Here is a 57,671-nt window from a genome sequence, read left to right as displayed (position 1 = left end):
TGGTCTTCCAGAACTATGCGCTCTACCCACACATGACCGTTGCCGAGAACATGGCGTTCTCGCTGATGCTCAAAGGAGTTTCCAAGCCGGAGAGCGATGCAGGCGTGCGCCGCGCGGCCGAAATCCTTGGGCTGGTGCCGTTGCTGGCGCGCTATCCTCGGCAGCTTTCCGGCGGCCAGCGCCAGCGCGTCGCCATGGGCCGCGCGATCGTGCGTGATCCGGCGGTCTTTCTCTTCGACGAACCGCTGTCCAATCTCGATGCCAAACTCAGGGTGCAGATGCGCGCCGAGATCAAGGAACTGCACCAGCGCCTCAAGACCACGACAGTCTACGTCACGCACGACCAGATCGAGGCCATGACCATGGCTGACAAGATCGTGGTCATGCATGACGGCATCGTCGAGCAGATAGGGCCGCCGCTGGAACTCTATGACCGGCCGAACAATCTTTTTGTCGCCAGCTTCATCGGCTCGCCGGCCATGAATTTGCTGAGGGGCGAGATCGCTATTGACGGCTCACCCTCGTTCCGCGGCGCCGGGGGGATTTCAGTCCCGTTGGCCTCGGCACTTTCCATCCCCAATGGCGAGCCTGTGGTGCTGGGAATAAGGCCCGAGCATTTGCGGCTGTCCGACGACCGGGGCATTCCGGTCACCGTCGCGGTGGTTGAACCAACCGGGTCCGAAGTGCAGCTCATCGGCCGGACAGCCGGTGGCGAAGAGATCGTCGCCAATTTCCGGGAACGACATTCCTTCACGCCGGGCGAAACCATCCGGCTTACGGCCGAGCCCGGCCTCATCCATCTCTTTCACGGAGAAACCGGACAGAGGTTCCAAACACGTGCCGATCAGTAGGACCACAGGCAAGGACAACAAGCAGGAGGAAACGAGCATGAAGTTCACCAGACGTGACGTGATCCGCACCACCGCCGGCGCGGCGGCGGGTGCCTTGGGAAGTCGGTTCATCAGCTCTCCGGCCCTTGCCCAGGACGGACCGAAATACAAACCCGAGGATGGCGCCAAGCTTAGGCTGCTGCGCTGGTCGCCCTTCGTCCAGGGCGACGAGGACCAATGGCTGGCCAACACCAAGCGCTTCACCGAAGCGACCGGTGTCGCGGTCCGCGTCGACAAGGAAAGTTGGGAGGACATTCGCCCCAAGGCGGCAGTCGCGGCAAATGTCGGCTCCGGCCCCGACCTGATGTTCGTCTGGTTCGATGACCCGCACCAATATCCCGACAAGCTGCACGACGTGAGTGAACTGGGCGAGTATCTCGGCTCGAAATACGGCGGCTGGCATGATGGACCAAAGCAATATGCGACCCGGGAAGGCAAATTCATCGGCCTGCCACTGGCCACGATCGGAAATGCCATCGTCTATCGGGAAAGCTGGGTGAAAGAGGCCGGCTTTTCGGAGTTTCCCAAGGACACGAAAGGCTTCCTGGAACTTTGCAAGGCCTTGCAGGCGAAGGGACATCCGGCCGGCTTCACGCATGGCCATGGCGTCGGCGACGGCAACAACTATGCTCATTGGCTGCTGTGGAGCCATGGCGGCCAGATGGTCGACGAGAGTGGCAAGGTAACGATCAACAGCCCCGAGACCCTCAAGGCCATCGAATACGCGCAGGAACTCTACAAGACCTTCATTCCAGGCACGGAAAGCTGGCTCGACGTCAACAACAACCGCGCCTTCCTGGCCGGCGAACTGGCTGTTATCGCCAACGGCATCTCGGCCTACAACACCGCCAAAATCAATAAGGACAATGATCCGAAGCTGGCTGAAATCGCCAAGGACATACGCACCACCAACCTGCCCATCGGTCCTGTCGGCAAATCCGTCGAATTGTTCCAGGTGACCACGGCTGTCATCTTTAATTACACGCCCTACCCCAACGCGGCCAAGGCGTATTTGCAGTTCATGTTCGAGGAACCGCAAATGAAGGACTGGATCACCTCCTCGGCCGGATATTGCTGCCAGACCCTGAAGGCATTCGACAACAACCCGGTATGGACTGCCGATCCCAACAACGCCGCTTACGCCAAGGCTTCGGCTACTCTGCGGCCTAACGGCTATGCCGGGCCGCTCGGCTATGCTTCGGCGGCAACCATGGCCGACTACGTGCTGGTCGATATGTTCGCCAAAGCGGTGACCGGCCAGGCGACGCCGCAAGAGGCAATGGAAGAGGCCGAGAAGCGGGCAAATCGCTATTATCGCGTTTGAGCCGGCTCAGCCGGGCAGCGCGGCTGCCCGGCTGGCTTCGGATTGCGTCGCGGCCGATCCGGCCGATCAATGAGACCTCAGCAGGAGCCGACCCATGGCCGTGCCGTCAGCTGCTATCCAGCCGCGATCTTCGATCTTCTCACGGATTCTATCGCGCTGGAGCGAAAGCCGGAACGCGCTTGGCTTCGGCTTCATGCTTCCGGCGGCTGCACTGCTGCTTGTCTTCCTGACCTATCCGCTGGGGCTCGGCGTCTGGCTCGGCTTCACCGACGCCCGCATCGGCCGCCCCGGCATCTTCATCGGCATCGAAAACTATGAATATCTGTGGAGCGACGCCGTCTTCTGGCTCTCCGTCTTCAACACCTTGCTCTACACGATCAGCGCTTCGATCCTGAAATTCGCGCTCGGCCTCTGGCTGGCGCTCCTCCTCAACCAGAACCTTCCCTTCAAATCGTTCTTCCGCGCGATTGTCCTGCTGCCGTGGGTGGTGCCGACGGTGCTCTCGGCCATCGCCTTCTGGTGGATCTACGATTCGCAGTTCTCCATCCTCTCCTGGGCGCTGCAGCAGATGGGACTGATCGACCACCGCATCAATTTCCTTGGCGATCCGGAGAACGCACGCGCCTCGGTGATCGCCGCCAATGTCTGGCGCGGCATTCCTTTCGTGGCCATCACGCTGCTGGCCGGCCTGCAGACGATTCCCCAATCGCTTTACGAGGCCGCGACGCTCGACGGCGCCAGCCGTTGGCAGTTGTTCCGCTATGTGACGCTGCCGTTGCTGACGCCGATCATCGCCATCACCATGACCTTTTCGGTCCTGTTCACCTTCACCGATTTCCAGCTGATCTATGTGCTGACTCGCGGCGGGCCGGTGAATGCCACCCATCTGATGGCGACGCTCTCGTTCCAGCGAGGTATTTCCGGCGGCCAGCTTGGCGAGGGAGCCGCGATCGCGGTGGCGATGATCCCGTTCCTGCTTGCGGCGATCCTTTTCAGCTATTTCGGGCTGCAACGTCGTAAATGGCAGCAGGGCGGTGGAGACTGACATGGCCGCGATCGAAACGAACGATCGTCCGAACACGGATGAAGGCGGCATGGGCTATCTTCAGAGCCTGCCCCGGCGCGTGGTGACCGTTTATCTGCCGCTCCTGATCTTCGTCATCGTGTTGCTGTTCCCGTTCTACTGGATGACGATCACGGCGGTGAAACCCAATCTCGAGATGACGGATTATGCCAATTTCAACCCGTTCTGGGTCGTCCATCCGACGCTCGAGCATATTCGGTATCTGCTCTTCGAGACGTCCTATCCGGGTTGGCTTCTCAACACGATCATCATCTCGACCGCCGCAACTTTCCTGTCGCTGCTGGCGGCGGTGTTCGCAGCCTATGCGATCGAACGCTTGAGGTTTTCCGGGGCGCGGCAGGTCGGCTTGGCGATCTTCCTGGCCTATCTCGTGCCGCCCTCGATTCTGTTCATTCCACTGTCGGTAATGGTGTTCAACCTCGGCCTTTACGATACGCCGTTCGCGCTGATCCTCACCTATCCGACGTTCCTCATTCCATTCTGCACGTGGCTCTTGATGGGCTACTTCCGCTCGATACCCTTCGAACTGGAAGAATGCGCGCTGATCGACGGAGCGAGCCGCTGGCAAATCCTGACCAAGATAGTTCTACCGCTGTCGGTGCCCGGCCTGATCTCCGCCGGCATCTTCGCCTTCACCCTGTCATGGAACGAATTCATCTACGCCTTGACCTTTATCCAGTCGTCAGAAAACAAAACCGTGCCGGTCGGCGTACTTACCGAGCTGGTACGTTCGGACGTCTATGAATGGGGAGCCCTGATGGCAGGCGCGCTGATCGGCTCCCTGCCGGTGGTGGTGCTCTATTCATTCTTCGTCGAGCACTACGTCTCCTCGATGACGGGGGCGGTCAAGGAGTGAGGCTGAGGCGGAAATCCCCCCCTCGGCCGGCAGCTTCGATCCGATCCTCGCACTCCGCTCCCTCTCCTTCCCGCAAGCCTGCCACAAGCTTGTTGAGGCATGGTCTGGTCAGGGAAAACCGGTAAAAGGCGGACTTTCTTGGCGATTTCTCCACCCAGCGACATCGTTATGGATGTGGCCCGAGCCGTCGACCCGGCGGATATCGAGACCGCCCGCGCCGCGCTGGCAAAGCGGGCCGGCGGCGCTACGGGCACGTTTTCACTCGACACAGCCGCTTCCGTCGATGCCGGCGCGATCCTGTCGCGCGCCACAGCCGACAAGGCCGCCGCCGCAACCGACCCGGCCAAGAAATTCAAGAAGTTCGAGGCGATGGTGCTGCAGACCTTCATCCAGAACATGCTGCCCAAGGACACCGAGGGCGTCTACGGCAAGGGCCTGGCCGGCGACATGTGGAAATCGCAGCTTGCAGAGCGGGTGGCAGACGTAATGGCCGAACGCGGCGGCATCGGCATCGCCAAATCGATGCTCGCCGACCACTATCTCGAAGGCAAGCGCGTCGTGCCCGTCGGTCCGGTTTCGGGCGGGCCGGAAAAGACCGAGGTCGACCAGCAAAACAGCCTGTCGACCTCGCTGGTCCATCAATTGCAGCGCAAGGCTGCGGGATCGATGACCGGTGACGAGACGACCATAAAAACAAATATCAAGATCTAAACTGGGAAACGCCATGGCCGACTTTTCGGAATCCACCCCCAACCTGCCAGCACGCACGACCACATCGGAAGCGCCGATCCCGTTCGCGCGGCCCGGCAATCTCGCCGCCATCATCGGCCGCATCGAGGAAGTGGTCGAGGAAGAGACGGCAGGCATCCGCAACGCCACCAACTATGATCTCAAGGCATCGAACGCCCGCAAGAGCCGCTACCTCTACGAGTTGACCCGCGCCATGAAGGGCGGCAGCGAAGCCGAATTCCTCGAGCAGCACCGCGAGGGCCTGACCCGGCTGCGCCAGAAGCTGGCGAAGAACGAAGCGGCGATCCTGGCGCATCTCAGCGCGGTCAACGAAGTCGCCAGCCTGCTGCGGCACGCCATCCAGCGCGCCGAGACCGACGGCACCTATTCCGCCGGCGAGTTCGGCTGGATAAAGGCGTGATGGCGAACACAGGCGACACATCGGAGATCCTGCCTCGGCAACGGCGCCGTGCCGCGTTGCCATTGCAAGGGACTGACCAAGGGACTGACAAGGCCCGATGATCAAGGTCATCGCCATCGCCGTCTGGATCTGCGCCGCAACGCTGGGCGCCGTATTCTATTCTTTCCAGGCGGCCGGCGAGCGCGGTGTCGGCGAAACGCCGAAGCCGATGCTGGGCGGCCTCGACTACGTCAAGACCGACATCATTTCGGTGCCGCTGATCCGCGATTCCGAGATCGGCGGCTATTTCCTGACCAAGCTTGTCTACACGGTCGAACCCGAGCAGATCAAGAAACTGTCCATTCCCGCCGAAGCGCTGATCACCGACCAGGTTTATTCCTACCTCTATTCCAATCCGCAGATCGACTTCACCAACAAGGCGACGATCGATCTCGATGCCTTCCGCGCCGCGATCCGCGATACCGTCAACACGCGTGTCGGGGCGCCTTTGGTGCATGAGGTTCTGATCGACCAGGTCAATTTCCTGTCGAAGGACGAAATCCGCGACAACTGGCTGCGCCGCAAGAAAAGCGAGACGGCGAGCGAAATGACCAAGGCGTTCAAGGAACACTGAGTTGCCGGGCTCGCATTCCCGGCCTCCTCCAGGCTCGCCTGCCGCAACGGCAGGAACCAACCGCCTGAATTCGCGTTGACGTAAACGTCAACCCAAAGCTATATGCGGCAGCGACCGTGATCGCGAAACCGCGGCACGGGCTTCGGCTGGATCGAAGCGCCGTTGCGAGACAGATGCAACCAGACAAGGAGAACAGCGTGAGCGTTCAGGAGATTGCCGAGAAGATCAAGTCGCGCGTGGCCAGCAGCGGGTTCGATCGTTCCGTGAAATTCGACACCGGCAGCGACGGCGTCATCGTCATCGACGGCGCAACCGTCTCGAACACCGATGCACCCACCGACTGCACCATCAAGCTCTCGCTCGACGATCTCGATTCGCTGATCGCTGGCGACCTGAACCCGACCATGGCGTTCATGACCGGCAAGATAAAGGTCGAAGGCGACATGACCGTTGCCATGGCGCTCAGCCAGCTGATCGGCTGAAGGCATGCAGGCGCCCAAGGTGGCGCCCACCAATCGCGAAAAAACGCCGCCTTTTCGGGCGGCGTTTTTGCATGAAATGCTGGCGGCTTCGTATCTCAGGCCGCCGATATCAATTCCTGCGCCTTCAGCTTGCGGCCGGCCGCCCTCAGCGTGCCGTGCACGCCGTCAAGCGCGCCTTCCACCAGTTCCAGCGCCAGCAGGCGGTGCCGCTCATAGGGTCCCGGCATGGCAAGCGAACCGGTCTTCTCGGCCGAGAAGCCGAAGCGCGCGTAATAGGGCGCATCGCCGACCAGAAGGATCGCGGCATGGCCAAGACGTGCCGCCTCGGCGATGGCATGGCGCATCAGGGCCGAGCCGATGCCGGCGTTCTTGAGCGACGGATCGACGGCAAGCGGGCCAAGCAGCAGCGCAGCCGCACCGCCCTCGCCCAGCCTGACGTCCCACAGCCGCACGGTGCCGGCGACGCCGCCCGAGCCATCGCGGGCGACGAAGACCAGGCCTTCCGAGGGCCGCCGGCCACGCCGCAGCTTCTCCGACGACTTTTTCCTGCGCTTCGGCCCCATCGCCCGATCGAGCAACGCCTCGCGCGCCGCAACATCGGCGGCGGTTTCGGCAACCATCACAAAGGCCGGTGCCTGGCCCCCAATTTCAACTGGCATTTCCATTTCCGTAATCCCTGGCGAGCGGAGATCTGTTCCACAGGCGAGCCCGGGTGGACGAAAGTCGCCCACCTGGGATGATCTGATCGGCTCTCTCAGCGCATTTTCAGGCGAAGTTGTGTCCGGTTCGCCGTTCGAAAATGCGCTGAGCAAGCGCCGTCAGATCACGTAGGATCGGAGAGGCTCGAAGCCGTTGAAGGCGACCGCCGAGTAGGTGGTCGTGTAGGCGCCGGTGCCTTCGATCAGCACCTCGTCGCCGATGGTCAGCGACAAAGGCAGCGGATAGGGCGTCTTCTCGTACATCACGTCGGCCGAATCGCAGGTCGGGCCGGCGAGCACGCAAGGTGCGGTCTCAGTGCCGTCATGCGCGGTGACGATCGGGTAGCGGATCGCCTCGTCCATCGTCTCGGCCAGGCCGCCGAACTTGCCGATGTCGAGGAACACCCAGCGCACATTGTCGTTGGCCGCCTTCTTCGAGATCAGCACGACTTCCGACTTGATGACGCCGGCATTGCCGACCATGCCACGGCCCGGCTCGATGATGGTCTCGGGAAGCGCATTGCCGAAATGCTTGCGCAGCGCCGAGAAGATCGCCTGGCCATAGGCCTGGGCGGCCGGCACGTCACGCAGATAGCGCGTCGGGAAACCACCGCCCATATTGACCATCTTCAAGACGATGCCTTCCTCGGCCAGCGTCGCGAACACCACCTTGGCGTCGGCCAACGCACGGTCCCAGGCGGTCAGGTCGGTCTGCTGCGAGCCGACATGGAACGACACGCCATAGGCGTCGAGGCCGAGCCCCTTGGCATGGCGCAGCACGTCGACGGCCATCGCCGGCACGCAGCCGAACTTGCGCGACAGCGGCCACTCGGCGCCCTCGCCATCGGTCAGCACGCGGCAGAACACGCGCGCACCGGGCGCGACGCGGGCGATCTTCTCGACCTCTTCGACGCAATCGACGGCGAACAGGCGGATGCCGAGCTGGTAGGCGCGTGCGATGTCACGCTCCTTCTTGATGGTGTTGCCGAAGGAGATGCGGTCCGCCGGCGCACCAGCGTCCATCGCCATCTCGACTTCGGCAACGGAAGCGGTGTCGAAGGACGAGCCCATCGCAGCAAGCAGGCGCAGGATTTCCGGCGCCGGGTTTGCTTTCACCGCATAGTAGATCCTGGAATCGGGCAGCGCCTTCTCGAAGGCGCGGAAATTGTCGCGCACGACATCGAGGTCGACGACGAGGCAGGGGCCGGTCGGACGTCGGGTGGCGAGGAAGTCAAGGATGCGCTGGGTGGCCATCGGGGTCTCTCCATCAGCGCCTTTCGGCGCGCAATAAGGCTGCGGGACGCGGGCTGTCGGCCTCGCGAACTCGCGGTGGACAAAGGCGGGACGGAAATCCATGGAACCAGCCGGTGGAGACCCCGGAACCATGAAGCGCCGTCTCGCGGCGGTGAACCTTGGCCTTGCCCGGCCTCGGTTCGCTTTGTCTGCCTTGGCTTGGATGGGAGACCCGTCCGCACTGCCGGCAATGAAGGTGTGCCTCTTCAGTAACCCCGGTTTTTGGACAACCGGCAGAACACCAGAAAGGCCCGCACCGTCGTTGCTTCAAGGTGTCCTCGGGCTGGCGGTTGGCCGCTAGACCGACTGGAGGGGTTGGCTCCAGTTACCTTACCGATTTCCCTCACCATTCGAGGATCGGCGGACACCCACAGGCACGTGCGACTTTGGGCAAGCGCGATATAAGGGCGAAGACTTTCACAATCAATAAAAATCGTATCGCAGGTTGTAAAATTTCTGGCGTCGAACAATGTTGCGGCAACCGTATCCGGATATCGAACGATGACAGGCACGCACGGCCCTCTCAACGCCTTTCTCGATCTTCGCCAGATGCCCGTGGCACATGCCCAGCTCGGCCCGCTGGCCGGCCTGCGGCTGGCCGTCAAGGACATATACGACGTCGCCGGCTACCGCACCGGTTGCGGCAATTTGCAAAAATTCGCCGAAAGCCACGCAGCCTCGCGCACCGCACCCGCCGTGCAGATGATCCTCGATGCCGGCGCACGCTTCGTCGGCAAGACGCAGACCGACGAGCTCGCCTTCGCGCTGTTCGGTCAGAATGCGCATTTCTCGTTTCCGGTGAACCCGGCGGCACCCGACCGCGTCACCGGCGGCTCCTCATCGGGGTCGGCGGCGGCGGTGGCGGGCAGGCTGGCCGATATCGCCACTGGTTCCGACACCGGCGGCTCGATCCGCGCGCCGGCGAGCTTTTGCGGACTGATCGGGCTGCGCACCACGCATGGCCGCATTTCGCTCGACGGCACGATGAAGCTGGCGCCGAGCCTCGACACGTTCGGCTGGTTCGCCGACGACATCGAGACCTACGAGACCGTCGGCAAGCTGCTGCTCGGCCGCGATCCGCACCAGCACGTGTTGGACCGGCCGCTGGCGCTGGATTGGCTGGACGGGCTGGTCGCCCGCCCGGCGCTGGCCGAATATGCCGGAATGAAGGGGCTGGCGGGCGCGGTTTTCGGCGCGCCGGCGACGCCGGCAATCCGCTTCTCCTCATCTCCCGATGAACTTTACTGGTGCTTTCGCCGGCTGCAGGCCAGGGAGGCCTGGGCGGTGCATGGCGAATGGATCACCAGCGGCGAGCGCGGCCTCGGCCCCGGCGTCGAGGAGCGTTTCGGCTTCGGCCGCGCCGTCGACGACAAGACAGCCCAGGCCGAGAAGGTGCGGCGTCTGACCTTTCGCGGCGAACTGAGCGCCCTGCTCGGCAAGGACGGCTTCCTTGTCCTGCCGACGGTGCCTGGTCCGGCGCCTTACGTGGACAGCACGCCGGAGCAGTTCCAGGCCTATCGCGAACGGGCGCTCCAGCTTCTGTGCCTGGCCGGCCTGTCCGGTTTTCCACAGATCACACTGCCCGTCGGCTCGGTCGCCGGCGCCCCGTTCGGCCTGTCGCTGCTTGGCCCTTCCGGCAGCGACATTGCCCTGATACGGCTCGGCCGGAAACTTCTCGACGCGGCACGAAAGGCCTGACCATGGACACACTGACGCGCATGCGTGCCTTCATCGACGTGGTCGAGGCCGAGGGCTTTTCCGCGGCGGCGCGCAAGATCGGCCGCTCCAAGGCCTTGCTGTCGAAATATGTGCGCGAGCTGGAGGACGAACTCGGCGCTTTGCTGCTCAACCGCACCACGCGCCAGTTCTCGATGACCGAGGCCGGCCACACCTATTACCGGCGCGCCTCGGAGATCGTGCGCGAGGTCGACAGCCTGGCCGACGCGGTGCGCGAATCCTCCGGCGACGTGCGCGGCCGGATCAAACTGTCGGCGCCCCGCACCTTCGCCGACGCGCCGATCGGCCAGTCGCTGATCGACTTCGCCAAGCAGCATCCAGACATCGTGCTCGACATCCAGCTCGACGACCGCTTCGTCGATCTGGTCGAGGAAGGCTTCGACCTTGCGGTGCGCATCTCGCGGCTGGAGAACTCGTCGCTGATCGCCAGGCGGCTGGCGCCGTTTTCGATAAAGCTCTGCGCCTCCCCCGAACTGATCGCCAAGCACGGCACGCCGACACGGCCGCAGGATCTCAGCCGCATGCCTTGCATCGTCGACACCAATGGCCGCGGACTGAACAACTGGCCGTTCAAGGGCGACAATGGCGATCCGGTCAGCGTTTCGGTGTCGGGTCCGATCGAGGTCAACAGCCCGATGACGGCGAGAGCCGCTGCCGTGTCCGGGCTGGGATTCACCGTCCTGCCGGATTTCATTGCCGCGCCCGATCTCGCGAGCGGCCGGCTGGTGTCGGTGATGGATGACCGTATCCTGTCGGGCGGCGGCATCTTCGCCGTCTACCCGCACCGCCGCTATCTGCCGGCCAAGGTCCGCGTTTTCGTCGACTTCCTGGTGCAGTGGTTCAGGACGCGTGAAGTTGCCTGACCCACTTCAGCCGAGCAGCGGTCCCAATTTCGCCCCCTTTCTGGTAACTCTCGGCAACTCTTCCGAGGCCTAGGGAATCGCGACCGAGAATGCACCTGAAACGGCACGCAATCATGCTGGCTTCGGCCTTGGCGGCTAGCTTTGCCGCCACTGGACCCGCTTACGTGCATCCACACGTCTTCGCCGAGGCTCGCCTCGATGTGATCCTCTCCCCGGATCACCAAAGCGTGAAGGCTCTGCGTCATCTCTGGCGCTTCGACGATCTGTTTTCCTCGACGGTGATGATGGAATTCGACAAGAACTCCGACCTGAAGCTCGACGACAAGGAGCTGAAGGAAGTCGCCGACACCGTTCATGCCTCGTTGGCGGAGTTCAATTACTTCCAGCTCGTCACCGTCGACGGCAAGGACGTGGCGATGGCGCCGCCGCCGCATCTGATGGCCAATTTCGACAACGACCAGCTGATCATCCTGTTCGAGTCCGAACCGAAGGTGCCGATCAAGCTCAACGGCAAGATCGATATCGGCGTCTACGATCCGACATTCTACACGGCGATCGACTTCACCGAGGACTCCAACATCACGGTCGAAGGCCTGCCCTCGAACTGCACCAGCAAGGTGGTCCGTCCCGACCCCGACGAGGCCATCAAGGAAAACCAGAAGACCCTCACCGATGCCTTCTTCAACGATCCGACCGGCACCGATATGAGCAAGATCTTCGCCACCAAGCTCGAACTGACCTGTCAGCCAGAAGGATGAAGCCGGTGACGAAACCGTCCCTGCGTTTGGCATTCGGCCTGTTGGCCCTCACAGTCGCCATGATGCATTTCGCCGACGCCGCTCATGCCCAGAGTTCGCTCGGCATCGGCGTCAATGACGGCATGGCGCCCACCACCGGCCCGTTCGCCCATATCCTGATGTGGATCAATCTCAGGCAGCAGGAATTCTACCGCGCGCTGGCAACGGCGATGAAGGCGATGCGCCAGGACGGCAGCAAGATCTGGATACTCGTCGGCCTGTCCTTCGCCTACGGTATTTTCCATGCCGCCGGCCCCGGTCACGGCAAGGCGGTGATCTCGTCCTACATGGTGGCCAATGAAGTGGCGTTGCGGCGCGGCATCCTCTTGTCCTTCGTCTCGGCGCTGCTGCAGGGCCTGACCGCGGTCGCGGTGATGGGGGTCGCCTATTTCGTCCTGCGCGGCACCTCCGTCTCGATGACGGACGCAGCCTGGTTCATGGAGATCATGAGCTTTGTCTTCGTCACCCTGTTCGGCGCCTGGCTGCTGTGGCGCAAACTCGGTCCTTCCGTCCTGCGTCTGTTCGGCAAGGGCCCGGCCTACAGCCTGTCGGCGGCTCATGCCGGCCATTCTCACGCCGGTCATTCTCACGGGGGTCATTCGCACGGCGCGCATTCGCATGCCGGCCATTCCCATGCAGCTCACAGCCATTCGGCGCATGCCCATTCGCACGCGCTACACGCGCATGACCATGTGCACGGCCCTTCGCACGATCATCACGATCATGCCGAACACGATCATGCTCATTACGATCACGCGGCCGGCGAAGTCTGCGACACCTGCGGCCATTCGCACGCACCCGATCCGGCGCTGCTGTCAGGCGACCGCTTCGACTGGCGCACGGCCTGGACAGCGGTGGCGGCGGTCGGCATCCGCCCCTGCTCCGGCGCGCTGATCGTGCTCAGCTTCGCCCTGCTCAACGGCCTCTGGCTCGGCGGCCTGCTGTCGGTGCTGGCAATGTCGCTGGGCACCGCCATCACCGTTTCGGCACTGGCGACGCTGGCGGTGACCGCCAAGAACTGGGCGGTCTATTTCGCCGGCGACGGCCGCATGGGCAACCGCATCCACTCGATCGTCGAGATCGGCGGCGCCGCCTTCGTGTTCCTGTTCGGACTGCTGCTGCTGTCGGCAAGCCTGGCGAGCGGCGGATGATGCCCGGCGCCAAGAGGCTCGGAGTTTAACCCGCGATCTTGCCGCCCAGCTCATCCTCGATGTGAGCGCGGATGATCTCGTCAAAACTCTTTTCGGCGCTGAAGCCGAGCTCCCGTGACCGCTTTGCCTCGAAGCGCGTCGGCCAGCCCTTGACGATCGCCCAGATCGTGTCATCCGGAACCTCGCGGATCAGGCTTACCGCCTTCGGCCCGGCGATGCGTTCCAGCGCCTCGATCTGCTCGCCGACGGTGACGGCGACGCCGGGCATCGTCAGATTGCGGCGTGGCCCGACAGCGCTGCCGTCGATCCCCGCCGCATGGATCAGGAAGTTCACCGCCGAGCGCGGGCTGGCATGCGTGTGCACGACCGAGCGCGGCACCGGCAGGATCGCCTCATGGCCGCTCAACGGCTCGCGGATGATGCCCGAGAAGAAGCCGGACGCCGCCTTGTTCGGCTTGCCCGGCCGCACGCAGATTGTCGGCAGCCGGATGCCGATACCGTCGAAGAACCCGCGCCTGGAATAGTCGGCCAGCAGCGCTTCGCTCATCTGCTTCTGGGTACCATAAGAGGTCAGCGGCGTCGGATGGAAGTCATCGGGAATGACGTCCGGGAACGGCGCGCCGAACACCGCGATCGACGAGGTGAAGACGACGCGCGGCGCAAAGCCCGCCACCCGGATGGCATCGAACAGGGCGCGCGTGCCATCGAGATTGACGCGGTAGCCGAGATCGAAATTCGCTTCCGCCTCGCCCGACACGATGCCGGCAAGGTGGAACACGACGTCGGGGCGCGATGCGACCAGGCGCTCGGTGGCACCCGCTTCGGCGAGATCGCCGGTGTGCAGCGTGACGCTGACGCCATCCAGGCTCGGCGCCTGTGGCGGCACGATATCGTGGAGATCGAGCGCGGTGATCTTGCCCCCGCGCAGCGTGCCGTCCTTGGCCAGCCGGGCGATGAGCTTGCGGCCGACCATACCCGCGGCGCCAGTGATCAGAATGCGCATGTCGAAGATCCCTTGCCTATTTACCCTGGTTTTTGCGCTGGTTGCGGGCGCGCAGCCAGAACACCGAGAAGAACGCCAGCACGAAGACGATGCCAAAGGCGCCGGCCAGCACGGTGGAAAGGCTGCCGAGTGCCAGCATTACCGTCGGCAGATAGTAGGCGCCTATACCGAACAGCAGCATGATCCACGCGGCGGCGATGACCGCGTTCCTGGTGTCGCGGTCCATCATGCCGCGTCCGGAGGATGGGCGTTCGTCAAGCTGGTTTTCAAGGTTTTGCAACTCCTGAGGCAGGACGATCGACATCGATCGATCCGGTCCTAGTGATGGTGGTCGTGGTATGCAGCCGCTTCATGCTCGTGCCCGTGGTCGTGCTCGTCGCCATCGTCGGCGCATTGCCCGAATTCCGGTTCCACGGTGGCATGGCTGATGCCGTGCTCGCTGGCAAGCCGCTTCTTGACGGCACTCACCGCCTGATGCGCATCGACGCCCTCGTCGAGACAGGCATGCAGCGTCGCCATATTGCTGGTCCCGTCGAGCGACCAGACATGCATGTGGTGCACTTCGCGCACGCCCTGGATGGTCGCCTCTATATCGCTGGCGATCAGATCTCGGTCGAGGCTTGGCGGCACGCCCTCGAGCAGGACATGGGCGGCCTCCCGCATCAGCGACCACGCCGTGTAGAGGATCAGCAGTGAAACCAGGACCGACAGGATCGGGTCGATCGGCGTCCAGCCGGTCGCCAGGATGACCAGCGCCGCCGCGATGGCCGCCGCCGAGCCGAGCAGGTCGCCAAGCACATGCAGGATGGCGCCGCGCATGTTCAGGCTCTCGCGGTCGCCGCCATGCAGCACGAAGAACGAGCCGAGGTTCACCAGCAGGCCGAGGATCGCCACCACCAGCATCGGCCCGCCAAGCACCGGCGCCGGCGCCTGCAGGCGTCCCCAGGCCTCATAGACGATCCACAGCGCGATGACGAAGATGGCGATGCCGTTGGTATAGGCCACCAGCGTCTTGACCCGGCCGAAGCCATAGGTGAGGCGAACGGTCGCCGGCCGGCCGCCAAGATGAAACGCATACCAGGCAAGGCCGAGCGCGATCGAATCGGCGAGCATGTGGCCGGCATCGGCCAGCAGCGCCAGCGAGCCCGTGAGGATGCCGCCAAGCGCCTCGGCGACCATGAAGCCGCCGGTCAGGCAGGCTGCGATCAGAACGCGTTTCTTGTCGGTCGAGCCATGCACATGACCAGGGCCGTGACCGTGCCCAGTGTGATCGTGGGTATGTGCCAATAGTGAACTCCTAAGCGCCGAATTCCGCGCGAAAATCCTCGAGCCGTCGCTTCTGCCGGCCGTCGCCATCGAAATTGGCCGGATCGAGCCACGCCTCATAGGCACTGCGCAGCGCCGGCCATTCCTTGTCGATGATCGAATACCACGCAGTGTCGCGGTTTTCACCCTTGACGATGAGATGCTGGCGGAAAATGCCTTCGAACTTGAAGCCGAACCGCTCGGCCGCCCGCTTCGATGGCTCGTTGCGGTTGTTGCACTTCCATTCGTAGCGGCGATAGCCGAGCCCGTCGAAGATGTATTTCATGAACAGGAACTGCGCTTCGGTTGCTCCCGGCTTGCGCGAGATGAGCGGTCCCCAATAGATGTTGCCGATCTCGATGACGCCGTAGGCCGGATCGATGCGCATCAGCGTCTGGCGTCCGGCGACCTTGCCGCTGGCCTTGTCGATGACGGTGAAGAACAGCGGATCCTCGCTGGCCTCGACCTTGTCCAGCCATGGCTGGAAGGCGGCGCGGGTCTCCGGCGGATAATCGGGCAACCAGGCGAAGCGGTCGTCGATATCGGACACGGAGGACGCTTCATAGAGGCCGTCGCCGTGTTTTGCAGCGCTCAGCGGTTCAAGCCGGACGTATCGACCGTCGATGGTCTTGCGTTCGGGCCGCGGACGCGGTTGCCAATCCTTCAGATTTTCCGACACCGAATGCTCCAATCCGTTTGACTTTTGCGGGCTGAGGCTCACAAAAACGCGACCCAACAGCAAGAACCACACGGACGGGAAAAATGCTCCACACGATTTCGGCCTTCGACCGCCTTGGCGAGGAAAACGCCTTCGCCGTGCTTGCGAGGGCCACAGCACTTGCCCAACAAGGCCGCGACATCGTCAATCTCGGCATCGGCCAGCCCGACTTCAAGACGCCGCAGCACATCGTCGAGGCGGCGATCAAGGCGCTGCGCGACGGCCATCACGGCTACACGCCGGCCAATGGCCTGCTGGCGACGCGCGAGGCGGTGGTGCGCCGCACGCTGACCACCACCGGTGTCGAGATATCGCCCGAAACGGTGATGATCCTGCCCGGCGGCAAGCCGACCATGTTCGCCGCGATCCTGATGTTCGGCGAGCCCGGCGCCGAGATCCTCTACCCGGACCCCGGCTTCCCCATCTACCGCTCGATGATCGAGTTCACGGGTGCGGCACCCATTCCCGTGCCGATGCGCGAAGAAAACGGCTTTGCCTTCTCGGCCGAGGAGACGCTGGCGCTGATCACCTCGAAGACCAGGCTGCTGATCCTCAACTCGCCCGCCAATCCGACCGGCGGCGTCACGCCTCGCGCCGAGATCGAGAAACTGGTCAAGGGGCTGGAGGCGCATCCGCAGGTCGCCATCCTCTCCGACGAGATCTACGACGTCATGACCTATGATGGCGAGACGCATTGCTCGCTGCTCGGCTTTCCCGAAATCCGCGACCGGCTGATCGTGCTCAACGGCTGGTCGAAGACCTGGGCGATGACCGGCTGGCGCATGGGCTGGTCGATCTGGCCGAATGGCGACAAGGGCGCCCATCTCTACGACAAGGTGCGCAAGCTGGCGGTCAATTGCTGGTCCTGCGTCAACGCGCCGAGCCAGTTTGCCGGCATCGCCGCCATCGACGGCCCGCAGGACGACGTCGACGAGATGATGCGCGCCTTCGACCGCCGCCGGAAGATCGTCGTCGAGGGACTGAATGCCCTGCCTAATATTTCCTGCATCACGCCCAGGGGCGCGTTCTACGCCTTCCCCAACGTCTCGAAGACCGGCTGGAAGGCCAAGAAGCTCGCCTCGGCACTGCTCGACGAGGCCGGCGTGGCGCTGATCGGCGGCCCCGATTTCGGCATTCTCGGCGAAGGCTATATCAGGCTCTCCTATGCCAATTCCGAGGAGAACATCCTGCGCGCGCTGGAGCGGATCGGAGCATTCCTGGCGAAGTAGGTTTGAAAGCGGGCCGGTGGCCTCTTTCCGGGTGGTTGCGGCTGGCGACAATGATGGTGTCATGATCTGTCCGGACACGCACGGCCAAGGCTGGGCGGGCGTGTCGGGAACCGCTACGCTCCCTGGATCAGGATCGAAGCAGGTGACATAAAATGTTCTACGCAATCCTTGCCTATCACGTGGAAGATGCGATCAAGGCGCTGACGCCGCAGGAAGATGCAGCACTTATGGCCGACCTGCTGAAGATCAACACCCGGCTTCATGAGGAAGGCACGCTGGGGCCGTCCGCGCGTCTGGGCGCAACACAGGATGCCATCACCCTGCGCGGCCCGGGCGACGGTGTGATCATCGACGGTCCTTTCGCCGAAACCAAGGAACAGTTGCTCGGGCTCTATGTCGTCGACTGCGCCACGCGAGACGAGGCCATCGCGATCGCCCGCGACCTTCGTCGCGTCAATCCCACCGCCGTTTACGAGATCAGGCCCATTCTGCTGTTCAAGCCCGGCGTGCCGCTTGCGGGGAAATAGAACCATCCGGCTGGGCCCCCGCTGCTTCGCAGCGTCCCAGCGTTCGCCGGCCTTTCATCGTGCCACTGGCACGATGAATTCGCTTACGCGAACCGGGCTGCTCACCCCCGCCCGACAAACGGCATCTTGGTCGCCATCACGGTCATGAACAGCACGTTGGCGTCGAGCGGCAGGCTGGCCATGTGAACGACGGCGTTGGCGACATGCTGAACATCCATCACCGCTTCGGCTGCGATCGAGCCGTTGGCCTGCGGCACACCGACCGTCATCGGCTGCGCCATGTCGGTCAGCGCATTGCCGATGTCGATCTGGCCGCAGGCGATGTCATAGGGCCGGCCGTCGAGCGCCAGCGTCTTGGTCAGTCCGGTGATGGCATGCTTGGTCGCCGTGTAGGGCACCGAGCCTGGGCGCGGCGCATAGGCCGACACCGAACCGTTGTTGATGATGCGGCCACCCATCGGCTTCTGCTTGCGCATGGCGCCAAAGGCGGCACGGGCGCACAGGAACGAACCGGTGAGGTTGACGCCGACGATATCGTTCCACACTTCGACCGGTATCTCGTCGATCGGCGTCGATTTGTAGCCCATGCCGGCATTGTTGAAGAGCAGGTCGACACGGCCGAAGGCCGCCGCCACGGTCTCGAACAGATCGTCGACCTCGCCTGCCTTGCTGATATCGCAGGCAACCGCCAGGGCCTTGGCGCCGGTGGACCCGGCCTCAGCCACGGCTGCATCCAGCACGGATTTGCGGCGTCCGCAGAACACCGTGTTCCAGCCGGCCTTGAGCAGCGCCGTGGCGACGCTCTTGCCGATGCCCGTGCCGGCCCCGGTGACGATGGCGGTTCTTTGCTCGGTCATGGCTATTGTCCTCCGGCAGCGCTGCGCTTGCTCGACTGATTTTGGGGGGTTGGCTCGAAAAGGAAGGCATCGCAAATGACGGCGGCGATGGCAAGCGTGTCCATCCGGCCGGACCGACAAAAAGGGCGGCCATTGGCGACCGCCCCTGATCTGAACCGGGCTTGGGAGGAGGAAAAGCCGATCCGACTGTGTTGAATGATGCGCTTGCTGGGTTAATGAGCGGTTAACCCGGAAAGTGCCCCCCTGTGCCGTTTTGGCCTACCAGCGCGGATTGGGTGACGTCCCGGCCTTGGCCGGCACCTTGGCCGCCGAAACCGTCGCCTCGACATGGTCGACCAGCGCGTCCGGCAGGCCGAGCCGGCCGGCAAGCAGGTCGAGATAACCGCGCTCGGCGCGTGTGTCGGGATCGATGGTCAGGCGCGACGCCGTGTAGAGTTCGAGCTTCTGCGCATCGGTCTTGGCGCCGGCCACCAGCGTGTCGAGGTCGAGCGGGCTTGCCAGCTCCGCCATCAGGAACTTTTCGGCGTCGGAGCCTATGCCGGCCAGGCTGAGCTTGCCGGCGATCTTCTGGCGCTCTTCATCGTCGATATGGCCATCGGCCTTCGCCGCCGAAATCATCGCCCGAACCAGCGTCAGCGTGAATTCGTCCTCGCCTTGCGGCGCCTGCGAGGGGTGGAAGGGGGTATCCTTGGGCGGCGGCAGCAATTCCGGTTCGCCGGCCGCCGGTGCTTCCGCGGGCGCGTTGCCGGCCTTGTAATTCTGGTAGGCCTTGTAGGCGAGGCCGCCGATCGCGGCCAGTCCGCCAAGCTTCACCGCGGCGCCCGTCACGTTGCGGCCAGTACCGGTTCCGAGCAGCACCGCAGCCAGCGCACCGGCGGCCAGCGGATTGTCCTTGGCCATCTGCACGGCCTGCCCCGCCTTGTCGCGAACGGTGCCGCTGGTGCCGGGGATTTGCGAGCCGAGCAGATCGTCGAGAAGCTTCTTGGGATCGAACATTCAGTGCCTCCAGGATTGGCCAACGGGCGGGTTTCGAACGTCGAAGACGTAGGTCCCGAAACTTGACATTGCAATGACAGGCAGCCGCTTTGCAGCAGCACGATGCTGGATCAGGAGCCGATATGCGGCCCCCTGCCCCGCGCCTGCGCAAGCTCGACCTGGCGCTGGCGCTCGGCATAACGCTGGCGGTCCTCGTCCGAACGCGCATCGAAGCAATGCGGGCACGAAATACCGGCAGCGAATTTGGGCGACGTCAGCTCGCCCGGCGTCAGCGGGTGGCGGCAGGCGCGGCACAGTTCCGCGTCGCCCTCGGTAAGGCCGTGCGACACCGAAACGCGCTCGTCGAAGACGAAGCACTCGCCTTGCCAGAGGCTCTGTTCGGCCGGAACCTCTTCGAGGTATTTGAGGATACCGCCCTTGAGATGGAAGACATCCTCGAAGCCGAGCGATTTGACATAGGCGGTTGCCTTTTCGCAGCGTATGCCGCCGGTGCAGAACATCGCAACCTTGCGGCCTTCGAGCTCCGCCCGGTGCGTTTCCACCCAGGCCGGGAACTCGCGAAAGCTTGCGGTGGCCGGGTCGATCGCACCCTTGAACGTGCCGATCGACACCTCATAGGCGTTGCGCGTGTCGATGATGACAGTGCCGGGCTGCGAAATCAGAGCGTTCCAGTCGGCCGGCGCGACGTAGGTGCCGGCACTTTTCGAAGGATCGATGTCATCGACACCCATGGTGACGATCTCGCGCTTCAGCCGCACCTTCATGCGATGGAACGGCATGTTCGCGGCCGCGCTGTACTTGACCTCGAGTCCGGCAAGCCCTTCGATGGCTTCGAGATACGCGATTAGTTCGGCAATTGCCGTCTCGCTGCCGGCGACGGTGCCGTTGATGCCTTCATGCGCCAGCAGCAGCGTGCCCTTTATGCCGCGCCCGCAGCAGAATGCGGCGAGCGGCGCGCGCAGTTCTTCGAAAGCGTCGAGCCGGGCAAACCGGTAGAGCGCGGCGACGCGAAGGAGTGGAAGTGATGTCATTGCCGAAGCCACTAGACGCTCGAGCAAGCCGATTCAAGGCAAAGCAGGCATCCTGTTCGGCGGGTCACTGGCGCAAATCTGCACCATGGGCGAATTTGTACCATAGCTGAGATCAGGGAGTCAAGAAAAAATTCCTATCCTGAAAAGCCACCGGGACAAAAGCTGTCGGCACCATCGAGCCGGCAGCCACCCTTGTCAACTTGGGCTTGGCGAGCATGGGCGACGCGTGACATCGCGACACGGCCGGTTTCGTGGACAGGAAAACGGCCTTCTGCTAATCGGTTGAATTGTCCCACGCCACGGAGAGACACATGCCCAGCAAGACCGAAAAACTTCTGTCGCTCCTCAACGGCCAGCCCGTCATCCCGGTGCTGAAGATCTCCGATGTTGCCAATGCCGTGCCGCTGGCCCGCGCTCTGGCGCGCGGCGGCCTGCCTGCGATCGAGATCACGCTGAGGACCGCCGACGCGCTGGAAGCGATCCGGCGGGTCGCTGGTGAAGTCGAGGAAGCCATCGTCGGCGCCGGCACCATTCTCGATGCCAGGCAGTTCGAAGAGGCGGCCGCCGCGGGCTCGCGCTTCATCGTCAGCCCCGGCATCACCCGCGAGCTTCTGTCGGCAGCCGCCGCCAGCGATGTTCCGCTGCTGCCCGGTGCGATCACCCCCGGCGAGATCATGGCCGCGCGCGAAGCCGGCTTGCGCTTCCTGAAATTCTTCCCGGCCGAGCAGTCGGGCGGCATCGCTTCGCTGAAGGCCTTCGCCTCGCCGCTCGCCGATGTGAAATTCTGCCCGACCGGCGGCATCTCGGCCAAGAACGCAGCTGACTATCTCAGCCTGCCCAACGTGGTCTGCGTCGGCGGCTCCTGGGTGGCGCCCGACGACCTCGTCAAGGCCGGCAAATGGGACGAGATCGAAGCCTTGGCGCGCGCGGCGAGCAAGCTCGCAAAATAAGGCTTTCATGGCGGCATGGAAAAACCCGGCCGACTTGCGTCGACCGGGTTTCCGCCGGATGTTTTTTCCAGGACTGCCTTGGCTGGATCAGTTGCAGACCCTGACTTCCCTGACCACCCTATGATGATGCTTCCAGGTCGTGACAACCTTGGTCCGGCAGTGCTTCTTCATGTGCATGTGATCGTGGGTCTTGACGACAATGGTTTCGGCCTGCGTAGGGGCGATGGCCGCCGAAGCGGTTGCCAACGCGATGACCGATGCCAGTAGAATCTTCTTCATGGGTATCCCCGGGTTTGAACGAACGAGGGAGAAACCGTTGACGGCACGAGGCGTTCCCCGATCACGGCAATGTCAGGCCGGTGTGATCGGAAGCCGGCGGGCCGCGCGACCGGATCCGGCCACGCAGCAAAAAGCCGCGCTGGTTGCCCGGCGCGGCTTTGTCGGTTGATTTGCCGTCATTTGGTCTGGAAGCGAGCTACCGACATGAACTTGACGGCGTTGCCGGTGAAGCGATTGGCATCGGCCACCTGGCTGCTCGGCTGGAAGCCAGCGGTGTAGACCTCGCTCGGCGGCGTGTGCACGATGCTGTAGGCGTAACCCGGCGCCGTCGTCGCGCTTGAAACGGTGGCGACCTGCTCGCCGCTGGTCAAGGCCCAACGGGCGGCCTGCGGTGCGGCTGCAACCACCATGGCCTTGGGGCCTGGCTTCAGGTCGCGGGCGGTGGCTCTCGATTCCTTGCGCGTCGTCTTGACGCCGGCGCCGATCGCGGCGGCCGGATCGGAACCGACTGGGCGGGCCACGACAGCATCGCGCGGCGATGCGGTGTTGGTGCCCGGATCGTTGAACGCCGAACGCGGCTCGGACCCGGACAAGGAAGCAAGCTGGTAATCGGCCGCACCGACCTGGGCATTGGCCTCGTCGAGCACGGCCTTGACCGCGTCCGGCCTGGCCATCTCGGGCCGCGCCGTCGGCAGCACCGAGAACGCATCGGTCGCGGTCTTGCCTTGGTCGGCCGTCTCGGCCAGCGCCATCAGCACATCCTTGCTGGGCGGCGCAGCCAGAGCGGCCGGCAGCGAATTGTCGGGACGCCATGTCGGCAACGGTATGTTGTTGACCGCGACCTGGGTCGCATCAGCCGAAGCCGTTGCATCGGCCATGCCGAAAGGAACGCTCGCCGGCGCATGCGCGGTCGCCACGGCCTGCTCGGTGGTGGCTGTCGCCTCCGCCATCGCGAAGGGAACATTCTCAGGCTGCTGCGCGCCGACATCGGCTTTCGGCCGCGGTGCGAAATCCGGCAGCGGAATGCTTCGGGCCGGCAATGCCGCGATGATCGTCTCCGGCGTGTCCTCTTCCGGCTCCGGAGCCTGCTGTTCGGTCACCTGCGGAATCTCGGCGCGCCGCGCATTCTCCGGCGCCACGATGGCGATGCCCGGGAGGTTGCTGGTCTTGGCCGCCGCTGCCGGCTTCAGGTTTCTCGCCTTGGGCGGGGGGGCGGCCGAAGCGGTCTCGACATCGGCGCTGTCGTCGGCCTCGTCGTCGCCGCCGCCACCGAAGAAAGCCGACAGGAATCCACCCGATTTCTTGCTGCTGCCGCCGGCACTGGCCATCTCGATGGCCGGCGAGCCCGATCCCTTGCGCGCCTTGTAGGAGGCGAGCGCCTGCTCAAAGCCGGGCAGCGGCCTGCCGTCGCTCGGCACATGCAGCGTCTTGCCATTGGGGAACAGGGAGACCAGTTCCTGGCGGCTGATACCGGGCCAATGGCGCACATTGCCGACATCCATATGGACGAACGGCGAACCCGATGACGGATAGTAGCCGACGCCGCCGCCCTGCATCTTGAGGCCGATGTTGCGCAGCTTTTTCAGCGGCACGCCGGGAATATAGAAATCCATCGCCTTGCCGAGCATGTGCTGGCTCTTCTCGGCCACGCCCCTGCTGCGGCTGCGCAGCATCGAGTTCGTCGACGGCGAGCGATAGCCGCACACGACCTGGATGTAGTCCGTGGCACCTGCTTCCCGATACGCCTCCCAGACGAGATCCAGCAGGCGCGGATCCATCTTGGTCGGCTCGTTGCGACGCCAGTCGCGCAAAATGATGTTGATCTTGCGGAGACCCTCGGGAACGTAGCGGCCGTTGCGCTTGTAGACGATCTCGGCCTTCTCGTGGGTGTGGAGATGATACAGCTTCAGCGACCGTGTTTCGGCGCTGGCTCCGCTCGCAGCCGCGGCAACAAAACCAAAAGCGACAACCAACACTGCCAGCCACTTCGGCCAGACGCTCAAATGATGGTGCCGCCTGTTTGTGTGTCGTTCGATTCTGTTCAAATCAAAAGGCCTTGCAGGCTGCCGTTTGTCCCCGGATTTGTCCAAACGGATGTGGCATTAGCACACCCGAATATCGATCCTAATGGTTAATCATCGCTTATTGAAGCCGAAATGCGGTAACACCGTGGCGATATCCCGTCAAAAATTGTTCACAAGGTTTCTTGGTAAACCGCTGGTTTAGATCGGATTTTCGCCTTCGCCCCAAACACGATCTGTTACCGTTAGCCTTAATGCGTGAACAGAGCTGTCCACGGGACAGCCACAATGCCGCCGAAACGGCGATACAAGGCCCGTTGTGGCATTGCAAGCTGGCGCCGGCCTTGTGGCAAAGCCGGAAGCCGGGCCAAAGCTCAGCCCGGCATCGCCCTTAAGAGGCTAGTCGATCGACGCGGCCTGTCTCCGGATCGATGCCGTGTTCCTTGAGCTTGCGATAGAGCGTCGAGCGGCCGATGCCGAGTCGGCGGGCGACTTCGCTCATCTGTCCGTTGTAGTGATCGATGGCAAGCTTGATCATCTCGAGTTCGACATCGGCAAGTGCCCGCACATTGCCGCGCTCGTCGAGCGCCCGCAACGTGCCGAAGCGAGGCTGCAGCCTTGCCGGCGGATCGAACGCGATTGCCGGGCCGCCCTCGCCGGGCAAGGCTTCGTCATCGCGCGCCTGCAAAGGCAAGGACGGCGACGGCGCGTCGCCATCCATATCGAGGTTGACGGTGCCTTCCACTTGCGCCCGGATCTGCGGGAAGTCCTCCGCGGTTAACATATCGCCTTCGCAAAGCACCGAGGCGCGAAAGACGGCGTTTTCGAGCTGCCGGATGTTTCCGGGCCAGTCATAGGCCTGCAGCACCGCGAGCGCTGCCGCCGAAATACCTTGCAGGCGACGGTGCGGGTCGGCCGGCGCGACCTTCTCCATGAAATGGGTGACCAGATACGGGATGTCGTCGCGGCGGTCGCGCAGCGGCGGCACGAAGATCGGATAGACGTTCAGCCGGTAGAACAGATCCTCGCGGAACTTGCCGTCCTTGACCTGCTGCAGGAGGTTGCGGTGCGTCGCCGAAATCAGCCTGATGTCGACCCTGACGGTCGAGCGCCCACCGACCGGGTCGACCTCGCCGTCCTGGACCGCGCGCAACAGCTTGACCTGCACGTCGAGCGGCAGGTCGCCGATCTCGTCGAGAAACAGCGTGCCCGAATGCGCTTCGACGAACTTGCCGGTGTGCTTGTCGGTGGCCCCGGTGAACGAGCCCTTCTCGTGACCGAACAGGATCGATTCGACCAGATTGTCTGGAATGGCGCCGCAATTGACGGTGACGAAGGGCTTCGTGCGGCGGTCGCCACTGCCCTGGATGGCACGCGCCACCAGTTCCTTGCCGACGCCGGACTCGCCCTCGATCAGGATCGGAATGTTGGATGCCGCCGCTTTCTGGCCAAGACGGATCACCCTGTCCATGGCCGGGCTGTGCGTGATCATGTCCTTGAAGGTCAGGAGGCCGCCGCGCCGGCGCGATGTGCGCTTGACCTCGCCCTCGACGGCCTCGACCTTGAGCGCATTGCCGATCGACGCCTGCAGTCTGTCGGGAGACGCCGGCTTGACGACGAAATCGAAGGCGCCATGACGCATCGCCGAAACCACGGTCTCGATTCCGCCCTGCGCGGTTTGCACGATCGCCGGCACGTTGATGTCGCGCTCGCGCATCGCCTTCAGCACGCCGATACCGTCGAGACCGGGCATGACCAGATCGAGGATGACCACCGACACCTCGCGGGCGCCGGGCCCATCGAGGATGTCGAGAGCGGCCGCGCCGCCGTCGACCACGATTGCGCTGTAGCCGAACCGCGTCACCGCCGCTTCGAGCAGCCGGCGTTGCACCGGATCGTCATCGACTATGAGTATGGAACCTGTCATGACTGGTGTGACTGCCCGCCCGAGGAATTCTGCCCTGTGGACCATCTTGGCACAGGGTTCTAAATAAGGTTTCAAAAAACCCGGTGAATGAATTCCTTAGGATTTGACCGGCTTCTCGTTTCTCCTTGAACCTTGGCCACGGAAGGTGTCGGCAATGCATAGGGATTCTGGGCACATGGTTTCCGCACGGCGGCTGGCGGCGCCGGCGTCGGGTCAAGGCGCGGCCGAGCTGGGCGACTTGCCGGAATGGAACCTTGCCGACCTCTATGCCGGCATGGACGCGCCGGAGCTGAAGCGCGACATCGCCAAGGCCGCCACCGATGCGACCAGTTTCGAGAGCCGCTGGAAGGGTACGCTGGCCGCCGAAGCCGAGCGCGGCGGCGCCGGCAGGCTGGGCGAGGCGCTTGTCGCCTACGAGGCGCTGGAGGAACTGATCGGCCGCATCGTCTCCTATGCGGGACTGGTTTATGCCGGAAACACCGCCGATCCCCAGCGCGCCAAGCTCTATGGCGACATCCAGGAGAAGATGACCGACGCCAGCGCGCACCTTCTGTTCTTCGCGCTCGAACTCAACCTGATCGACGATGCGTCGATCGAAGGCGCGCTCGCCGGCGATCCCGCCTTTGGCCACTATCGGCCATGGGTGCTCGATCTGCGCAAGGACAAGCCTTACCAGCTCGAGGACCGCGTCGAGCAGCTCTTCCACGAAAAGTCGATCACCGGACGCGGCGCCTGGAACCGCCTGTTCGACGAGACGATGACCGACCTTCGCTTCCACATCGACGGCGAGGAACTGACGTTGGAGCCCGCGCTGAATCGTCTGCAGGACGCCGACGGCGAGGTGCGCCGCCGGGCGTCCGAGGCGCTGGCCACGACCTTCCGCAAGAACTTGCGCACCTTCACGCTGATCACCAACACGCTGGCCAAGGACAAGGAGATATCCGACCGCTGGCGTGGCTTCGAGGACATCGCCGATTCACGCCATCTGGCCAACCGCGTCGAGCGCAGTGTGGTGGACGCCTTGGCCTCCGCCGTTCGCGATGCCTATCCGCGCCTCTCGCACCGCTACTACGCGATGAAGGCACGCTGGCTGGGCATGGAGGTGATGAACCATTGGGACCGCAACGCGCCGTTGCCGGATACGCCCCAGGCGATCATCGGCTGGGACGAGGCCAGGAACACCGTGCTGTCCGCCTATCAGCGCTTTTCGCCCGACATGGCCGAGATCGCGCGAACCTTCTTCGACCGGAACTGGATCGACGCGCCGGTGCGGCCCGGCAAGTCGCCTGGCGCCTTCGCGCATCCGACCGTACCGTCGGCGCATCCCTATGTCCTGCTCAACTACATGGGCAAGCCGCGCGATGTGATGACGCTGGCGCACGAGCTTGGCCATGGCGTGCATCAGGTGCTGGCCGGCGGCCAGGGTGCGCTGATGGCCTCGACGCCGCTGACGCTGGCCGAGACGGCATCGGTCTTCGGCGAGATGCTGACCTTCCGCTCGCTGCTCGACCAGACCACCGACCGGCGCGAGCGCAAGGCCATGCTCGCCCAGAAGGTCGAGGACATGATCAACACGGTCGTGCGCCAGATCGCCTTCTATGAATTCGAGCGCAAGGTGCATGCCGAACGCAAGAACGGCGAACTGACCTCCGACAGGCTCGGTCAGTTCTGGCTCGAAGTGCAGGCCGAAAGTCTGGGTCCCGCCATCAAGCTGCGCGAAGGCTACGAGGTGTTCTGGACCTACATCCCGCACTTCATCCATTCGCCCTTTTATGTCTATGCCTATGCTTTCGGCGACTGCCTGGTGAACTCGCTCTACGCGGTCTACCAGAACGCCGAGCGCGGCTTTCAGGACAAGTATTTCGAAATGCTGCGCGCCGGCGGCACCAAACATCATTCCGAGCTTCTGGCGCCCTTCGGGCTCGACGCCACCGATCCCGCCTTCTGGCAGATCGGACTTGGCGTCATCAGTGGCCTGATCGACGAGCTGGAAGCGCTCGACACTTGAAATGCGCCCCCAGGCGTCGCTCTAACAGTTTAGCCGGAATGCATGTTGGGACAGCTCTACTATCGCCCTAAATATCTGTTCTTGAAGTACTCTCCACCGAAGTTTTCCGATAGCTTTCCACAAGCTCTATGATAGCCTTCGCTCCAAGCTCAGCCGGAGCGCATGCGGATCGGCGAGGAGAAATCTCAGCCGGCCGTGGCGCTCAGGCGAACGCGACAACGGCCGTTGGCCATGGGCAAGCAAAGCCGATCGCCGACAGCTCGAACCGAAGCCGGCTGTTCTGCTTACCGCGGAACCACCAAGAGTAGTCCTTCGCCGAAGATCATGACCCACGGCAGACGGATCTGACTGGAGAGAGACAATGGGCACTTTTTTCTACGTGGTCCTGGCGTTCCTGATAGGCGTATTGGTCGGCTGGTTCCTTTGGGGGCGCCTGCGCGGTGAACTCGACAGCTTGCGCGGCGATCTCGACCGTACACGCAGCGAACGCGACAGGCTGCGCACCGACAGCGACCGCCTGACCGGCGAACTCGATGCATGCGGCAAGACCCGCGCCGACCTTGAGCGCCGGCTGCGCGAAGCGTCGGCCGCACCTGCCGCCGGAAGCAGCGCGGCAAAACCGGCAAGCCAGGCGCCGGCGGCCCTGATGTCGACCCCCGCGACGGCCAAATCCGCCACCACAAAGCCCGCGACGGCCAAACCGGCCGCTGCGAAAGCGGTCTCTGCCAAGGCGGTCCCTGCCAAGCCGGCGGCGAAACCCGCCGCCACCAAAACCTCGGCTCCAGCCAAATCCGCAACGAGCAAGCCTGCAACAGTCAAGCCTGCAACAGCCAAGCCAGCATCCGGAAAGCCCGACAATCTGCGTCGGCTGATCGGTATCGGTCCGGTCAATGAGAAACTGCTCAAGGCACAAGGCGTCACCAGCTTCGCCCAGATCGCGTCCTGGACAGCGGCCGATATCAAACGGATCGAGGACGTCATGAATTTCGATGGCCGCATCGCGCGCGAACGCTGGATCGAGCAGGCCAAGCTGCTCGCCGCCGGCAACGAGAAGGAATTCGCCAAGCAGTTTCCAACAGCCGGAACCTCCAGCAACAGCTGATCGCCAGGCACGACCTGAAGATTGCAAGCGGCGGCGCCATATCGGCGTCGCCGTTTGCTCTTGGTTCCTGAGTTGGCCCAAAGGTCGGCTTTAAGAGGCAGCGTGCCGTTCCCTCGATTGCGCGCGGGCGGCACCCCATATAGAGCGGTTGATGGCTTCATTGACCGCAGCATTCGGTGCCCATGTCCCTGCCCGCCGCAATTTTTCGCAATGACAAAAGCGCGCGCCAGCTCGTTTTCGACCGGCCGGCCGATGTCATCGTGGCGCATGAGCCAGAGGATTTCGGGCCGGCACTGGAAGCCGCGCAAGCCGCGCACGATGCAGGCAAATGGCTTGCCGGCTATTTTTCCTATGAGGCGGGCTATCTGCTCGAACCCAAGCTTGTTCCCTTGCTGCCGGACGGACGCCGCGCTCCACTCGTGTGCCTCGGGGTCTTCGATGCGCCGCTCGAAGAGGCGGCGCCGCCGCGCAATACGGTAGCGACCAACGGCCCGATCTTCGACGCCCGCGCGACGTGGTCGCCCGACGACTACAAGAAGCGGTTCTCGCGGCTGCACCAGCACATCAGGCAAGGCGATTGCTACCAGGGCAATCTGACCTTTCCAATTCATGCGCAATGGTCGGGCGAGCCGCTGGCCGCCTTCGATGCGCTGACCGAACGCCAGCCGGTGAAATATGGCGCGCTGATCGCGCTCGGTGAACCCATCGTGCTGTCGCGCTCGCCCGAGCTCTTCTTCGAGATCGACAGCAAGGGCATGATCGAGACACATCCGATGAAAGGTACCGCACCGCGCGGCGCGACGAAGGCCGAGGACGAACGGCAGAAGATCTTCCTGCGCAACGACGAGAAGAACCAGGCCGAAAACCGGATGATCGTCGATCTGCTGCGCAACGATATCTCGCTGATCACCGAGGTCGGCACGCTGGACGTGCCGGCGCTGTTCCGCATCGAGACCTATCCGACGGTGCACCAGATGGTGAGCGACGTCAGGGCAAAACTGCTGCCGGGGCTCTCGATCCGCCAGATCTTCGCGGCGCTGTTTCCTTGCGGCTCGATCACCGGCGCGCCGAAGATCCGCGCCATGGAAATCCTGCGCGAACTGGAAGGCACGCCCCGCGACGCCTATTGCGGCGCCATTGGCTGGATCGCGCCCGGCGGCACGATGCGCTTTTCCGTGGCGATCCGCACCATCTCGCTCTTTTCCGGCGGCGAGGCCGTCTACAATGTCGGCGGCGGCGTCGTCTTCGATTCGACGGCTGAGGAGGAGTATCAGGAGTGTCTGCTGAAGGCGCGCTTTGCGACGGGAACACCCCCGACTTCCAGCTGATCGAGACCATGCGTTGGGAACCCGGCTCGGGCTTCCTGCGCTTCGATCGCCATCTCGCGCGCCTCTATGGCTCGGCGGCGGAACTCGGCTTCCGCTGTGATCCGGGCAAAGTCGGCGAGGCGCTGAGCAGCGCGGTCAGCAATTCCGGCATTGCCATGCGCACACGCCTTGTCCTGTCGCACGACGGCGAGGTGACGGCCTCGGCACAGCCCTATGAGCCGCTCGCCGCGGACAGGGTCTGGACGCTGCGGCTGGCCAGAACGCGGTTGGATTCGCACGACATGCTGCTGCGCCACAAGACCAGCCGGCGGCAGCACTACACGCATGCCCGTGCCGAATATCTCATCACCCAGGCCGACGAGGTGATCCTGGCCAATGAGCGCGGCGAGATCTGCGAAGGCACGATCACCAATGTCTTCGCCGATTTCGGCGACGGCGTGCTGGCAACACCCCGGCTCGATTGCGGCCTGCTGCCTGGCGTATTGCGCGCCGAGCTTCTGGATGAAGGCCGCGGCCGCGAAGCGATCTACAGCTTGGACGATTTGAAATCCGCCAGGGCACTGTTCGTCGGCAATTCGCTGCGCGGACTGATCCCGGCCAAACTTGCCTGAGAGAAGCCAATACAATGTTCGTCGTTTCCCTGAACTACAAAGTGCCGCTGGCCGAGATCGACCAGCTTCAGGCGGCGCATATCGAGTGGCTGAAGGCCTGCTATGCGGACGGCATCTTCGTCGTCTCCGGGCCGAAGAAGCCGCGAACCGGTGGCATCATCATAGCGCAATGCCCACGCGATGTGCTCGACGCCAGGCTGGCCGCCGACCCTTTCGCCAAGGCGGGCGCGGCCGACTATGACGTCACCGAATTCCTGGCGAGGATGGCCACCGCCGGGCTCGACGATTTCAAGGAAGCGTGAGCTTGGCCGATCTGCCCACCCACACGCCTTATGACGGCTCGTCGAAACTCTTCACCATCGGACTGAAGCCGCTCGACCCGGCGGACTGGATCGAGATCGACGACCAGCTGCTGCCGTATCTCGCCGAGAAGCACCGGCTCTATGCCGAAATCCCTGAGCGGGTTTTCGTCGAGGAGGGCGGCACTCGGGACGCCCAGCAGGAAGTGCTCGACCTGCTCGGTGCGCATCTCATGGAGAGGTTCCCCGAAACCTATCGGCGCACCGGATCGGGCATCGAGGTGGAGGGTGCAGCGAGCCGCCTGCCTGCTTCCCTCGCCGATGCGCCGCTGGCCAAGGCCTCACAGCTCATCCAGGAAGACCTGATCCTGATGCGCCGCGGCGACAGCGGCTGGCGGCTGGTCGCCGGCTCGCTGTGCTTTCCCTCGTCCTGGTCGCTGCTGGAAAAGTTCGGCAAGCCGCTGCATGACATTCACGCACCGGTTCCGGGTTTCGGCCCCGGCACGCGTCCGGCCGATCTGATCAACCGGATGTTCGACGGCCTCCAGGGGCAAGCCGTCGAGCGTTACAACTGGTCGATCCAGTCAGGCGACGCGCTCTACCATCCGCTCTCCGGCCTGCAACGCATCGACCGCGCCACCAACCGGCCGACGCGCTTTCCCGATGGCGATATCGACGCCCACGCCTTCATCCGCGTCGAACGACAGACGTTGCGAAAACTGCCTGTTGCACGCGATATCCTGTTCACTATCCGCATCCATCTCAATCCGCTCAAGGTGCTGGCGCGGCACCCCGATCGGGCGAAGCTCGCGGCGTCTTTCGCTGCCCAGCTCGAAGCGCTCGATCTCGCTCAGCTAGACTACAAGGGCCTGACGGCGGACCGCGACCGGCTGGTCGACCGGCTCGGGGCGCTGGCGCTGTCCTAAATCGCGGCCAGGCCCAACAGCAGGATCGCGGACATCGCGGTAAAGACGGTGACGTTGACATCCCACCGCCAACCCGCCGGTCCGAACGGCGGTCGGAATGGCAGGTAGCCGTTCTCGTCGTAGAGCACGCCGCCATAGATCGGTCGTGAGAGCATGGCCACGAAGAAGGCTCCATACATGGCGACGCCCAATCCCCCGGCGAGATAGAGCCGCTCGGCTTGGAGTGGCCCTCCAATCCAGATAAGCCCCAGCGCAATCAGCGCGACTCCGGTGTAACTCAGCACCTGCCAAACGACGTGAAACCGGGCGTGCGGAGTCCACAGCGGATTGGTGGCGTGGGTAGCGTTGAGGTCGGCTTTGATCGTCACCACACCGTAACCCACGGTCGCGACGCTCAGCAGAATTCGGGCAAGCAGATGACTGTCGTAAGCGAGTTCCATCGCATTTTACTCCCCCATTAGAGAAATCGACTGGCAATTCAGCAGATCGTAATTCGAAGTACTTCAACGAGGAAACAGCAGTATGCCGGTCGCAAGCGGATGCCGCACTTTGCCGGGTCGCGACGCTGGAGCGTCACCCAGGCGAAACGGCTTGAATGGCGCCTTGGGCACAGAAGAGCTGTCCGTCGGCCAGCCGCGCATAATTGTGGACGATACCGTTCTCATGATCCTGCAACTGCACGATGAAGTTGCCGCTCTGCTCCGTCCAGCTCATGAGCACGAGGTTCGGGCGTACGCTGGTCATGTCGATCTTGACCACCTCGTCAATTTTGGTGGCTCCGATCGACGCCTGCACATGTAATTCCTCCGGCGAGAAAAACGTCAGCCGGGGTACGAACGGGCCGAAAACGCAGTCGAAAGTCTTACCGATAAGCGAGGCTGGGAAAACATTGGTTTCTGCCATAACTCCCTCCCTGGGCATGGCCGTTGGGACCAAGCCATTTGACAATCTCCGGTGTTTCAGTCGCAAAAAATGCCAGATACGCACACTTGGAGCGCTCCAAGTGATACGATCCACCTTTTCCATTTTCGAGTCAACAAAATTCTTGGAGCGCTCCAAAAAATGGTCTAACTGAAGGGAAAAGGGTGAATCGCAATGCCAACGCTAGCCGACGTAGGCAAGGCTGCCGGTGTCTCCCGGGGCACTGTTTCCAACGTCTTCAACCGGCCGGAACTGGTCAGGCCTGAATTGCGCCAACGTGTCGAAGCGGCCGCGCGAGCGCTCGGATTTGGCGGCCCCGATCCAAAGGGACGATTGCTGCGGGATGGCAAGTTCAATGCCATCGGGTTCATGCCACCTGGCGCCTACGCCATCGCCGAGGTGATGAGAAGTCCCTATGGCCGCGAGCTGGTGCTGGGCGTTTCGCTCGCCTGCGACGAGGCCGGAACGACGCTCAGCCTTGTAAACGGCACCGACGATACCCGCTTCGCCAGCATCCGCGAGGCCCTCGTTGACGGCTTCATCCTTGGTCACAGCGGGGACATCGGTCTCATAACATCGGCACAACGACGGCGCCTGCCCTTCGTCATTCTCGAATGCGACGCAGGTCCCGACATCAATTCGATAAAGATCGACGGCAGGAGTGGCGCGGTCGCTGCCGTCCGGCATCTGACCGGGCTGGGACACCGACATTTTGCCATCCTGTCCATAAGGAGGACTCCAGGCCCTCCGATCGTGCACATGCCCGGACAGGCAAAGCGCCCGCTTCTAGCCGGCTTCTCACTCGATGACGAAAGGCTCGACGGTTTCAAACAGGGTTTGGCGGAGGCGAACTTGTCGATCGACGATGTCCCGATCATCGAGACGACGCCCGGCGATCCATCTGCTGGAGCGGTGGTATTCGACAATGTGCCTGAAGCAACCGCGATCCTGACCATGTCGGATTGGCAGGCGATCACAATACTCGACGAGGCGGTTTGTCGCGGCATAGAGGTGCCGGGCCACGTGTCGGTCATTGGCTTCGATGGCACTGCTGAATCCGCGCGCACCACACCTCCGCTGACGACTGTCGCGCAAGACGTGATCGGAAAAGGCAGGCTCGCCGCCCGCATGGTTCTTGACAATCAACCGCCCCGCCAAGTCGTTCTGCCCGTGGAATTGGTGGTTCGGGCGTCCACAGCCGCGCCGAGGGCAAAAATCCGTTGAACGGACGGGGGCGCGTCGCTTGCGCTTGGCGAATGAGCTAGCTTCGGCTCGGATAGAGCCACTCATCCACGGTTTCGGCCTTAACCACGTAGCCAACGCAGCGTAGCCGCTGGTTGGCGCTTTTCGCTGGTTTGTGACAATGATCTGTGATGTAGCGCATGGCCGCCGGGCAAAAATGCCCGGTTTTTGCGTGTGTTTTCCCAGTTTCCTGGGTTTTGAAGGAGTGCTCGATAAAATGGCGACTGAAAACTGGCCCGTTTACGGTGAAATCACCGGCCCTGTCGTGATGATCGGCTTCGGTTCGATCGGCCGGGGAACGCTGCCGCTGATCGAGCGCCATTTCAAGTTCGACAAGTCGCGCATGACGGTCATCGACCCGCGCGACACCGACCGCAAGCTGCTCGACGAGCGCGGCATCGCCTTTGTCCAGGAGGCGGTGACCGATAAGAACTACAAGAAGCTCTTGACGCCGCTACTGACCAAAGGCGGCGGTCAGGGCTTCTGCATCAACCTGTCGGTCGATACCGGCTCGGTCGACCTGATGCGGCTCTGTCGCAAGCTCGGCGTGCTCTACATCGATACCGTCGTCGAGCCATGGCTCGGCTTCTATTTCGATGCCGAGGCCGACAACGCCAGCCGCTCCAACTATGCGCTGCGCGAGTCGCTGCTCAAGGAAAAGCACGACAAGCCCGGCGGCGTGACGGCGATTTCCACCTGCGGCGCCAATCCTGGCATGGTCTCGTGGTTCGTCAAGCAGGCGCTGGTCAACCTCGCCACCGATCTTGGCCTCGAGTTTTCGGAGCCGTCGCAGGACGACCGCGAGGGCTGGGCCAAGCTGATGAAGAAGGCCGGCGTCAAGGGCATCCACATCGCCGAGCGCGACACCCAGCGCGCCAAGAAGCCGAAGCCGATGGACGTGTTCTGGAACACCTGGTCGGTCGAGGGCTTCATCTCCGAAGGCCTGCAGCCCGCCGAGCTCGGCTGGGGCACGCATGAGACATGGATGCCGAAGAACGGCAAGAAGCACAAGCACGGCTCCAAGGCCGCCATCTATCTGGAGCAGCCCGGCGCCAACACGCGGGTTCGCTCGTGGTGCCCGACGCCCGGCGCGCAATACGGCCTGCTGGTGACGCACAACGAGGCCATCTCGATCGCCGATTTCTTCACAGTGCGTTCCAAGAAGGGCAAGGTGCAGTACCGCCCGACCTGCCACTATGCCTACCATCCCTGCAACGACGCGATGCTGTCGCTGGACGAGATGTTCGGAGCCGCCGGCAAGCCTCAGCCGGTGCACCACGTGCTCGACGAGAACGAACTGGTCGACGGCGTCGACGAACTGGGCGTGCTGCTCTACGGCCATGACAAGAACGCCTACTGGTACGGCTCGCAGCTGTCGCTCGCCGAGGCGCGCAAGCTGGCGCCCTACCAGAATGCAACCGGCATGCAGGTCACCTCGGCGGTGCTCTCGGGCATGGTCTGGGCGCTGGAGAACCCCGAGGCCGGCATCGTCGAGGCCGACGAGATGGACTACAAGCGCTGCCTGGAAGTGCAGTCCCAGTATCTCGGACCGGTCAACGGCTACTATACCGACTGGACGCCGCTCGATAACCGCCCCGGACTGTTCCCGGAAGACCTCGACCGCGACGACCCGTGGCAATTCCGCAACATCCTCGTTCGATAGCACCGCACGGGGCATACCTCCCCGCCTTGCAATCGCCCGGAAATCGGGCGATTGAAGGGATGCGGACGAGAGCGATGGGCGTCCATTTGGACGCACGTCGCTCTGGAAACTTGGATGCACGCCTCGTGCTTTTCGAAAATCGATTCCGATTTTCGGGCCGATGCGAGAGGAGAGGATTTTCATATGACTATTGCGCGCAAAATTCTTTCGATGAGCGTGGCGGGTGCCATCGCGACGATGCTTGCTGCTTGCACGACCAGCGGCCCGAATGAGCCGCCGATGGCAGCGGCGCCGAAAGGCGTCGAGGGCTCTTGGATCGACGCCAAGGGCACCGGCCTGTCGACTTTCGCCGGCGGCACTTTCACGACGGTCGCCACCGACACCGGTCAGAAGCTTGCCGACGGCAGCTACACGATGACCGGCGCCACATCGGTGCAGATCAACGGCACCTCGCTGATCCGCCAGACCGCGGTCAGCTTCAACTGCCTGATGGTGTCGACAAGCCAGCTCAACTGCACCAGCTCCGGCGGCCAGAATTTCGTGCTGACACGGCGCGTCTGAACCCACGACCATTCGTTTTCCAAGGACGGCGGCCGGTTGGCCGCCGTCCTTTTTTGTGCCGGCAAAGGGTCCCGGATTCCGCTTGCGTCATCCGGAACGCGATGGGAACATGGCCAAAGCGCCGGCTGTTATGTTCCAGTCAAGCAAGAGCGCTAATGGCCTCTGATCAGCTTTCCGGGAGACGAAGATGAAGAAGCTTGCCGCCATTGCAGCCCTGTCAGCCTCAACCCTCGGCCTGTCGGCCGGCGCGTCCTTTGCCGACTACACGCTGAACATCCTGCATATCAACGACTGGCACAGCCGCATCGAAGGCAACAACAAATATGAATCGACCTGCTCGGCGGACGAGGAGACCAAGGGCGAGTGCATCGGGGGCGCGGGCCGGCTGATCACCGCGATCGCCCAGGAACGCAAGAAGCTGGAAGGCCAGAACGTGCTGCTGCTCAGCGCCGGCGACAATTTCCAGGGCTCGCTGTTCTACACGACCTATAAGGGCAAGGTCGAAGGCGAATTCCTCAACGACATGAAGTTCGATGCCATGGCCCTCGGCAACCATGAATTCGACGACGGCGAGGCCGCCTTGGCGCCGTTCCTCGACATGATCAAGTTCCCCGTGCTCGGCGCCAATGTGAAGGCCAACGCGCAATCCAAGCTCGGCGACCGCGTCAAGCCATCTGTTGTCGTCGAGGTCGGCGGCCAGAAGATCGGCATCATCGGCGCGATCACCAACGACACGCCGGATCTCGCTTCGCCGGGTCCCAACGTCGCCATCGAGGACGACGTCAAGTCGATCACTGCCGAAGTCGAGAAGCTCAAGGGCGAAGGCGTCAACAAGATCATCGCCGTGACCCATATCGGCTACAGGCGCGAACGTGACGTCATCGCCAAGATCCCGGGCGTCGATGTCGTCGTCGGCGGCCACAGCCATTCCCTGCTGTCGAACACCGACCCGAAGGCGGAAGGCCCCTACCCGACGATGGTCGACAATCCGGACGGCTACAAGGTGCCGGTGGTGCAGGCGGCCTCCTATTCGAAATATCTCGGCGAGTTCAAGGTGGTGTTCGACGACAATGGCGTCGTCAAATCGGCCAGCGGCGACCCGATCTATCTCGACAAGTCGATCACCCCCGACCCGGCCGTGCTCGCCCGCATCAAGGAGCTTGGGGCGCCGATCGAGGCGTTGAAGAACAGGGAAGTGGCCGAAACCACCGACGTCATCGACGGCAGTCGCGAGAGCTGCCGCACCCGCGAATGCGCGATGGGCAATCTCGTCTCCGACGCCATCCTCGACCGCGTCAAGGGACAGGGCGTCGAGATCGTCATCTCCAATGGCGGCGGCCTGCGCGCCTCGATCGACAAGGGCACCGTCACCATGGGCGAGGTGCTGACCGTGCTGCCCTTCCAGAACACGCTGGCGACCTTCCAGATTTCGGGCAAGGATCTGGTGGCCGGCCTCGAGGGCGGTCTCAGTCAGGTCGAGGACGGCGCCGGGCGCTTCCCCCAGGTCGCCGGCCTGAAATATTCCTTCGACAAATCCGTTGCGCCCAATGCCGGCCGGGTCAAATCGGTGGAGGTCATGGAAGGCGGTGCCTGGACGCCGATCAAGCCGGAGAAGGACTATCTGATCGCCACCAACAACTATGTTCGCCAGGGCGGCGACGGCTACAAGGTCTTTGCCGACAAGGCCAGGAATGCCTACGACTACGGCCCCGGCCTCGAACAGGTGGTTGCCGACTATCTCGGCGCCCACCGGCCCTACACGCCGAAGCTCGACGGCCGCATCACCGAAATAGCCGCGACCGTCGCCGCGGCGCCTGCGGCCCCGGCAACCGATCCGGCCAAGCCAGCCGAAGCGGCCCCGGCCACCCCGGCGCCCGCACCGGCTGAAGCCGCCAAGCCTGCCGAAGCGGCACCGGCAATGCCTGAATTGCCGGCCAACTCGGGCGATATCGCCAACACACCACCGGCCATATCGACGGAAGGAGCACCTCCCCCGCCAGCGCCACCAGCCGCGCCGGCACCGGCCAAGCCGGCAAAGCCTGCTGAGGCCGCGCCAGCGGAAGCCAGCCATGTCATCGTTGCCGGCGACACCTATTGGGATCTGGCCAAGAAGGCCTATGGCGACGGCGCCAGGTGGAAGGTCATTTCGGGCGCCAACAAGGGCTACGAACCCCGCCGGCTTCCTGTCGGCGCAACCCTGACCATCCCGCCGAAATAGCTCGCTTATATGCCTGAATGACACCGCCCGTCCGAAAACCGGACGGGCGTCCTGTTTTCGGGCTAATGCATGTCGCCCAAAAGTGACCTCGGTTTTGGGAGAACGACATGCATAGAACAAAGAGTTAAAGCGGGTCGTCTGAATCCATTCGGACAATCCGCTTTAAGGTGCGGCCAGACGCTGCATTGAATGCGCGCGCAAGATGGTTAGGTTCGCGTCTCCCGGAGAACCCTTATGACGCTTCCCACCCCTGCCGATCCCAAGGTCGCAAAAGCGCTCGGCCCGTTGCCCGCTGGGCATCCGCCGGTCAAGGCGGGCAAGATCGGCGTCATACTGGTCAATCTGGGCACGCCCGATGGCACCGATTTCAAGCCGATGTGGCGGTATCTGCGTGAATTCCTGTCCGATCCGCGCGTCATCGAGCTCAACAGGGCGATCTGGTATCCGATCCTCTATGGACTTGTGCTCACCACGCGGCCCAAGAAATCGGGCGCCAATTACGCCCGGATCTGGAACCGGGAAAAGAACGAGTCGCCGCTGCGCACCTACACCCGTGCCCAGGCCGAAAAGCTGGCCGAAGCGCTGCGCGACCTGCCTGATGTCGTCGTCGACTGGGCGATGCGCTACGGCAACCCTTCGACCGCCAGCATTGCCCAGCGTCTGGCCGACCAGGGCTGCGACCGCATTCTTTCGTTTCCGCTCTATCCGCAATATTCGGCGACGACCACGGCAACAGCCAACGACCAGCTGTTTCGCGCGCTGATGAAGATGCGCCGCGCGCCGGCCGTCCGCAGCGTGCCGCCCTACTATGACGAGCCGGTCTATATCGAGGCGCTGGCGCGTTCGATCGAACGGCATCTGGCGACGCTGGATTTCGAGCCGGAGGTGGTCATCACCTCCTATCACGGCATTCCAAAACCCTATTTCGAGAAGGGCGATCCCTATCATTGCCACTGCCAGAAGACGACGCGGCTGTTGCGCGAACGGCTCGGCTGGGATGACAGGAAACTGATCATCACCTTCCAGTCGCGCTTCGGCGCGCAGGAATGGCTGCAACCCTATACCGACAAGACGGTGGAGAAACTCGCACAGGACGGCGTCAAGTCGATCGCCGTCGTCAATCCCGGCTTTTCCGTCGACTGCATCGAGACGCTGGATGAGATCGGCCGCGAGGCGGCCGAAACCTTCCACCATGCCGGCGGCAAGAATTTCGCCCATATCCCTTGCCTCAACGACAGCGCGGAGGGGATGGCGGTGATCGAGGCGATGGTGCGGCGCGAACTGTCTGGCTGGGTCTAGGAGAAATTCCAGGAAAAGTGTGAAACGGTTTTCCCGGGAAAAGCGAATAGCGCTTTCCCTTGGGAATTTCGTCAACCGGAGTTAGAGCGGCTCGCCGCTCTAACTCCGGAACAACACAAGCTCCGGGGCGTTAAGGCGCGCCGCCGGAGAATGCGATGCCCCGCAAACTCGACCTCAGAACTGGCCAGCCCGTCTGGTCAGCCTATCGCGCGCCTGCGGTGCCGACGGACGGCCTGATCCGGGACGTCAAGGCAGATGTGCTGGTCGTCGGCATGGGCATCAGCGGCGCCATGATGGCCGAGGCGCTGACGGCCGATGGCCATCGGGTGATCTGTATCGACCGGCGCGGTCCGCTGAAGGGCTCGACGGCCGCAACCACCGCACTGGTGGCATTCGAAATAGACCAGCCTCTCTCCACGCTCTCGAAGATGGTCGGCAGAGCCTCGGCGCAGCAGGCCTGGCGGCGCTCGCGGCTCGCCGTCTCCAATCTCGCCGGACGCATCGCCGAACTCGGCGTCAACTGTGGCCTGAGCCGGGCGCCGTCGCTCTATCTGTCTGGCACGATACTTGGTCCGTCGGAACTGCGCGACGAGGCCAAGGCACGGCGGCTAGCCGGCATCGCCGCGACCCATCTGACGCCGGCGCCGCTGGCGGAGACATTCGGCATCGACCGCGAAGGCGCCATTCTCAGCCACGGCAACATCGCGCTCGACCCGCGTAAGCTGACGGCTGGGCTGCTGCTGAAATCCCTTCAGCGCAAGGCTCGCTTCTACGCCCCCGTCGAAGCGACAGTGATTGAGGATAGCGCCGAAGCTGTTGTCGTCGCGACCAGGGATGGCCCGACCATAACCGCGCGACATGTTGTTCTGGCCACCGGCTACGAACTTGTGGAGATCGTGCCGGCCGCGGCCCACCGGATCATCTCGACATGGGCGATCGCAACATGCCCGCAACCGCGAAAGCTCTGGCCGGACGCAGCGTTCATCTGGGAAGCGTCGGAGCCGTATCTGTATATGCGCACGACGATCGACGGCCGGGTCATTTGCGGCGGCGAGGACGAGGATTTTGTCGACGAAGCGCGGCGCGACGAGCTGATCGCCGACAAGAGCACACGCATCGCCGAGAAGCTCGGCCTGGTATTTCCGCATCTCGACACCAGGCCCGATTTTGCCTGGACCGGTTCGTTCGGCACCACAACCACCGGCCTGCCCTATATCGGCGCCATTCCCCGCCACCCGCGCATCCATGCAGTGATGGGCTACGGCGGCAACGGCATCACCTTCTCGCAGATCGCTTCCGAGATTGTCCCGGCTTCGATCAACGGGCTGGAGGACACGGATGCAAGATTGTTTGCCTTCAACCGCTGATCGCACCCGCAAACAATCCGTCATCACCTGATTGTAACGCACCTGAAACACACTTAAGTCTTTGGTGAAGTCGGCCGCGCGAGAATGGCTTGTGCGGCCTTCGTCTGAGGGAGAGCCAAATGGATTTCAGTGGTTTCGATATTGCGGTTGGTGCACTTGCCCTTCTGGTATTGGTGCTGCTGATCAAAGGCATCAGGACAATCCCGCAAGGCTACAACTATACGGTGGAGCGCTTTGGCCGTTACACCAAGACACTGAGCCCGGGTCTCAATTTCATTTACCCGTTCATCGACCGCATCGGCGCCAAGATGAACATGATGGAGCAGGTGCTCGACGTTCCAAGCCAGGAAATCATCACCCGCGACAACGCCATTGTCGGTGTCGACGGCATCGCCTTTTTCCAGATCCTCAACGCCGCTCAGGCCGCCTACCAGGTTTCCGGCCTGCAGAACGCCATCCTCAATTTGACGATGACCAACATCCGTACCGTCATGGGTTCGATGGATCTCGATGAACTCCTGTCGAACCGCGACGCCATCAACGAGCGCCTGCTGCGCGTCGTCGATGAAGCGGCCCACCCGTGGGGCATCAAGATCACTCGCGTCGAAATCAAGGACATCAACCCGCCGGCCAACCTTATCGAATCGATGGGCCGGCAGATGACCGCGGAACGCAACAAGCGCGCCCAGATCCTTGCCGCCGAAGGCCTCAAGCAGTCGCAGATCCTCGAGGCCGAAGGCCGCAAGGAAGCCGCCTTCCGCGATGCCGAGGCGCGCGAGCGTTCGGCCGAGGCGGAGGCCCGCGCCACCCAGGTGGTGTCGGAAGCGATCTCCAAAGGCGATGTGCAGGCGCTGAACTACTTCGTTGCCCAGAAATACACCGAAGCGTTGGGCAAGATCGGCACCGCGACCAACAGCAAGATCGTGCTGATGCCCTTCGAGGCATCGTCGCTGATCGGTTCGCTCGGCGGCATTGGCGAGATCGCCAAGGAAGTCTTCCGCAGCGAAGGCACGACCGGCTCGCAGAGGCAGGCCGCGCGCCCGCCGGTCGTTCGCCCAACCGACAACTGAGGTCGAAACCAATGATCGACCGCATCGTTTCCGAACTCGGCCCGTGGAACTGGATGGTTCTCGGTTTCGTCCTGCTGGTGATGGAAATCATCGCGCCGGGTATCTTCATGCTGTGGATCGGCATCGCCGCGCTGATCATCGGCGCTGTGTCACTGCTGATCTGGGACACCGGCTTCTGGACATGGCAGGTCCAGGTCCTCGCCTTCCTGGCGCTGTCGCTGGTCTCGGCCTATGTCGGCAAGAAGCTGGTCGGCAGCCGCAACGACCCGACCGATCAGCCGCTGCTCAACCGGCGCGGCGCGCAGATGGTCGGCAGGATGGCGACACTTGCCGAACCGATCCGTGACGGGCGCGGCCGCATCAAGCTGGGCGACACACTGTGGCGTGTCTCCGGCCCTGACCTGCCGGCCGGCACGCAAGTGCGCGTGACGGGTGCGGCCGATACGGATCTGGAACTGACCGTCGAGGCGGTCTGAACGTTCAGGCGGCGCCGATACGCAGCAGATCATGCAGGTGGATGAGGCCGACTGGTTTCCGGCCCTCCACCACCATCAGGCTGGTGATGGCTGAATTGTTGATCGTCTGCAGCGCCGTTGCCACCAGCGTGTCCGGCGTCGCGGTCTTCGGACCTCTTGTCATCACCTGATCCACCGTCATCGCCAGCAGATTGCTGCCGATGTGACGGCGGATGTCGCCATCGGTGATGATGCCGACCAGCGCACCGTCGACATCGGTGATCGCGACGCAGCCAAACCCTTTGCGCGACAGTTCCAGGATCGCGTCCTGCATGCCGGTGCCCGCAACCACCAGCGGCAGCCTGTCGCCGACATGCATGATCTCGCGGATCTGCGTCAGGTTGGCGCCGAGCTGGCCGCCCGGGTGAAAGGTGCGGAAATGGTCCGGCGTGAAGCCGCGTGCTTCGAGCAGCGCGATCGCCAGCGCGTCGCCCATCACCAGTTGCAGCAGCGTCGATGTCGTTGGCGCCAGGCCGTGCGGACAGGCCTCCGGAGCGCGCGGCAAAAGCAGCACCACGTCCGCCGCCCGCGCCAGCGCCGATGTCTCTCCGGCGGTGATGGCGATCAGCGGAATGGAAAAGCGCCTGGAATAGGCGACGATGCCCATCAGTTCCTTGCTTTCGCCCGACCACGACATGGCGATGATGGCGTCGTCCCTGGCGATCATGCCGAGATCGCCGTGGTTGGCTTCGGCGGGATGGACAAAGAAAGCCGGCGTGCCGGTCGAGGCCAGCGTCGCGGCGATCTTCGAACCGATATGGCCGCTTTTGCCGACGCCGGTAACGATGAGCCGGCCTTCAATCCCCGAGATCATCTCGACCGCCTGGGCGAAAGGCGCGGCCAGCCCATTCTCCAGCGCCTCGGCGAGGGCTGCGACACCAGCCTGTTCTGTCGCCACCGTCCTCAGCGCCGAAGCGATCGAGGCTTGCCTGTCCAAAGGCTTCTTATCCAGGGATCCCGCATGCATGGCTGATGCGATTAGCGCTTTGCCGGCGCGCTGTCCAACGGAAATGGCCCCAGGCATATCGCCCGAACGTGTGCGGTGGTTTAGACGACGGCAGGCGAGAAAACGCACGCAGTATGAATCCCTTTGGAAATCAGCGCTTCAGGCAGCTGACGGGCCGCTGCCTCAACCCTCCGTTAACCATCCCCATTTACGGTTCGGTAAGTATGGCGCGCGTGCGCCGCGCAAGCAGTGGTGGCGATGTCCGGGGTCCAGCCAGAAAATTCGACGGGACGTGGGGGCAAGGCGGTCTGCGCCTTGCTGCTGGCAACCAGCATGTTTGCCTTGCTGCGCCCAACGGCGCTCCATGCCCAGGAAACCGAACTGCGCGGCGAAGTTTCGGAATCGGCGATCCTGTCCGACCAGCAGCGCAAGGCGAGACAGCTGGCCTTGGCAGCGCAGGGTCAACAGCCGGCCAACGCCGCGCAGGACAATGCGCCGGCCCGCACCTATCTGCCGGCCAGCGCCGGTGCCGTGCCTGACCACGCCGACACTGGCGACGCCACCGCGACCGGCAGCCTCTTCGACCCGCCGGCAGCCACTGACGACACGTCCGCCGACACGGCGGCGCCGCCCAAGCCGCGCCGCCGCTCATCGAGCGCCAGGCAGAATGCGGCTGACCAAGCCAAGGACAAGGCTGCCGACAAGTCGAAAAAGAAGAAGAAATCGACGGCCGACACCTCCGACATCACCGCTTCCACGACCGCCTCCCGGACCGCCTCCACGACGGACGCCACCGATGCTGCAGAGACCGATGCGGACACGGCCAACCGCCGCGCACTCACCATCGACAGCGCCGACAGGCAGAAGCTCGACCCAGGAGCGGAGCGTACGGACGCCATCGAAGGCCAGAAGAAGAAGCTGGAGGATGATCCGTTTGCCGCCACCGGCGTCAAATGGGGCTCCTTCGTCATCCGGCCGACGATCGAACAGGGCCTGACCGCCACCTCGAACGGCGATTCGAGCAGTGCAGGCAAGTCGGCGCTGCTGTCCGAGACGGCGCTGCGCTTTTCCGCCGCCTCCGACTGGCGCGAGAACTCCGCTACGATCGACGGCTATGGCCTTTTTCGCGAGACCGTCTCGGGTTACCCGGTTCACGACGAGCAAGGCCGCATCGAAGGCCAGCTCAATGTCGACCTCGACAATGAATTGCGCGCCATCGCCAAGCTCGGCTACGAGGCCGTGCCGGAATCGGCATCATCGCCGGACGCCATTGCCGGCGTCAGCAAGCAGCCGCTGCGGCAGACCATCGATGGCAGCCTGGCCGTCGAAAAGCATCTCGGCAAGATGCAGTACACGTTGACCGGCGCGGTCTCGCACGACTTCTACGGCGACGCCAAGCTATCGGACGGCACCTCGCTGTCGCAGAAGGATCAGGACTCGACGCTCTACACGGCGACGTTGCGCACCGGCTACGAGATCTCCCCTGCCCTGACCCCCTTCACCGAAATCGAGGTCGGCCGCCGGACCTATGATCAACGCATCGACAATGAAGGCTTCGAGCGCTCGTCGACGCGGCTCGGCGCCCGCGCCGGCCTTGCACTCGACATGGGTGAGAAGCTGTCGGGCGAATTCTCGGCCGGCTGGCTCAGGGAAGCGATCGACGACAAAAACCTTGATGCGATCTCGGGTGCCACCGTCAACGCCGACCTCAAATGGTCACCCGAGCGCGGCACCATGATCGGCCTGACCGGGCGGACCACCGTCGAGCCCACGACCACATCGGGCGAAAGCGGCGACATTCTCTATTCCGGCCGCCTGACAGGCGAACGCCAGATTCGCGCCAACCTCACCGCCAACGCGGCTCTGGGTCTCGACTGGCGCGATTACATCGGCATCGACGGCCATGACAGGGTATTGAGCGCCGAGGCCGGCCTGACCTGGTGGCTGAACCGCTACGCCGGCCTCACCACAAGAGTGAGGACGGAGAAACTGACCAGCAACCTGCCGGGCCGGGACTACACCGCCAACAGCATCTTCCTCGGCGTCAAGGTGCAGCGCTGAACGGCCGCACCAACGACATCCGGCCGCTCGCTAGGATGTTTTAAAACGCAGCACCACGGCGCTCTGACGGCTTCAGCTCGTCGAGAAGCGTGCGGATGACGCCCGCCATGTTCTCGTTCATGTCGCTGCGCCACAGCGCGAAGGCGACATTGGCCTCGACAAAACCCTCCGGCGATCCGCAGTCGAACGTGCGGCCTCGATAGTGGTAGCCGTAGAAAGGCTGCTGCTTTTCCAGCTTCAGCATGGCGTCGGTGAGCTGGATCTCGTTGCCGGCGCCTTTTTCCTGACCTTCTAGGATCTTGAAGATCTCCGGCTGCAGGATGTAGCGGCCGTTGATGTAGAGATTGGACGGCGCGGTGCCGGCCTTCGGCTTTTCCACCATCTCGGTGATACGGAAGCCGTGATGCGTGTCCTCGCCGCGGCCGACGATGCCGTATTTGTGGGTTTCGGCGGGATCGCATTCCTGCACCGCGATGATGTTGTTGCCGGTCTCCTCGTAGAGCTCGACCATTGCCTTCGTGCAGCTCTTCTCCGACTGCATGATCATGTCGGGCAACAAAAGCGCGAAGGGCTCGTCGCCGACGAGCTCGCGGGCGCACCAGACGGCGTGGCCAAGTCCCATCGGCACCTGCTGGCGTGTGAAACTGGTCTGCCCCGGCGCCGGCTGCAGCCGCTGCAGGCGGGCGAGCTGGTCGTCCTTGCCGCGCTGGGCCAGCGTGTCATAGAGTTCGAACTGGATGTCGAAATGGTCCTCGATGACGGCCTTGTTGCGACCGGTGACGAAGATGAAATGCTCGATGCCGGCCTCGCGCGCCTCATCCACCACATACTGGATCACCGGCCGGTCGACGACGGTCAGCATTTCCTTGGGGACAGCCTTGGTGGCCGGAAGAAACCGTGTGCCGAGACCGGCGACCGGGAAGACTGCCTTGCGAACTCTCTTCATGCTTTCAATTATCCGTTTGAGGGCCAGCTCCGCAATCCCCGTTTCAAGACATTTTCACGCCGGAATTGGGGATTACTGGGAAACTGAGGGGAACGTCCACCGGTAAAGCTTCGAAGCGTCTTTTCGTTCCCGGTGGCACCTATGGTAAACTAATTCCTAACCTGGTTCGGCGATGAATGGTCTTTCCTGAGACAGAGAAGGAGGAAAAGATGTCCGTTCGCAATGCCGCAAAAATTTTTACCAGCGTCATGGCGGCAGCCAGCCTATCGCTCGCTCTGCTGATGCCTGGCCCCGCTTTCGCCGATGCCGGTTTCCGGCAATGGGTCGCCGGCTTCCGCGCCACCGCCGTGCAGAGCGGCGTTTCCGGCGCCCTCTACGACCAGGCCTTCAGGAACATCAGGGATATCGATCCCGTGGTGCTGGAAAAGGCGCGCACGCAGCCTGAATTCACGGCCCCTGCCTGGGACTATTTCGACAACCGCGTCCATGATCAGTCCGTCGCCGTCGGCCAGCAGATGGCCAGGAAATGGAAGCCGTGGCTGGATCGGATCGAGGCCAGGTTCGGCGTCGACCGTTACATCCTGCTGGCCATCTGGTCGATGGAATCGAATTATGGCGAGATCCTCAAGCGCGACGACATCATGCGCAACGTCGTGCGCTCGCTGGCGACCTTGGCCTACGCCGATCCGAAGCGGGCGAAATTCGCCCGCACACAGCTGATCGCCGCGCTGAAGATCCTGCAGACCGGCGACATCGACGAAAGCCATCTGAGCGGATCCTGGGCCGGCGCCATGGGCCACACCCAGTTCATCCCGACCAGCTATCTGCACTATGCCGTGGACATGGACGGCAATGGCAAGCGAGACATCTGGAATTCGATCCCCGATGCGCTGGCGACATCAGCCAATTTGTTGAAGAAGAATGGCTGGCAAGCCGGCAAGACCTGGGGCTATGAGGTCGCCTTGCCAGCCGGAAAACTTCCCGGCGGTTCCAAGACACTGTCGCAGTGGCAGGCGCTCGGCGTCGTCAGGGCCAACGGCAAGCCGTTCAAGAACGGCTCCGACAAGGCGACGCTGAAGGTGCCGGACGGCCGCAGCGGGCCAGCCTTCCTGATGATCAAGAATTTCACGGTCATCAAGGCCTACAACAACGCCGACAAATATGCGCTGGCCGTCGGCCTTCTTGCCGACGAAATCGCCGGCTCGAGCGGTCTGGTGCAGGACTGGAAGCGGCCTTTCACCAAGCTTACTTTCGAGGAAAGACAGGAGCTGCAGAAGCGGCTTTCCCAGCATGGCCTTTACGACGGCAAGTTCGACGGCAAGATCGGCGACGGCTCGAAGACTGCCATCATGGCCTTCCAGGCCAAGGCCGGCTTGACCCAGGACGGCTATCCGAGCATGGAAGTGCTGAAGTGGCTCCGGCAGAAATAGAGCCGCCTGCGGTGCCGCGCGGCCTTCCAGGCGCGCAAAGGACACTGTAGCAATCTGGTTGGCGCGGCATTTGCCGAGAAACCGATGCGGTTTTTCGGCAGGACTGCGCCAAGGGACGGAGGAAACGATTGGCTTCGGCTGCGCGCATCGCAGGGCTTGTTCGTCGCATGCCGGTGCTCGTCCTGGCCGTGGTCGTGCTTGCCGTCGGCGTGGCTGGCGCCTTTCATGCGCCGGCCATGGCGCAGGAGCAGCAAAACCGCGGCTGGTCGTTGCGCGACCTTTTGTTTCCGCGCCGCAGCGAGCGCATTGAGCCGCCCCTGGATATCCAGAAGCCGAGGCCCAGGCCCAAGGCGAAAAAACCCCGCGCCCCGCGCCCGCCCGCGGAACCGGAAATCCCGGTGGTCGACAAGGCGCCGGACGCCCGCACCGTCCTGGTGGTCGGCGACTTCATGGCGGCCGGCCTCGCCGAAGGCCTCGACACCGCTTTCGCAGAGAATGCCGGCGTCAGGATCGTCGTTCGCAGCAATGGCTCGTCCGGCTTCGTGCGCGATGATTTCTACAACTGGCCCGAACAGATCAAATCGCTGATCGAGACCGAAAAACCCGCCGCCGTGATCGTCATGCTGGGCTCCAACGACCGCCAGTCGATGAAGGTGGGCGACGTGCGCGAACAGCCACGCTCCGAGAACTGGACCAAGGAATATGAACGCAGAACCGACGCGCTGGGCAAAGCCATCGCCGCGGCCAAGGTCCCCTTCCTTTGGGTCGGCATGCCGGCGTTCCGGGTGCCGAAGATGACCTCGGATATGCTTGCCTTCAACGACATCTACCATCAGGCCGCAGAAAGCCATGGCGGCGAATTCGTCGATATCTGGGACGGCTTTGTCGACGAGAACGGCGCCTTCGTCACCAGCGGCCCCGACATCAACGGCCAGCCGGTGCGGCTGCGCGCCGATGACGGCATCAATATCTCGAAGGCGGGCAAGCGCAAGCTCGCCTTCTACACCGAAAAACCGCTGCTGAAGATCCTCGGCCTGACCGCGCCGGGAAGCATGATTACACCGTCCGCTCCGGCGGGCGCCCCTGTCGAGACGCCGGCGCCGGCCGCGCCCCCCATCGTCATCGACCGCACTGCGCCGATGCTGCTCAGCGATCCGGCACTCGACGGCGGCTCGGAGCTGCTTGGCGCGGCACCGCCGGCAAAGGCCAATCCGGACCTGCCCGGTGAAAAGCTTGTGGTCGAGGGCAAGGCACCGATTGCATCGCCCGGCCGCGCCGACGACTTCTCCTGGCCACCGAAGGCCGCAGCCGCGACCGACACCACGACCGCGATCAATCGTTAGTGTCGCAGCGCGGCTCTGAGGCCGGGCTCAGCGCGGGAGAACGCTCGACCCCATCAACGCCTCGTCGATCGCGCGCGCAGCCTGGCGGCCCTCGCGGATCGCCCAGACGACCAGCGACTGGCCACGACGCACGTCGCCGGCCGCATAGAGCCTGTCGACGCTGGTCTTGTAGTCGCGGTCATTGGCCTCGACATTGCGCGAGCGGCGGCTGTCGGTGGCGATCTTCATCTCACCCTCCAATTCCCTCGCCACACCGGCCGCGGCCGGCCCGGCAAAGCCGATGGCGATGAAAGCGAGATCGGCACGAATGACGAATTCGGTACCGGCGATCGGCTTGCGCTTGTCGTCGACCTCGCAGCACTTGACGCCGGTCAGCTGGCCTTCCTCGCCGATGAATTCGAGCGTCGCCACCTGGAATTCGCGCTCGGCGCCTTCGGCCTGCGAGGACGAGGTGCGCATCTTCGTCGCCCAGTAGGGCCAGACCGAAAGCTTGTCTTCCTTCTCCGGCGGCTGTGGGCGGATGTCGAGCTGTGTGACGCGCACCGCGCCCTGGCGGAAGGCCGTGCCGACGCAGTCGGACGCGGTATCGCCGCCGCCGACGACGACGACATGCTGGCCGCCGGCGATGATGGGATGCGACGGCCACGCCACCGACTGGATCGGTTCGCCGCCGACCCGCCTGTTCTGCTGCACCAGATAGGGCATCGCGTCATGCACGCCGCCGAGATCGTCGCCGGGAATACCGGCCGCGCGCGGCGTTTCGGAACCGCCGCAATAGAGCACGGCATCATGTTCGGCGAGCAGTTCGGCGACCGGCTTGTCGACGCCGACATTGACGCCGCAATGGAAGGTCACGCCCTCGCCCTGCATCTGCTCGATGCGCCGGTCGATATAGTGCTTCTCGATCTTGAAGTCGGGAATACCGTAGCGCATCAGCCCGCCGGGCCGGCTTTCGCGCTCGTAGACATGGACGTCGTGGCCGGCGCGGCCAAGCTGCTGGGCAGCCGCCATGCCGGCCGGGCCGGAGCCGATGACGGCGACCCGCTTGCCGGTCTTCTTCTCCGGCGGATAGGGCCTGATATGGCCGGTTTCATAGGCCTTGTCGGCGATCGCCTGCTCGACCGTCTTGATGGCGACGGGAATGTCCTCGAGGTTCAGCGTGCAGGCTTCCTCGCAAGGCGCGGGGCAGATGCGGCCGGTGAACTCCGGGAAATTGTTGGTCGAATGCAGGTTGCGGATCGCGTTGTCCCAGTCGCCATTGTAGACGAGGTCGTTCCAGTCTGGAATCTGGTTGTGGATCGGGCAGCCGGTCGGCCCGTGGCAGAACGGAATGCCGCAATCCATGCAGCGCGCGGCCTGTTTCTCGACCTCCTTGTCAGACATCGGCAGCGTGAACTCGCGGAAATGCCGGATGCGGTCGGAGGCCGGCTGGTACTTGTGCACCTGCCGGTCGATTTCGAGAAAGCCTGTTACCTTGCCCATAGTCCAGTTCCTGCTGTCCAGATGGTGCGGTTTTCGCCGCACCCGTTAACCCCTTGAGGCAGCCATGGCAACCTTGCGCCGGAGGTCAAACTGTCGATGAAGATGGGCCGGGAAGCCTGGGCTCCCCGGCCATTGCAAAGCCTATTCCGCCGCAACGCCCATGCGCATGCGTTCCATCTCGATCAGGGCGCGGCGGTATTCGACCGGCATGATCTTGCGGAACTTCGGCCGGAACGTCGCCCAGTCGTCGAGAATCTCGCGACCACGTACCGACCCGGTGTAATGCACATGGTTCGAGATCAGCTGGTAGAGCCGCTCCTCGTCATGGCTGGTCATGTCGCCGGAGACGTCGACGCGGCCCTTGTGATCGAGGTCGCCGCCATGGTGCAGCAGCCTCTCCATCAGATCGTCTTCTTCCGGAACCGGCTCCAGCTCGACCATCGCCATGTTGCAGCGCTCGGCAAAATCGCCCGCCTCGTCGAGCACGTAGGCGACGCCGCCAGACATGCCGGCGGCGAAGTTGCGGCCGGTCTTGCCGATGACGACGACGATGCCGCCAGTCATGTACTCGCAGCCATGATCGCCGACGCCTTCGACGACGGCGGCGACGCCCGAATTGCGCACGGCGAAACGCTCGCCGGCGACGCCGGCGAAATAGGCTTCGCCCTCGGTTGCGCCATAGAGCACCGTGTTGCCGACGATGATGGATTCAGCCGCGACGATCTTGGCCTCTTCCGGCGGCCGAATGACGATGCGTCCGCCCGACAGGCCCTTGCCGACATAGTCGTTGCCGGCGCCGACAAGCTCGAACGAGATGCCGCGCGCCAGGAAGGCGCCAAAGGACTGGCCGGCAGTGCCGGTCAGCTTCACCTGGATCGTATCCTCGCGCAGGCCTTTGTGCTTGAAGCGCTTGGCCACTTCGCCCGACAGCATGGCGCCTGCGGAGCGGTCGACATTGCGGATATCGACCTCGATCTTGACCGGCAGCTTGCTCTCGAGCGCCGGCTTGGCCAGTTCGATCAGCTTGCGGTCGAGCACGTCGTCGATCGGGTGCTTCTGCCGCTCGGTCCAGTGCACCGCTTCATGCGGCGCATCCGGCTTGAAGAACATCTTCGAGAAATCGAGCCCGCGCGCCTTCCAGTGCACGATCAGGTCGCGCTTTTCCAGAAGATCGGTGTCGCCGATGATCTGGTCGAGATGGGTGTAGCCCATCTCGGCGAGCAGCTCCCTCACCTCTTCCGCGACGTAGAAGAAGAAGTTGATGACATGCTCGGGCGTGCCCTTGAAGCGCTTGCGCAGCACCGGATCCTGCGTCGCGACGCCGACCGGACAGGTGTTGAGATGGCATTTGCGCATCATGATGCAGCCGGCCGCGATCAGCGGTGCGGTCGAGAAGCCGAACTCGTCGGCGCCGAGCAGCGCGCCGATGATGACGTCGCGCCCTGTGCGCAAGCCACCATCGACTTGCAGCGCAACGCGCGACCGCAAGCCGTTCAGCACCAGCGTCTGGTGTGTCTCGGCAAGGCCCATTTCCCACGGGCTGCCGGCATGCTTGAGCGACGTCAGCGGCGAGGCACCGGTGCCGCCGTCATAGCCAGAGATGGTGATGTGGTCGGCACGTGCCTTGGCGACGCCCGCCGCAACCGTGCCGACGCCGACTTCCGACACCAGCTTGACCGACACGTCGGCCGCCGGATTGACGTTCTTCAGGTCGTAGATCAGCTGTGCCAGATCCTCGATCGAATAGATGTCGTGATGCGGCGGCGGCGAGATCAGGCCGACGCCCGGCGTCGAATGCCGGACCTTGGCGATGGTGGCGTCGACCTTGTGGCCGGGCAGCTGACCGCCCTCGCCGGGCTTGGCACCCTGCGCCACCTTGATCTGCATCATGTCGGAGTTGACGAGGTATTCGGCCGTGACGCCGAAACGTCCCGAGGCGATCTGCTTGATCGCCGAGCGTTCCGGGTTCTTGCCGCCGCCCGGCAGCGGCAGATAGCGGTCGGCCTCTTCGCCGCCCTCGCCGGTGTTCGACTTGCCGCCGATCTGGTTCATCGCGCGCGCCAGCGTCGTGTGCGCTTCGCGCGAGATCGAGCCGAACGACATCGCTCCGGTCGAGAACCGCTTGACGATGTCGGCCGCCGGCATGACGTCGTCGAGCGCCACCTTCTTGCGGCCGGTTTCCCCGGCCAGCTTGAGCTTGAACAGGCCGCGAATGGTCTGGGCGCGGGCCGTCTCGCTGTCGATCTGGGCGGAATAGTCCTTGAAGGTTTCCCACGATCCCTGGCGCACGGCGTGCTGCAAGGTGGCGACAGCATCTGGCGACCAGATATGCGCCTCGCCGCGCATGCGGAACATGTATTCGCCGCCGACCTCGAGGCTGTTGCGCAGCACGGGGTCGTTGCCGAAACCGTCATTGTGGCGGCTGAGCGTCTCGGCCGCGATCTCGTCCAGGCCGACGCCTTCGATCAGCGTCGCGGTGCCGGTGAAGTATTGCTGCACGAAATCGGTCTTCAGGCCGATGGCGTCGAAAATCTGCGCGCCGCAATAGGACTGGTAGGTCGAGATGCCCATCTTGGACATCACCTTGAGGATGCCCTTGCCGATCGACTTGATGTAGCGCGAGACGACTTCGTAGGCGTCCACTTCCTTCGGCAGTTCGCCGCGCTTGTGCATGTCGAGCAGCGTGTCGAAGGCGAGGTAGGGATTGATCGCCTCGGCGCCATAGCCGGCGAGGCAGCAGAAATGATGCACTTCGCGCGGCTCGCCGGATTCGACGACGAGGCCGACCGAGGTGCGCAGCCCCTTGCGGATCAGGTGATGATGGACCGCCGCCGTCGCCAGCAGCGCCGGGATGGCGATGCGGTCGGGCCCGACCTGGCGGTCGGACAGGATGATGATGTTGTAGCCGCCGGCAACCGCCGCCTCCGCCCGCTCGCACAACCGATCGATGGCGCCCTGCATGCCCGCGGCGCCTTCGGCGGAGCCATAGGTGATGTCGATCGTCTTGGTGTCGAAACGGTCCTCGGTGTGGCCGATGGAGCGGATCTTCTCGAGATCGCCATTGGTCAGGATCGGCTGGCGCACTTCGAGCCGCTTGCGGCGCGAATTGCCGACAAGGTCGAAGATGTTGGGCCGCGGCCCGATGAAGGACACCAGGCTCATCACCAGCTCCTCGCGGATCGGGTCGATCGGCGGGTTGGTGACCTGGGCGAAGTTCTGCTTGAAATAGGTGTAGAGCAGCTTCGACTTGTCCGACATCGCCGAGATCGGCGTGTCGGTGCCCATCGAGCCCACCGCTTCCTGGCCTGTCGTCGCCATAGGCGACATCAACAGCTTGGTGTCCTCCTGGCTGTAGCCGAATGCCTGCTGACGATCGAGCAGGCTGACATCCTTGCGCAACGCGCGCGGTTCGACCGGCTTCAGATCTTCGAGGATCAGCTGCGTGTTGGCGAGCCAGGTCTTGTAGGGATGCTTGGTCGCGATCTCCGACTTGAGCTCCTCGTCGGAGACGATGCGCCCCTTCTCCAGGTCGATCAGCAGCATGCGGCCAGGCTGCAGCCGCCACTTCTTGACGATCTTCTCCTCCGGCACCGGCAGCACGCCGGCTTCCGAGGCCATGATGACGCGGTCATCGTCGGTGACGATGTAGCGTGCCGGGCGCAAGCCATTGCGGTCGAGCGTGGCGCCGATCTGGCGGCCATCGGTGAAGACCACCGCCGCCGGTCCGTCCCACGGCTCCATCAATGCCGCATGGTATTCGTAGAAGGCCTTGCGATCGGCATCCATGAGCTTGTTGCCGGCCCAGGCTTCCGGGATCAGCATCATCATGGCATGGCTGAGCCTGTACCCGCCCTGGAACAGGAACTCGAGCGCATTGTCGAAGCAGGCGGTGTCGGATTGGCCGTCATAGGAAATCGGCCACAGCTTCGAGATGTTGTTGCCGAACAGTTCGGAATCGACCGACGCCTGGCGCGCAGCCATCCAGTTGTTGTTGCCGCGCACGGTGTTGATCTCGCCATTGTGGGCGACCATGCGGTAGGGGTGCGCCAGCTTCCATGACGGGAACGTGTTGGTCGAGAAGCGCTGGTGGACGAGGATCAGCGCGGTTTCGAAGCGCGGGTCCTTGAGGTCCTTGTAGTAGGCCCCGACCTGATAAGCCAGGAACATGCCCTTGTAGACGATGGTGCGCGCCGACAGCGACACGCAATAGGCGCCGATGTCCATGTTGTCGTTCTCGGCATAGATGCGGCCCGATATGACCTTGCGCAGCAGATAGAGCCTGGCCTCGTATTCCTCGTCATCGGTAATGTCTGGCGTGCGGCCGATGAAGATCTGCCGATGGAACGGCTCGGATGCCACGATGTCGGGCGCCTTCGACAGCGACGAATTGTCGACGGGCACGTCACGGAAACCGATGAGCGGAAGTCCCTCGGATTGCGCCGATTCGGCAATGATGTCCTCGATATGGGCGCGAAGGGCCGCGTCCTGCGGCATGAACCAGTGTCCGACGCCGTACTGGCCCGCCGGCGGCAGCTCGATGCCCTGGGCTGCCATCTCCTCGCGGAAGAACTGGTCGGGAAGCTGCACCAGCACGCCGGCGCCATCGCCGACCAGCGGATCGGCGCCGACGGCGCCGCGATGCGTCAGGTTTTCGAGCACAGCCAGCCCGTCCTCGACGATCTGATGCGACTTCACGCCCTTCATGTTGACGATGAAACCGACGCCGCAGGCGTCATGCTCGTTGCGCGGATCGTAGAGGCCCTGGGCGGAAAATCCGTTGGCGCTTCGGCCAATATTGGATCGCAAGGTGGTTTTGACGGTTGCCGCTTTCGTCTGCGCGGCCTGGCCGTTCGTCGCAGAGTGCGTCATGTCCGTCATCTCCTGTCCTCCTTCCCAGCCATTCAGGCGCTGGTTTGCCTCGGCAAGCGCTTGGCTCACCCTGATCCTTGTGGCACGTCTTGCGAAATCCTGTCGAACCAGGCGGCTTTCCGCATGGATCGCATCCGGTAATCGTACAGGCCAGAGTCTGGCTGTCCACCTGTCGCTCGCGGCAACAGCCGGAGAGGCCCAAATGATACGCCAATCCAGCTCGTTTTGTGCGACAAAATAAGACAGCACTACTGTCCTAAATTTTTATGGCAGAAATCCCGGACGCACACAAGACCGATTTGCAAAAAACTTGGGGCATTCGCGACAGAAAATGTCGCGAAGCTGAGGAAAAACGTAAGCTTCAGTCGTCGGCCTGGGCTTTGCCCGTTGGCTGGCTTTACTGTTTTTCCGGCGCCTGGCCCTTGCGATCAGCACGCGAAACCGGTCAACTTCAGTCTGATTTCCCCAACCCCCCGTTCTCCCAAGACATAGGCAGATGCATGTTCTTCGCTTCCGACAATTGGGCAGGCGCCCACCCCAACATTGCCGCCGGCCTGTCGGCCAATGCCGGCGGCTTTTCCACCGCCTACGGCGACGGAGCGCTCGACCAGGCAGTCTACCAGCGCTTCAGCGAGATTTTCGAACGCGAGGTCGCGGTGTTCTTCGTCGCCACCGGCACGGCCGCCAACTCGCTGGCGCTGACCGCTTACAACAAGCCGGGCGGCATTTCCTTTGCTCACCGCGAATCGCATGTCATCGAGGACGAATGCGGCGCGCCGGTGTATTTTTCCGGCGGCTCACGCCTGCATGAGATCGATGGCGCGCTGGGCAAGATCGATCCGCACAATCTGGAAAGGACCATCGGCCGTTTCGCACCGGAAATCGTCCATTGGGGACGGCCGATGGCCGTTTCGATCACCCAGTCGACCGAGGTCGGCACCATCTACGGCCTGGATGAGATCGAGACGATCGCGGCGATCGCCAAACGATATTCGGTGCCCTTGCACATGGACGGCGCCCGCTTTGCCAATGCGCTGGTCGCGCTCGACACGTCGCCAGCCGAAATGACCTGGAAACGCGGCGTCGACATCCTGTCCTTCGGCGGCACCAAGAATGGCTGCTGGTGCGCCGAAGCGATCGTGCTGTTCGATCTTGATCGTGCCAGGGAATTGGCGTTCCTGCGCAAGCGCGCCGCCCAGCTGTTTTCGAAATCGCGCTTCGTCGCGGCGCAGTTCGAGGCCTATTTCAAAGACGGATTGTGGCTGGACACCGCCCGCCACGCCAACGCCATGGCCGCACGCCTTGCCGCCGCGATCGAGGATTCGGCCACGGCAAAGCTGGCATGGCTGCCGCAGGCAAACGAGGTTTTCGCAGTGATCAAGAAAGCCGAAGCTGAAAAGCTGCAGGCAGCGGGTGCGGCGTTCTATGATTGGCACAAGCCGCACGGCTTTGACGGCCACATCAGCGAGGACGAGCTGCTGTATCGCTTCGTCACCAGCTTCGCGACGACGGCCGATGAGGTCGACCGTTTTGGCCAGCTGATCGCCTGATACCGAAATCCCCGACAACAAAAAAGCGGGGGGGGGGGGGGGGGGGGGCCGCGGGGGGGGGGGGGGGGGGTTTTTTGGGGGGGGGGGGGGGGGCGGAGGGGGGGGGGGCGCGCCGCCCCCCGCAAGGGGGGCG

Annotated in this window: 51 protein-coding genes (1 of these 51 cut by a window edge); 33 read left to right on the top strand and 18 right to left on the bottom strand. The window is 63.4% G+C overall.

Annotated features, from left to right (window positions below; genetic code table 11):
- From AC0L2D_RS10730 to AC0L2D_RS10695, 8 genes are all read left to right on the top strand, one after another.
- A protein-coding gene (locus tag AC0L2D_RS10730) for an ABC transporter ATP-binding protein (RefSeq protein ID WP_473541007.1) crosses the window boundary here: on the top strand, positions 1-851 show its 3' portion. 235 nt of this gene lie to the left of the window's left edge; the window shows 851 of its 1,086 coding nt (coding positions 236-1,086); its start codon lies beyond the left edge, outside the window; its stop codon occupies positions 849-851.
- A 37-nt stretch (positions 852-888) separates the two neighbouring features.
- On the top strand, positions 889-2,214 hold the full coding sequence (locus AC0L2D_RS10725; RefSeq protein WP_013529762.1) for an ABC transporter substrate-binding protein: 1,326 nt from the start codon (positions 889-891) through the stop codon (positions 2,212-2,214).
- Positions 2,215-2,407: 193 nt separating this feature from the next.
- Complete coding sequence (locus AC0L2D_RS10720; protein WP_420828973.1) at positions 2,408-3,259, top strand: carbohydrate ABC transporter permease; 852 nt, start codon at positions 2,408-2,410, stop codon at positions 3,257-3,259.
- Position 3,260: 1 nt separating this feature from the next.
- Complete coding sequence (locus AC0L2D_RS10715; RefSeq protein WP_275954458.1) at positions 3,261-4,154, top strand: carbohydrate ABC transporter permease; 894 nt, start codon at positions 3,261-3,263, stop codon at positions 4,152-4,154.
- Positions 4,155-4,253: 99 nt separating this feature from the next.
- The gene (locus tag AC0L2D_RS10710) at positions 4,254-4,865 is read left to right on the top strand and encodes a rod-binding protein (RefSeq protein ID WP_164753790.1); all 612 of its coding nucleotides are present in this window, start codon (positions 4,254-4,256) and stop codon (positions 4,863-4,865) included.
- A gap of 13 nt (positions 4,866-4,878) precedes the next feature.
- Complete coding sequence (locus AC0L2D_RS10705; protein ID WP_013529758.1) at positions 4,879-5,304, top strand: hypothetical protein; 426 nt, start codon at positions 4,879-4,881, stop codon at positions 5,302-5,304.
- A gap of 97 nt (positions 5,305-5,401) precedes the next feature.
- Positions 5,402-5,917 (top strand): hypothetical protein, encoded by a 516-nt coding sequence (locus AC0L2D_RS10700; protein WP_013529757.1) that lies wholly within the window; start codon positions 5,402-5,404, stop codon positions 5,915-5,917.
- Positions 5,918-6,114: 197 nt separating this feature from the next.
- On the top strand, positions 6,115-6,399 hold the full coding sequence (locus tag AC0L2D_RS10695) for an SCP2 sterol-binding domain-containing protein (RefSeq protein WP_013529756.1): 285 nt from the start codon (positions 6,115-6,117) through the stop codon (positions 6,397-6,399).
- Between the two features lie 95 nt (positions 6,400-6,494).
- Here the strand turns inward: AC0L2D_RS10695 and AC0L2D_RS10690 are convergent, their stop codons facing one another.
- Positions 6,495-7,064, bottom strand: coding sequence for a GNAT family N-acetyltransferase (locus AC0L2D_RS10690; protein WP_473541004.1), 570 nt, complete (start codon positions 7,062-7,064; stop codon positions 6,495-6,497).
- A gap of 153 nt (positions 7,065-7,217) precedes the next feature.
- Entirely contained in the window at positions 7,218-8,351 is a 1,134-nt protein-coding gene (gene odc2 / locus AC0L2D_RS10685; protein ID WP_027161415.1) for an ornithine/lysine decarboxylase, read from the bottom strand.
- Between the two features lie 540 nt (positions 8,352-8,891).
- On the opposite strand from odc2, the gene AC0L2D_RS10680 reads away from it, so the two are divergent.
- From AC0L2D_RS10680 to AC0L2D_RS10665, 4 genes are all read left to right on the top strand, one after another.
- The gene (locus tag AC0L2D_RS10680; protein WP_027161414.1) at positions 8,892-10,088 is read left to right on the top strand and encodes an amidase; all 1,197 of its coding nucleotides are present in this window, start codon (positions 8,892-8,894) and stop codon (positions 10,086-10,088) included.
- 2 nt (positions 10,089-10,090) lie between these two features.
- Complete coding sequence (locus tag AC0L2D_RS10675) at positions 10,091-10,990, top strand: LysR family transcriptional regulator (protein ID WP_063168937.1); 900 nt, start codon at positions 10,091-10,093, stop codon at positions 10,988-10,990.
- 89 nt (positions 10,991-11,079) lie between these two features.
- A complete protein-coding gene (locus tag AC0L2D_RS10670) occupies positions 11,080-11,748 on the top strand; it encodes a DUF1007 family protein (protein ID WP_473541003.1) in 669 nt (222 codons plus the stop codon).
- Positions 11,745-12,938 (top strand): nickel/cobalt transporter, encoded by a 1,194-nt coding sequence (locus tag AC0L2D_RS10665; RefSeq protein ID WP_473541002.1) that lies wholly within the window; start codon positions 11,745-11,747, stop codon positions 12,936-12,938. The genes AC0L2D_RS10670 and AC0L2D_RS10665 overlap by 4 nt, the downstream gene beginning before the upstream one ends.
- Positions 12,939-12,963: 25 nt before the next feature.
- On the opposite strand, the gene denD is transcribed toward AC0L2D_RS10665, so the two are convergent.
- From denD to AC0L2D_RS10645, 4 genes are all read right to left on the bottom strand, one after another.
- A complete protein-coding gene (gene denD / locus AC0L2D_RS10660; RefSeq protein ID WP_013529749.1) occupies positions 12,964-13,941 on the bottom strand; it encodes a D-erythronate dehydrogenase in 978 nt (325 codons plus the stop codon).
- A 16-nt stretch (positions 13,942-13,957) separates the two neighbouring features.
- Positions 13,958-14,170, bottom strand: coding sequence for a hypothetical protein (locus AC0L2D_RS10655; RefSeq protein ID WP_013529748.1), 213 nt, complete (start codon positions 14,168-14,170; stop codon positions 13,958-13,960).
- Between the two features lie 89 nt (positions 14,171-14,259).
- On the bottom strand, positions 14,260-15,228 hold the full coding sequence (locus AC0L2D_RS10650) for a cation diffusion facilitator family transporter (protein WP_024502717.1): 969 nt from the start codon (positions 15,226-15,228) through the stop codon (positions 14,260-14,262).
- A 10-nt stretch (positions 15,229-15,238) separates the two neighbouring features.
- On the bottom strand, positions 15,239-15,925 hold the full coding sequence (locus AC0L2D_RS10645) for a GNAT family N-acetyltransferase (protein WP_013529746.1): 687 nt from the start codon (positions 15,923-15,925) through the stop codon (positions 15,239-15,241).
- Positions 15,926-16,008: 83 nt separating this feature from the next.
- Between AC0L2D_RS10645 and AC0L2D_RS10640 the strand changes: the two genes are divergently transcribed.
- On the top strand, positions 16,009-17,193 hold the full coding sequence (locus AC0L2D_RS10640; RefSeq protein ID WP_473541001.1) for a pyridoxal phosphate-dependent aminotransferase: 1,185 nt from the start codon (positions 16,009-16,011) through the stop codon (positions 17,191-17,193).
- A gap of 152 nt (positions 17,194-17,345) precedes the next feature.
- Positions 17,346-17,720 (top strand): YciI family protein, encoded by a 375-nt coding sequence (locus tag AC0L2D_RS10635; RefSeq protein ID WP_013529744.1) that lies wholly within the window; start codon positions 17,346-17,348, stop codon positions 17,718-17,720.
- Between the two features lie 101 nt (positions 17,721-17,821).
- Here the strand turns inward: AC0L2D_RS10635 and AC0L2D_RS10630 are convergent, their stop codons facing one another.
- The 3 genes from AC0L2D_RS10630 to trhO all read right to left on the bottom strand — a co-directional run bounded on the left by AC0L2D_RS10630 (position 17,822) and on the right by trhO (position 20,604).
- Positions 17,822-18,577, bottom strand: a complete 756-nt coding sequence (locus AC0L2D_RS10630; protein ID WP_064995626.1) for an SDR family oxidoreductase — start codon at positions 18,575-18,577, stop codon at positions 17,822-17,824.
- Between the two features lie 258 nt (positions 18,578-18,835).
- Positions 18,836-19,573 carry a tellurite resistance TerB family protein gene (locus tag AC0L2D_RS10625; RefSeq protein WP_024502721.1) on the bottom strand — a complete coding sequence of 246 codons (738 nt, stop codon included), beginning with the start codon at positions 19,571-19,573 and terminating at the stop codon, positions 18,836-18,838.
- A 110-nt stretch (positions 19,574-19,683) separates the two neighbouring features.
- The gene (gene trhO, locus AC0L2D_RS10620; RefSeq protein ID WP_473541000.1) at positions 19,684-20,604 is read right to left on the bottom strand and encodes an oxygen-dependent tRNA uridine(34) hydroxylase TrhO; all 921 of its coding nucleotides are present in this window, start codon (positions 20,602-20,604) and stop codon (positions 19,684-19,686) included.
- Between the two features lie 311 nt (positions 20,605-20,915).
- Here trhO and AC0L2D_RS10615 point away from each other — a divergent pair, with 311 nt between their 5' ends.
- Positions 20,916-21,554, top strand: a complete 639-nt coding sequence (locus tag AC0L2D_RS10615; RefSeq protein ID WP_127367336.1) for a 2-dehydro-3-deoxy-phosphogluconate aldolase — start codon at positions 20,916-20,918, stop codon at positions 21,552-21,554.
- Between the two features lie 87 nt (positions 21,555-21,641).
- On the opposite strand, the gene AC0L2D_RS10610 is transcribed toward AC0L2D_RS10615, so the two are convergent.
- The 3 genes from AC0L2D_RS10610 to AC0L2D_RS10600 form a co-directional block, all read right to left on the bottom strand.
- Positions 21,642-21,833, bottom strand: coding sequence for a hypothetical protein (locus tag AC0L2D_RS10610; RefSeq protein WP_013529739.1), 192 nt, complete (start codon positions 21,831-21,833; stop codon positions 21,642-21,644).
- A gap of 176 nt (positions 21,834-22,009) precedes the next feature.
- Positions 22,010-23,836 carry a peptidoglycan L,D-endopeptidase MepK gene (gene mepK, locus AC0L2D_RS10605; RefSeq protein ID WP_473540998.1) on the bottom strand — a complete coding sequence of 609 codons (1,827 nt, stop codon included), beginning with the start codon at positions 23,834-23,836 and terminating at the stop codon, positions 22,010-22,012.
- Positions 23,837-24,245: 409 nt separating this feature from the next.
- The gene (locus AC0L2D_RS10600; RefSeq protein ID WP_013529737.1) at positions 24,246-25,781 is read right to left on the bottom strand and encodes a sigma-54-dependent transcriptional regulator; all 1,536 of its coding nucleotides are present in this window, start codon (positions 25,779-25,781) and stop codon (positions 24,246-24,248) included.
- Between the two features lie 175 nt (positions 25,782-25,956).
- On the opposite strand from AC0L2D_RS10600, the gene AC0L2D_RS10595 reads away from it, so the two are divergent.
- The 6 genes from AC0L2D_RS10595 (at position 25,957) to AC0L2D_RS10570 (ending at position 32,055) form a co-directional block, all read left to right on the top strand.
- Complete coding sequence (locus AC0L2D_RS10595) at positions 25,957-27,789, top strand: M3 family oligoendopeptidase (protein WP_064995625.1); 1,833 nt, start codon at positions 25,957-25,959, stop codon at positions 27,787-27,789.
- Positions 27,790-28,150: 361 nt separating this feature from the next.
- Positions 28,151-28,891: a proton-conducting membrane transporter gene (locus tag AC0L2D_RS10590; protein WP_337123714.1), complete on the top strand. Its 741-nt coding sequence runs from the start codon at positions 28,151-28,153 to the stop codon at positions 28,889-28,891.
- Positions 28,892-29,073: 182 nt separating this feature from the next.
- Positions 29,074-30,219 carry an aminodeoxychorismate synthase component I gene (locus AC0L2D_RS10585; RefSeq protein WP_473540997.1) on the top strand — a complete coding sequence of 382 codons (1,146 nt, stop codon included), beginning with the start codon at positions 29,074-29,076 and terminating at the stop codon, positions 30,217-30,219.
- Entirely contained in the window at positions 30,168-30,830 is a 663-nt protein-coding gene (locus AC0L2D_RS10580) for an aminotransferase class IV family protein (protein ID WP_473540996.1), read from the top strand. Before AC0L2D_RS10585 ends, AC0L2D_RS10580 begins: the two co-directional genes overlap by 52 nt.
- A 14-nt stretch (positions 30,831-30,844) precedes the next feature.
- Positions 30,845-31,132 carry a YciI family protein gene (locus AC0L2D_RS10575; protein WP_473540995.1) on the top strand — a complete coding sequence of 96 codons (288 nt, stop codon included), beginning with the start codon at positions 30,845-30,847 and terminating at the stop codon, positions 31,130-31,132.
- 2 nt (positions 31,133-31,134) lie between these two features.
- Positions 31,135-32,055, top strand: a complete 921-nt coding sequence (locus AC0L2D_RS10570) for a heme-dependent oxidative N-demethylase family protein (protein ID WP_473540993.1) — start codon at positions 31,135-31,137, stop codon at positions 32,053-32,055.
- Here the strand turns inward: AC0L2D_RS10570 and AC0L2D_RS10565 are convergent.
- Positions 32,052-32,495 carry a hypothetical protein gene (locus AC0L2D_RS10565; RefSeq protein WP_127268297.1) on the bottom strand — a complete coding sequence of 148 codons (444 nt, stop codon included), beginning with the start codon at positions 32,493-32,495 and terminating at the stop codon, positions 32,052-32,054. The genes AC0L2D_RS10570 and AC0L2D_RS10565 overlap by 4 nt on opposite strands.
- 133 nt (positions 32,496-32,628) lie before the next feature.
- Complete coding sequence (locus tag AC0L2D_RS10560; protein ID WP_473540991.1) at positions 32,629-32,958, bottom strand: MoaF-related domain-containing protein; 330 nt, start codon at positions 32,956-32,958, stop codon at positions 32,629-32,631.
- 192 nt (positions 32,959-33,150) lie between these two features.
- Here AC0L2D_RS10560 and AC0L2D_RS10555 point away from each other — a divergent pair, with 192 nt between their 5' ends.
- The 8 genes from AC0L2D_RS10555 to AC0L2D_RS10520 all read left to right on the top strand — a co-directional run bounded on the left by AC0L2D_RS10555 (position 33,151) and on the right by AC0L2D_RS10520 (position 42,872).
- A complete protein-coding gene (locus AC0L2D_RS10555) occupies positions 33,151-34,200 on the top strand; it encodes a LacI family DNA-binding transcriptional regulator (protein WP_473540990.1) in 1,050 nt (349 codons plus the stop codon).
- 235 nt (positions 34,201-34,435) lie between these two features.
- On the top strand, positions 34,436-35,881 hold the full coding sequence (locus AC0L2D_RS10550; protein ID WP_473540988.1) for a homospermidine synthase: 1,446 nt from the start codon (positions 34,436-34,438) through the stop codon (positions 35,879-35,881).
- Between the two features lie 183 nt (positions 35,882-36,064).
- Complete coding sequence (omp10, locus tag AC0L2D_RS10545) at positions 36,065-36,442, top strand: outer membrane lipoprotein Omp10 (RefSeq protein ID WP_473540987.1); 378 nt, start codon at positions 36,065-36,067, stop codon at positions 36,440-36,442.
- Positions 36,443-36,629: 187 nt separating this feature from the next.
- Positions 36,630-38,660 carry a 5'-nucleotidase C-terminal domain-containing protein gene (locus AC0L2D_RS10540; RefSeq protein ID WP_473540985.1) on the top strand — a complete coding sequence of 677 codons (2,031 nt, stop codon included), beginning with the start codon at positions 36,630-36,632 and terminating at the stop codon, positions 38,658-38,660.
- 234 nt (positions 38,661-38,894) lie between these two features.
- Positions 38,895-39,959, top strand: a complete 1,065-nt coding sequence (gene hemH, locus AC0L2D_RS10535) for a ferrochelatase (protein ID WP_473540984.1) — start codon at positions 38,895-38,897, stop codon at positions 39,957-39,959.
- Positions 39,960-40,114: 155 nt separating this feature from the next.
- Positions 40,115-41,326, top strand: a complete 1,212-nt coding sequence (locus AC0L2D_RS10530) for an NAD(P)/FAD-dependent oxidoreductase (RefSeq protein ID WP_473540982.1) — start codon at positions 40,115-40,117, stop codon at positions 41,324-41,326.
- Between the two features lie 119 nt (positions 41,327-41,445).
- Positions 41,446-42,396, top strand: coding sequence for an SPFH domain-containing protein (locus AC0L2D_RS10525; protein ID WP_013529726.1), 951 nt, complete (start codon positions 41,446-41,448; stop codon positions 42,394-42,396).
- An 11-nt stretch (positions 42,397-42,407) separates the two neighbouring features.
- Complete coding sequence (locus tag AC0L2D_RS10520; protein ID WP_013529725.1) at positions 42,408-42,872, top strand: NfeD family protein; 465 nt, start codon at positions 42,408-42,410, stop codon at positions 42,870-42,872.
- 4 nt (positions 42,873-42,876) lie between these two features.
- Here AC0L2D_RS10520 and AC0L2D_RS10515 read toward each other — a convergent pair whose 3' ends face one another.
- Positions 42,877-43,878, bottom strand: coding sequence for a KpsF/GutQ family sugar-phosphate isomerase (locus AC0L2D_RS10515; protein ID WP_024502733.1), 1,002 nt, complete (start codon positions 43,876-43,878; stop codon positions 42,877-42,879).
- Between the two features lie 237 nt (positions 43,879-44,115).
- On the opposite strand from AC0L2D_RS10515, the gene AC0L2D_RS10510 reads away from it, so the two are divergent.
- Complete coding sequence (locus tag AC0L2D_RS10510; RefSeq protein ID WP_473540980.1) at positions 44,116-45,918, top strand: outer membrane beta-barrel protein; 1,803 nt, start codon at positions 44,116-44,118, stop codon at positions 45,916-45,918.
- 40 nt (positions 45,919-45,958) lie between these two features.
- Here AC0L2D_RS10510 and galU read toward each other — a convergent pair whose 3' ends face one another.
- A complete protein-coding gene (galU, locus tag AC0L2D_RS10505; RefSeq protein WP_013529722.1) occupies positions 45,959-46,864 on the bottom strand; it encodes a UTP--glucose-1-phosphate uridylyltransferase GalU in 906 nt (301 codons plus the stop codon).
- 209 nt (positions 46,865-47,073) lie between these two features.
- On the opposite strand from galU, the gene AC0L2D_RS10500 reads away from it, so the two are divergent.
- Positions 47,074-48,294, top strand: coding sequence for a lytic murein transglycosylase (locus AC0L2D_RS10500; protein ID WP_027161398.1), 1,221 nt, complete (start codon positions 47,074-47,076; stop codon positions 48,292-48,294).
- Between the two features lie 128 nt (positions 48,295-48,422).
- Positions 48,423-49,637, top strand: coding sequence for an SGNH/GDSL hydrolase family protein (locus AC0L2D_RS10495; RefSeq protein WP_013529720.1), 1,215 nt, complete (start codon positions 48,423-48,425; stop codon positions 49,635-49,637).
- A gap of 27 nt (positions 49,638-49,664) precedes the next feature.
- On the opposite strand, the gene AC0L2D_RS10490 is transcribed toward AC0L2D_RS10495, so the two are convergent.
- Both AC0L2D_RS10490 and gltB read right to left on the bottom strand, forming a co-directional pair.
- On the bottom strand, positions 49,665-51,119 hold the full coding sequence (locus AC0L2D_RS10490; RefSeq protein ID WP_013529719.1) for a glutamate synthase subunit beta: 1,455 nt from the start codon (positions 51,117-51,119) through the stop codon (positions 49,665-49,667).
- A 141-nt stretch (positions 51,120-51,260) separates the two neighbouring features.
- A complete protein-coding gene (gltB, locus tag AC0L2D_RS10485) occupies positions 51,261-55,997 on the bottom strand; it encodes a glutamate synthase large subunit (RefSeq protein WP_473540978.1) in 4,737 nt (1,578 codons plus the stop codon).
- Between the two features lie 491 nt (positions 55,998-56,488).
- On the opposite strand from gltB, the gene AC0L2D_RS10480 reads away from it, so the two are divergent.
- Positions 56,489-57,538, top strand: coding sequence for a threonine aldolase family protein (locus AC0L2D_RS10480; protein ID WP_013529717.1), 1,050 nt, complete (start codon positions 56,489-56,491; stop codon positions 57,536-57,538).
- Positions 57,539-57,671: the final 133 nt, after the last annotated feature.

It is taken from the genome of Mesorhizobium sp. WSM4833, from assembly GCF_055811095.1.
Note: the sequence above shows the minus strand (reverse complement) of the source record. Positions and strands in the feature narration are given on the sequence as shown.

Coding starts and splice junctions, on each gene's coding strand:
- AC0L2D_RS10590 (WP_337123714.1), top strand. CDS start 28,151: ATGGGCACTTTTTTCTACGTGGTCCTGGCGTTCCTGATAGGCGTATTG.
- AC0L2D_RS10725 (WP_013529762.1), top strand. CDS start 889: ATGAAGTTCACCAGACGTGACGTGATCCGCACCACCGCCGGCGCGGCG.
- AC0L2D_RS10655 (WP_013529748.1), bottom strand. CDS start 14,170: ATGATGGACCGCGACACCAGGAACGCGGTCATCGCCGCCGCGTGGATC.
- AC0L2D_RS10675 (WP_063168937.1), top strand. CDS start 10,091: ATGGACACACTGACGCGCATGCGTGCCTTCATCGACGTGGTCGAGGCC.
- AC0L2D_RS10565 (WP_127268297.1), bottom strand. CDS start 32,495: ATGGAACTCGCTTACGACAGTCATCTGCTTGCCCGAATTCTGCTGAGC.
- AC0L2D_RS10520 (WP_013529725.1), top strand. CDS start 42,408: ATGATCGACCGCATCGTTTCCGAACTCGGCCCGTGGAACTGGATGGTT.
- AC0L2D_RS10510 (WP_473540980.1), top strand. CDS start 44,116: ATGTCCGGGGTCCAGCCAGAAAATTCGACGGGACGTGGGGGCAAGGCG.
- AC0L2D_RS10720 (WP_420828973.1), top strand. CDS start 2,408: ATGCTTCCGGCGGCTGCACTGCTGCTTGTCTTCCTGACCTATCCGCTG.
- AC0L2D_RS10595 (WP_064995625.1), top strand. CDS start 25,957: ATGGTTTCCGCACGGCGGCTGGCGGCGCCGGCGTCGGGTCAAGGCGCG.
- AC0L2D_RS10635 (WP_013529744.1), top strand. CDS start 17,346: ATGTTCTACGCAATCCTTGCCTATCACGTGGAAGATGCGATCAAGGCG.
- AC0L2D_RS10560 (WP_473540991.1), bottom strand. CDS start 32,958: ATGGCAGAAACCAATGTTTTCCCAGCCTCGCTTATCGGTAAGACTTTC.
- AC0L2D_RS10710 (WP_164753790.1), top strand. CDS start 4,254: ATGGTCTGGTCAGGGAAAACCGGTAAAAGGCGGACTTTCTTGGCGATT.
- AC0L2D_RS10515 (WP_024502733.1), bottom strand. CDS start 43,878: ATGCATGCGGGATCCCTGGATAAGAAGCCTTTGGACAGGCAAGCCTCG.
- AC0L2D_RS10700 (WP_013529757.1), top strand. CDS start 5,402: ATGATCAAGGTCATCGCCATCGCCGTCTGGATCTGCGCCGCAACGCTG.
- galU (WP_013529722.1), bottom strand. CDS start 46,864: ATGAAGAGAGTTCGCAAGGCAGTCTTCCCGGTCGCCGGTCTCGGCACA.
- AC0L2D_RS10665 (WP_473541002.1), top strand. CDS start 11,745: ATGAAGCCGGTGACGAAACCGTCCCTGCGTTTGGCATTCGGCCTGTTG.
- gltB (WP_473540978.1), bottom strand. CDS start 55,997: ATGACGGACATGACGCACTCTGCGACGAACGGCCAGGCCGCGCAGACG.
- trhO (WP_473541000.1), bottom strand. CDS start 20,604: ATGACATCACTTCCACTCCTTCGCGTCGCCGCGCTCTACCGGTTTGCC.
- AC0L2D_RS10540 (WP_473540985.1), top strand. CDS start 36,630: ATGAAGAAGCTTGCCGCCATTGCAGCCCTGTCAGCCTCAACCCTCGGC.
- AC0L2D_RS10670 (WP_473541003.1), top strand. CDS start 11,080: ATGCACCTGAAACGGCACGCAATCATGCTGGCTTCGGCCTTGGCGGCT.
- AC0L2D_RS10690 (WP_473541004.1), bottom strand. CDS start 7,064: ATGGAAATGCCAGTTGAAATTGGGGGCCAGGCACCGGCCTTTGTGATG.
- AC0L2D_RS10480 (WP_013529717.1), top strand. CDS start 56,489: ATGTTCTTCGCTTCCGACAATTGGGCAGGCGCCCACCCCAACATTGCC.
- AC0L2D_RS10715 (WP_275954458.1), top strand. CDS start 3,261: ATGGCCGCGATCGAAACGAACGATCGTCCGAACACGGATGAAGGCGGC.
- AC0L2D_RS10705 (WP_013529758.1), top strand. CDS start 4,879: ATGGCCGACTTTTCGGAATCCACCCCCAACCTGCCAGCACGCACGACC.
- AC0L2D_RS10680 (WP_027161414.1), top strand. CDS start 8,892: ATGACAGGCACGCACGGCCCTCTCAACGCCTTTCTCGATCTTCGCCAG.
- AC0L2D_RS10630 (WP_064995626.1), bottom strand. CDS start 18,577: ATGACCGAGCAAAGAACCGCCATCGTCACCGGGGCCGGCACGGGCATC.
- AC0L2D_RS10490 (WP_013529719.1), bottom strand. CDS start 51,119: ATGGGCAAGGTAACAGGCTTTCTCGAAATCGACCGGCAGGTGCACAAG.
- odc2 (WP_027161415.1), bottom strand. CDS start 8,351: ATGGCCACCCAGCGCATCCTTGACTTCCTCGCCACCCGACGTCCGACC.
- AC0L2D_RS10525 (WP_013529726.1), top strand. CDS start 41,446: ATGGATTTCAGTGGTTTCGATATTGCGGTTGGTGCACTTGCCCTTCTG.
- AC0L2D_RS10555 (WP_473540990.1), top strand. CDS start 33,151: ATGCCAACGCTAGCCGACGTAGGCAAGGCTGCCGGTGTCTCCCGGGGC.
- AC0L2D_RS10615 (WP_127367336.1), top strand. CDS start 20,916: ATGCCCAGCAAGACCGAAAAACTTCTGTCGCTCCTCAACGGCCAGCCC.
- AC0L2D_RS10500 (WP_027161398.1), top strand. CDS start 47,074: ATGTCCGTTCGCAATGCCGCAAAAATTTTTACCAGCGTCATGGCGGCA.
- AC0L2D_RS10585 (WP_473540997.1), top strand. CDS start 29,074: ATGTCCCTGCCCGCCGCAATTTTTCGCAATGACAAAAGCGCGCGCCAG.
- denD (WP_013529749.1), bottom strand. CDS start 13,941: ATGCGCATTCTGATCACTGGCGCCGCGGGTATGGTCGGCCGCAAGCTC.
- AC0L2D_RS10530 (WP_473540982.1), top strand. CDS start 40,115: ATGCCCCGCAAACTCGACCTCAGAACTGGCCAGCCCGTCTGGTCAGCC.
- hemH (WP_473540984.1), top strand. CDS start 38,895: ATGACGCTTCCCACCCCTGCCGATCCCAAGGTCGCAAAAGCGCTCGGC.
- AC0L2D_RS10550 (WP_473540988.1), top strand. CDS start 34,436: ATGGCGACTGAAAACTGGCCCGTTTACGGTGAAATCACCGGCCCTGTC.
- AC0L2D_RS10610 (WP_013529739.1), bottom strand. CDS start 21,833: ATGAAGAAGATTCTACTGGCATCGGTCATCGCGTTGGCAACCGCTTCG.
- omp10 (WP_473540987.1), top strand. CDS start 36,065: ATGACTATTGCGCGCAAAATTCTTTCGATGAGCGTGGCGGGTGCCATC.
- AC0L2D_RS10600 (WP_013529737.1), bottom strand. CDS start 25,781: ATGACAGGTTCCATACTCATAGTCGATGACGATCCGGTGCAACGCCGG.
- AC0L2D_RS10640 (WP_473541001.1), top strand. CDS start 16,009: ATGCTCCACACGATTTCGGCCTTCGACCGCCTTGGCGAGGAAAACGCC.
- AC0L2D_RS10575 (WP_473540995.1), top strand. CDS start 30,845: ATGTTCGTCGTTTCCCTGAACTACAAAGTGCCGCTGGCCGAGATCGAC.
- AC0L2D_RS10625 (WP_024502721.1), bottom strand. CDS start 19,573: ATGTTCGATCCCAAGAAGCTTCTCGACGATCTGCTCGGCTCGCAAATC.